Raw genomic sequence first — 57,671 nt, 5'->3', positions numbered from 1 at the left:
AGCCGCTAAACTGACAACCTCTGGCGCAGGTAGCCCTGTCATCTATTCAACTGGTAATATTACAGCTAACAACGTCAACGGCGTAGCTAATAACAGTGAAATTGGCGTTGTAGAAGGCAAAAATTCCATTACCCTTACGAACTCAAACGTAACTGGCTACAAAGATAATGGCTTCATGCTCTACCAAAGCTTCTCTGGTGATGCTGAAAGCGGTGTTGCACGCCTTAAAGCAGAAAATAACACGCTCACCACACACGCCACAGGTGCGTTCATCTATGTTAACAACACCACTGCTGAAGTAGATTTGTCTAACAATGCTATTTCTATGCCTAATACAACTACCCTCGTGAAAGCAGCAGCTGACTCTCGTTGGGGTAAAACTGGCGAAAATGGTGGTCATCTCACACTTCACGCATCCAACCAAGCACTAAGTGGTAACATCGTGGCTGACTCCATCAGTACTGTTGCACTAGACATGACAAACGGTTCTAGCCTTGTAGGCGCTGTAAATGCAAACAACTCAGCTAAAGAAGTTACAGTAAAACTCAGCAAAGACTCCACATGGACACTCACTGGCGATAGCTATGTAAAATCCTTAACTAACGAAGACACAACAAGCAGTAACATTCACTTGAATGGATATAAACTCGTTGTAGCTGATAAATAATGATAAAAACACTACTTTGAATCTTACAATTCAAAGTAGTGTTTTCTTTTTGTAATCAAAATTATATAATCCTTCAGAGATAATGCTTTTTAAAATTCATCACATTTAAATTAGCGTAATTCATCGCATTTAAATTAGAGTACTAGAAGTTATGAGTTAGACAATCTATCAAATAACAGCCATATAGGGGCCACAATTTTAGTTTCACCGTAGGTTTGAAGTTTTCATGTTTAATCTTATGTACCATGGTACTTAAAGCTTCTAGATCATCTTCCCAGCTTTGGATATAACTTTGCTTTTCCTCTTCACTATCAAAGTCTTCGTCCGTTTTTGCATCTTCAATACATGCCAATATTTCTGTTCGTTGTTTGTTCACTTCATGATAGAACTGGTCATGTTGATTCATAATCCAAAGACCAAAGTAGTAAGGGCCATCACTTAAACCACAGTACTCTTTAGCCTTTTCACATTCTTCTAAGAATAGACCGTACTCATCTAATATATAATAGGCGTCAATGATATCAAACTCACTAATATCATCGTTATTTAAATGATATGCTGGATCTACTCCAATCTTAATTTGCTTCAAACAATTGAGGGCTTGCTTCTTATTACTTAAATACACATCACAATAAGCTATACACAACAATAACCGCATTCTATTTGGGTAATCTTTTAATAACTCTTCAAAGTTAGTCTTTGCTTTATCATATTCCTTACATTCAAATAAACATACAGCACGACCAAAATTCATTTCATAATCGTTGGCTACGGTTACCCCTTTTTCAAAGGTATGTAAACTTTTAGTTAAAGCCTCTATCGATCCATTATCTTCGTAAGCTGAAAAATGATATAATGCCAAACCTCTATAAGTCTCTATATATGGAGAATGTAACTTTTCAGCTTTTACTAAATAGTTACATGCCTCTATCTCCCCATTATGATAAAAAGCCAAATTAGTGTAAACTCTTGCTTTGTCCGTATCACTCAGTTCATCACTGTACATTTCAAGGAAATCTTCCAATAGTTGAATTGAATTTTCCTCATGCCATAACACCTGTTCAACAGTGGCTAAAGCACAAACAACATCTACGTTATTGGGATACTCACACATTAAAGAAATTAAATACACTCTAAAACGCTCTGCATATTGCTGCAATACATCAGAATTACTAAATATAGACACGTTATATGCAGCTTCATATTCTGTTTTAAGATTTTCCCAATATTCTTTTATAGCAAGCTTCATATTATACCTTTACTATCGAATATATTTTAGATTATATGGCTATAATTATACCAGAAATAACTCTTATGAGTAGAGATGGTTCAGTGTAGAAATATCCGCGCGATAGAGTGGTTCCATTCGGTAATCATCCTAAATAAATATAAAATAAATGCCCTCCTATATATGTTCTTGCAGCGACTTTACGTAGGATGGAGCAAAGGGACATATATAGGAGGGTATACCTTTAATATAAAAGTTGTTAAATAGAATTAGTTCTCACAAGAACAGTAGGTTTAATCTTAGTAAAGATGGTTCCTCGCTGTGGGTTTACTCCTTTTATTCCGCCAATCCTTGTTCTCTACCAATAATATCAGCGATTTCTTGGCATAGTGCTTGTAGTTCTTCTTGGTTAGGACCCTCTGCCATTACGCGAATGAGTGGTTCTGTACCAGATGCCCGTACTAAAACGCGGCCTTCATCACCAAGTTCACCTTCTGCTGTCACAATAGCTGCTTTGATAATATCATTGTCTTCCCAACCTGTTTTTGTAGCAACGCGAACGTTGATAAGAACTTGAGGATACTTAGTCATAATGCTAGCCAACTCAGAAAGTGGTTGATTTTTTTCTTTCATAAGAGCCGCTACTTGAACAGCTGTTAACATGCCATCACCAGTTGTATTGTGATCTAAGAAGATTACGTGACCAGATTGTTCACCACCAACGGAGAGGTCATGTTCACGCATGTATTCCAATACATAGCGGTCACCAACAGCAGTGGAAACTGTTTTCATACCGAGCTCTTCTGCCGCTTTATGGAACCCAATATTACTCATAACAGTACCAACTACTGTATCTCCTTTAAGTTTGCCTTCTTCTTTTAACTTAAGAGCACATAATAGCATGATTTGGTCACCATCAAGAACTTGACCTTTTTCATCTACCAATAAGCAACGGTCCGCATCACCATCGTTAGCTATACCAAGGTCTGCATTGTGTTGTTGTACAGCCACTTGTAAGCCTTCGATATGTGTAGAACCACAGTGATGATTGATATTCAAGCCATCTGGATTTACGTTGATGTTGATTACTTTAGCGCCAAGACCAGATAAAATTTCAGGACCCACGCTAGATGCAGCACCGTTCGCACCATCATATACAATAGTCAAACCTTCAAGGGATGTATCGATTGTGTGGCGCACAAAGTGAGCGTAGAAATGAGCTAAATTGCTATTGTACTCAATGGTACCAATGCCATCACCTGTTGGACGTGGCAATTCATTATCTGCACTTTGACGAACATATTGTTCTAATTGATCCTCTACTTCATCTGGCAATTTATAGCCATCGCCATCAAAGAATTTAATACCATTATCTGGATATGGATTGTGAGATGCAGAAATAACAGCACCTGCATCAAAGCCTTGTTGACGTACAAGATAAGCTACTGCTGGAGTTGGGATAACACCGGCAATTACAACATTACCACCAACAGAGCAAATACCGGATGCTAACGCACTTTCAAGCATGGAGCCAGAAATACGCGTATCACGACCAATCAAGAATGTGGGATGGTCTTTTTCTTTACCAAAATATGTAGCCGCTGCACGGCCTAAATGATAGGCTAATTCAGGTGTTAAAAATTCATTAACAACACCACGTACACCATCTGTACCAAATAAACGAGCCATAATTATCCTCCTCTAGGGATTATGAAAATCACAAGTCCTCATATATTTACTGTTGTGTATTATATCACAATATATACACCACACATATATATAGTATACAGATATACTATTTTACAGTACCAAAATGAACCTATACTGTAGTTTACTTTACCATACATTCTACTACTAACTAGTTAGGTTTTGCATATTTTGCCATGCATATAATGGCAGTTTCTGCCCCATCAAGGGCTGCACTCATAATACCTCCAGCATAGCCTGCACCTTCCCCCATAGGATAAAATCCACCTACAGTTGGAGAAATACGTTCCTCATTACGCCCCATACGAAGCGGCGCAGAGGTGCGTGTTTCAACACCAGTCATACATACCGCAGGATCATCAAATCCATGAATACGTCGTCCCCAATACGGCAATGCCCGTTCTAGCACGGACGTTACGAATGGTGGCAAGCAATCATGTAAATCGCAATTTACTACACCTGGTTCATAGCTATATGTGCTATCTTGTACACCTGTTGCTTGTGAAAGTCCCAAAAACTGACCTACGGTCTGAGCTGGTGCATGGAAGTTAGAGCCACCTAATTCATAAGCTTTACGCTCCCATTCACGTTGGAATGCTACACCATCGAGAGGATGATTACCAAAGTCATCAGGCCCTACATTAACTACGATAGCACTATTCGCAACACCGCTATCACGAGCATATAAACTCATGCCATTAACAACAACGCCCCCATTTTCAGACGCTGATGCTACAACTTGACCACCTGGGCACATACAGAAGCTATACGCTGTACGGCCTGTTTCTTTATCGTGGTACACAAGAGAATATTCCGCTGCACCAAGACCCAAGCTAGATGGTTCTACACCATATTGAGACTCGTCAATGACAGCCTGATTATGTTCAATACGAACACCGATAGCAAATGGTTTTGCCGTCATTTCTACATTACGTTTATGCAACATTTCGTACGTATCGCGCGCACTATGACCTACGCCAGAAAGTACAACCGTCGTATCAATGCGTTCATTACCGTTAACTTCAACACCTACGATATGGTTATTTTCAATAAATAAATCGGTAATCTTAGCACCAAAGCGAACTTCACCACCCCATTCGATGATGCGTTCACGCATAGCTTTTACCATGGTACGCAACTTATCTGTACCTACATGAGGTTTATGTTTATACAAGATTTCTTCTGGAGCACCGAACTCTACAAAATATTTGGAGATTTCATGCAATCTTGGATGTGTAACGCGGGTTGTCAGTTTACCATCAGAGAAGGTACCTGCACCACCCTCGCCAAATTGCACGTTAGATTCAGGCTTGAATACGCCCTCCTTCCAAAACGTTTCTACATCTTGGCTACGAGTATCAACGTCTTGACCTCGTTCAAGAACGATAGGACGGTACCCTTCACGAGCTAAATAAAAGGCAGCTAACATCCCAGCCGGACCAAAGCCCATCACTACAGGACGATGTGCTAAAGGCACATTACCATAAACAATAGGTTCTGGATCCTCTGGAGTAAATACAGATACATCCTTTTGTTTACTTAGTTTTTTCATGATTTGAGCTTCCTTATGAACCTCAACAAACAAGGTATACACAAATACAATATTCGGTTTTTTACGAGCATCTACAGCGCGTCGTACAACGTGAATCGTTTCAATAGCGCCTCGCAATTGGGGATATTTCTTTTCTACAATATCCTTTATATCCGACTTGACCGTAACGGCCACGCGGAGATTTATTATTCTAATCATATCTTTCCTTATTTAAGCTATCCTTTTAGGTTAGCAAATTTCTTTCTTATTTGACCTAAATCCTTCAAATTTAACCTACTAGAAATTGGTCATACAATACTATTATACAATATTACGGTAAAAGCTAATACATAATAAACAGAGTATCCCCATAAAGCATTAAAATAGACCCTAATAGAGTTTAATCTTATCCTCTATTAGGGTCTTATTTTTAATTTAGGTTTTTAGTAATAACAATTTTAAAAACTACTATTATCTCTTTAATCTCATAAACTACGTAGTTTTCTTTTGTATATCTACCTTAACATGTACCGTTGTAACATTACTATTAACACCGCTTGGCAATACTAAGTTGTAATTACCTTGAATGCCCTTCGTTGCACCGGTAAGATCAATGGGTTCTGTTTGAATTTCTGAAACAGAGTCAATCATTTCTTCTCGACCAGTCACAGTTAATTGAGTTGGTGTAACGGATATAGACTTAACTTCATACCCATCAGCTACCGTTCCCGCCGTTGGTACTGTAATAGGAACCGCTTTATCTTTACGCAATAAGTTTAGTTCATATTGCGCTTGGCCTTGGCTCGGATTGATGTGTACATCTAATACATTACCAGATATATCCCAGGCTTCTAACGTACTAACAGCACTAAAGTTCTTGGTTTGACCAGCGATATTGACCTTCATAACAACCTTATTTACGGCGTTAACAAGCTGTTTACGTCCAGATACAGTTACCTCTTTCGGTACAATGGTTACTGACTTGAGAGCGACATCGTCGGAGAACTTACCAATTGGTACAATTTCAACCGGTATTTTCCGCTCTGCATATTCGTCTACATTAATTGTTATAGTATCAGGCTTAACCTCAACAAGGCTCATCCCCGCTGGCGGTGTAAATCCAACGGTTACATTATTTTGACCTGGTTTCACACCAGATGCATCAATATATGCACGAAGATTATCTGCCTTTATAGACATAATCATATCTCGAGGGCCCGAAAGGACAATGCGTGCTACATCAGGTGCATCTTCTATAATATAATGTGAATCAAGATTTTGGACTTGAACAGGTACTGTATAGGTTACCTCCATCACAGGGTTCTGATCTCGCATGATAAAGAACCACATGACGATAGCCGCTAGCAATGATAACAACTTAGCTGGCCAATTGCGTTTCAAATGTATCATCATTTTTTTGCCCCCCATTTCCACATACCAGTAATGGTTTGACGAGGGCGTTCCATAAATGTACGCAACGCTTCTTTAATTTGATCTTCCGGTAAATGGCGATAAATATGACCGCCATAGGCGTAGGAAATTGTCCCCGTTTCCTCACTGACTACAACAACGACAGCATCAGTTTGTTCAGACAAACCGATGGCTGCACGGTGACGCGTACCAAGTTCAGTACTCAATGTACGGTCCTCAGTTAGTGGCAACAAACACCCCGCTGCACGAATACGGCCATCTCGGATGATCAGTGCCCCATCATGAAGTGGTGTACTAGGAACGAAAATATTTTTAATTAGTTCACGGCTCAACACAGCATCAATTAAAATACCTGTATCAACGAAGTCATTGAGGCCCACTTCACGTTCAAAAACGATAAGTGCCCCCGTATGCTCACGAGACATAACGCGAGCCGCCGCCATCACTTCATTGATAGCCATATCCATTTCCTCTTCGTTGACATTCTGTGCCTTACTGAAAATTCGACCACGGCCCAATTGTTCTAACGCACGACGCAATTCCGGTTGGAATACTACAGGTAATGCGAAGAGAAGAACGGTCATACTTTGTTGCAAAATCCAATTGATAACATATAGATTCAGCAAATGACTCAATAAATTTAGAATTGCTAGCATAACGAGACCCTTTAAAAGAGCAACGGCCCGTGTATCTTTAAGCAATTTATATAAGTAATAAATACCTACGGCAACGATTAAGATATCAGCAATATCAAGAAGCCTAAAGGTATGTATAAGTGCGTCAATATGCATAAAATAGCTCCTTATACCAAAAATAAGGTACAGCCAAATCTTTGACTGTACCTTATATTTTAACTCATTTTGAAAGTACTGTAAATTTAGAAACAGCCCCTCCATGAGATTTTTGTCATATTAACCTATATTAATTTATAAATACAGATATCATATATATGCATTTCAATGAAATTTGCTTGAAACCTTAGATATTTTGTGTTTCAATCCACACATCCATTTGACCGCCGCAAACCATACCTTCTTTGACAGCTACATCATCATCGAGTAAAACGTCGATTCGACGGTGTGCTTCTTTTTTATTCAAAGAATCAACTGCACTGAGACGAATTTCATTTTCAGCACGACCACCACCGATAGTGCCAAAGATGGACCCATCAGGGAATACAACCATAGAAGTACCTGCTTTACGTGGTGTAGATCCACGAGTATACAAAATAGTAGCAACAGCTAATGTTTCGTTTTTACGTTCACTAAGATATTCAATAAACTCACGATTCATGGCTCACTCTACCTTTCCGCAATGAGCCGCCTTTTTTACCACGCACCACTGCCAAATATTCACTAACAATAGATAATGCAATCTCTTCTGGTGTTTGTGCACCTAAATCTAGACCGATTGGTGCATATACCATATCTAACTCCTCTTGCGTCCAACCTTGTTCACGCAATACTTCAAATGCATAATGAATGCGCTTTTGACTGCCCATAACACCCATATAGGTTGGCAAATAATTGCGCAGTTGTTCTAAGCATACATTATCATACTCATGAGCACGCGTTACAATGATAAAACCATTATACTCATCAAGAGGTAAATCGTTCTTGAAGTTTTCTAAAGGCAAGCATTTACGTGTAACACGTTCATCAAAAAATTCAGGGACTACATATTCTGGTCGGTCATCTACAACAGTGACACGACATCCAATGAATAATAATAAATCTGTAATCGCTCGGCTCACATGACCAGCGCCCAATACGAGAACGGACGGATCATTTTCTACCGGTTGTACGAAACATTCTATTTCGCCTACCATACATAGAGAATTAAGTTTTGCCTTGTCTACTGTAAAGCCTTCAATAGCTGTACCATACAAAACACTACCATCTTCAGCATAAACCGTCTTATCCCCTTGACGAGGGCCAGACAATACAGTAACCATCAGTGTAGTTTCTGTAAGCTGAAGACGGTCCTTCATCACATCATAGATCGTTTCCATCTTGATTCCTTTCATAATCCCATGCAGTAACAGCTTCTAAAACACCACCACCAACGGCAAGGGATTTATCTGAAATACTATAACAATGAGCTTCTTCACAACGGGCATCTACATCGGCCAATTTAAAATGGTCAGATACGATGAGTCCGCTCTTAAGAATACCTCTAAGAATACCTGTAATTTTTGCCCGCACTGGCTCTTCATCTACATAACCAATGACTTCATTAGCTTGTACAGAATCGCCGATATGGCGCTTAGCTGTAAACAGACCCGCCTTTGGTGAGTGAATAACACGTTCATGAGTATAACCACCTACATTACCGGGAATTCCCGTATTAGGCTGCGCTGGACCATCATAGATGCAACGACCTAAATAGTGACCGCGCATGGTTTCAATAACAACATCCACATCATGCCCTGCAGTAAATCCAGGCCCCACACCAATGACGAGATCTGCATCATCTCGTTTTGTACCTAGATTCTTCTTACTTAAAATACCATCTACTACAATAGCTGGTTTTAATGTATCAAGTAGCTCTTCATATGAACTAGTCACAACAGGAATAATGCCTTGTGCCAACGTATCTACTACTTCGCTAAGGGCTACATGACGTGCTACAAAGCGTTCCAAAATCATTTCTCCACGATGTACAGCATTGCCATAACATACTTCACGGCGAATCATCGTAGGAATCGCAATTTCGCTAATAACCACGGGATAGCCCGCCCGTTTCAATCTATATACAGCGCCGGAAGCGATATCTCCGCCTCCGCGCATGAGCACTAATGGTTTCATAATGCCTCACTTTCACGTTGTTTCAAACGCTCAAAATCATCAGGTGTGTCGATATCGTCACCAATATCGTCACGAATCCATAATTTGATAACATGGTCTTTACCACTACCGCGAATGATAGTTTTACCACCTTGATCCCCTTGGATATGTTGCAATGATTCAAACCAATGTGAACCAAATAAAACAGGATTTCCCGACTGATAATTCGCCCCATAATGCGGGACGACGATAGTTTTCGAATGAAAGTTATCACTAAATGCACTAATAACCTGATGTACAACATTCCCAGTCAATAGTGGTTGATCCCCTACAGAACAAAGAATGCCGTCTAGCGGTATCGGTGAATTTTCTACCAAGTGACGTACTCCTATCGCTATGGACAGGCCTTGTCCACGATTAGGATGTTCATTCTGAACCACTTCAAACCCATAGCTCGTAACTATAGGTTCTAATCTTTCATGATCATCACCAGTAACCGCTACAAAAGGTAGTTTACAGGATTCAGTAGGTCCTACTGAATCATTCCATCCACAATGAAGAGCCCCACAGACCGCATCTAAAACAGTTTTACCACGCCAAGGCAAAAGTTGCTTATTACATCCCATGCGCTTGGATTGACCTCCTACGAGGAGGACAATGCCAATATGCAAAGGACGACGGTCTATGGGGTCTTTCATGGGACTGAAAGCGGTATTAGATTTTGCTTTCACATAAGTCATGAGTACCTACCGACATTGAATAATGCGACGGATTTCACAACTTGCTTTGTATCCATCAGCTAAGATGATAGCGGAAATGTCGCTATCTACAATATGATCAATAAAATCATCAATGATACGATGTTGCACCGTTTCATAACCAGTACAGAACAGAATTTTTTTACCTTTACTGTATTGGAATAAACCTTGTTTATGGAGCACAAGATCAGCCAACATACGTGGCGTTACAATGGCACCCATATCGCGCTTCACAATATCTTGAACGAGCTCGATATTATGTACGTGCTCATCATCAAGCGGCGCGCCTAACATTTGTAAATTCACAAGACCAATCGTAGTCTTTGTAAGGGATGGAATAACAGGCTCAGTCGACTTAGGAGCCTTAAGCCATTTTTCCTTTGCCCCATCTGCTTCCACTACAATTTGCCAGTTCGGATGCAACTTTGCCAAACCATCAATAAAATCACAATCTAAGGAGTCCACTTTTGTTCCTGTAATACCAGAGAACCACGCACCACAATATCCACGCAAAATACGATCAGTACAATATTCATCAGCTTCATTAATATTTCGAGTATAAATCGGTTCATAATGAGCTACTTGAGATTCATAGAGTCGAGTCGTAGTCGTAACTACGATGGGCTGACCTTTCAGCCTTCCATATTCTACTAGTTTTGAAAGCACAGTCGTTTTACCGCCTGCCCCAACAAGGGCCACGATTCCCGGCTGAATCAATCGATTCCAATAGGATGTTTGTGATGTCATAAAACCAGGCCTCCTTAGAAAGGAAAAGTAAATAGAAATCTCTATACTTTATATTTCTCGTCCATAGCCATAAATACCTTCTCAGGTGTCATAGGCAATGTACGAACATCCGCACCAACTGCATTTTTAATAGCATGTTGAATAGCTGGACTAGCCGTATTAATAACAACTTCACCAATAGATTTGGCACCAAATCCGCCTGTTGGTTCATAAGACTCTACAAAGTCTACATGTAACTCACCGATATCTTGACGGGTTGGAATTTTATAAGTCATAAGGTTATTAGTCTCTAAGCGACCATTATTAGAATAGCGTACATCTTCATATAACGCCATGCCGATAGCTTGTACTACGCCGCCTTCAACTTGAACGCGAGCCAATTTAGGGTTGATAACAGTACCGCAGTCAATACAAGAATATGTATGAAGAGGAATAACCTTACCAGTTTGTTTGTCTACTTTTACTTCTGCAATAGTTGCCATAAATGGAGGTGGGGATGTATGACTACCCCAGGTAGCGAAACCAGACAATTGTTCCGCCTTAACGCCCACTAATAGTTTTGGAGCTAATTGATGGATATCCATAGTTTTGGAGCCATCTTTTGTGGTAGCTACAACGCCATCAAACTCAACGTTTTCAACGTCTGTTTCAAAGAACTCTGCAAATTTAGCAATGATCTTAGCGCGCAACTCTTCTGCAGCCATCTTAGCCGCTGTACCAGTTACATATGTCGTACTAGATGCGTAGGAGCCTGGGTCAAACGGTACAATATCTGTATCGGATTCAACAACCGTCATATATTCCATAGGACAACCGATTACTTCGCAGGCCATTTGAGTCAATACGGTATTAGCGCCCATGCCCATATCGGAAGAACCAGTGTACAATGTGTAGTTACCATCATCACCAAGGCGAATTTCTACAGATGCTACGTCGATATTAGCAACGCCAGAACCTTGTAACGCTAATGCCATGCCAAGGCCACCGCGATAACGTTCGTCAATATCCCAAGAGTGAGGACGCTCATCCCAACGAGCCATTTCTTTTACGCGGTTTACTGTATCTTGGAATAGACCAGAGTCAAGGTATTCATCCGGAGCGTATACCAAGCTTTGCTCACCTTGAGCAATCAAGTTCTTTTGACGCAATTCAGCAGGGTCAACGCCCATTTTATCTGCCAAATTATTAACAGCACACTCTAATGGCCATAACGCTTCTGTAGCACCATAACCACGGAATGCACCGCCTGGTGTATGGTTCATGTATACGCCTTCTGTACCGTAGTGGATAGCTGTCGCTTTATTGTATAAAGGAATGGACTTATGCTCACCAGCTGTAGTAGTAGTGAAGCAGTGAGTTGCGTGAGCACCTGCATCAGTAATGGAGTCCATATCAATTACTTTGATAATTCCATCTTTTGTAGCACCTACACGAATTTTCCATTCACGAGCATGACGTGTAGTGGAGCAAGTTTGCGCTTCAGTGCGATCATATAAAAGGTAGCAAGGTTTCTTCAATGTCCACGCCACAAAAGCTGTCATAAGTTCTGTACAAGCCGTTTGTTTAGAACCGAAACCACCGCCGATACGAGGTTTGATTACGCGAACCTTTGTAGCCGGAATTCCTAATGCACGCGCAATATGACGACGTACATGGAATACGATTTGTGTGGAAGACACGATAACTACGCGGCCCAATGCATCAACATAACCATAACTTTGGAATGGTTCCATTGCTGTTTGGCGTGTAGCCTGGTCAAAGTAAGTACCATCTACTACATAATCACATTTGGCAAGTTCAGCTTCAATATCGCCTACGCGCTTATGGTAGGATACACAAATATTGCGTTTGTAATCTTGACCTACAGGGATATTGTTATGAATATCATCTTCAGGGTGGACTACTGTTTCATGGTCGATAGCCGTATGCATATCGAGCACAGGTTTTTGTACTTCGTACTCAACCTTGATAAGAGGCATAGCTTTTAATGCGGTAGCCTCATCTTTAGCTACTACAAGAGCTACCTCATCACCAACATACCGAACTACAGGATCCAAGATAAGCGCATCATAAGCAGATGGCTCTGGATAGGTTTGACCAGCCAATGTAAAACGAGTATTAGGTACATCTTCATGTGTAAAAATCGCTTCTACGCCAGGAATCAATTTAGCTTTAGATGTATCGATTGATTTAATGCGCGCCTGTGCATGAGGGCTACGAAGAACCTTAATAACGAGCGCATCTTTTGGAACAAAATCCCCAGTATAAGACGGTTTACCCGTCAAAATACCTTTAGAGTCAACTTTGTCATAGGATTTACCAATGTGCTTATTCATTATTCCAGGCCTCCTTCTAAGAATTTACGGACCCCTCGAAGTTGTGATTCATAGCCAGTACAACGGCACAAATTACCGATGAGGTATTCACGAATCTCATCATCACTAGCCTTTGGATTTTTGCGTTTCAAATTGATAGCGCTCATCATCATACCCGTCGTACAGAAACCACATTGGTCCCCACCTTCACTGGCAATACAAGCTGCTAGTAATTCGGCCTCTTCTTCTAAGCCTTCTAATGTAGTGATTTTATGACCTGGCGCACGGAACGTAGGGTATGCACAAGATAAAATAATTTCGTCATCTACCCATACAGTACAAAGACCACAGTTTGTAGTATCACAGCCACAACGTACGCTGTAGTAACCAAGATTACGCAATGTATCCAATAACATTTCATCAGTTGGCACATTAACAGTTACATTTTTATTATTAATATTAAGTACGAGTTCCATTATTGTGCCACCTCCTTAGCCAAGCGTTGAACCATAGCTTTTACCATTTCCATGCGATATTCTTTGGACGCATGAGAGTTGGATTGGTAAACTAATTCTTCAGATGCCAATTGACCTGCTTCTTTTACTGCAGACAATCCTTTTTCTGAAAGCAAAGCACTTGCTTTTTCTGCTAATTGAGGCACGCCAGGTCTTGTACCGATGTATACTTCAACGCCTTTGTCATCACGGCGAAGAGCACCCGTCAACACTGGGAAGTCACCACGAGAGATGCGAAGAGCCTCTACAGCTACAGGCACATCTACTTTAGGGATGCGAATTTCCACGAGAATATCACGTTCTCTGTATTTCATATAGTCATGTATGGACATGCGACCGCCTTTAAAAGTAACGATGTCTGCATGAACTGCCATTAATGCAGGAATAATGTCGGAGAAGCCGAAGCGGCTTGCTACAGATCCACCCATAGTAGCAGTGTTGCGGAATTGAATGCCAAGAATTTCTTTAACACCTTTAACAACAGCACCGCCACAGAATTGTTGTAATGGCTCAAAACGTTCCACATCGCCTTGCGTTGCCATAGCACCAATGACAAATTCGTTATCCTCTTCGCGAACATAACGCAAGTCAAGACTAGCCATATCAATCACTGCAGGCCATGTGCGCCGACCTAAACGCAACCAGCAGCCGCCAGCTAGCATTGGGGCAGTTTTGTTTTTTGTGGCTAATTCATAAGCCTCTTCCACCGTCTTCGGTTGTAATACTTTCATAAATGCTAACATAATCTGTCCTCTCAATGGTATACTAATACTAACAGAACTGGATGATAACCATAAAAATAAAGATATCACCGAACTACAAACTTAGCAGGAATCTATAGAATTCCTCACGTTTCTTATACTTTTATTTTACCAATTATTCGCCACTAAATCTATGATGAAAGATATAAATTTACAGGAATTTTGCAAAGAATTACATATTTATGAATTTGGGATTGCCCCTTGGCCTCTACCTGAAAATGCCAAAACCATTTTGTACGAAACTAATCCCTGTCCATTTACAGCGGCAGATGTGGAGGAACGACTACTAGGAACAACTGCGTTCACACCTAAAAGTGCTATTGTCTGTCTCTTTCCTTACTACGTAGAACATAACGGTCCATCCAATCTATCCCGCTATACATGGGGCACAGATTATCACTTGGTCATTCATAAATATTTAGAAAAACTTATTGGAAAATTACAAAAAACGAATACTTCAGCTCAATTTTCTATACATTGTGACACCTCTCCCTTGGCAGATCGTTACATGGCATACTTAGCGGGCCTTGGCTTTTATGGCAAAAACAATTGTTTTATCAGCCCTAAATGGGGATCCTATGTAGTAATAGGAACGATATTAACCACCTTAGAATTTGAGCCGAACATACCACTTGAACAATCTTGCATAGGTTGTAATCGTTGTATTACCGCTTGTCTAGGTCAATGCTTAGGGCACGACGAATTCAAATACGATACTTGTAAAAGCTACTTAACACAGAAAAAAGGCGAACTCACCGACCAAGAACAACATATCATAGCTAAAACTCCATTATTGTTTGGCTGCGATGTATGCCAAGAGGTGTGCCCTCATAATCAAGGTATTCCCACAACACCAATTCCCGAGTTCCAACAAGTAGACCCACACATCGATATTAATGAACTAGAAACGCTTACAAACAAAGAGTTCAAAGCTAAATATGGGCACCGGGCATTCTCGTGGCGTGGAAAGAAAATATTAATGAGGAATCAAGAAATTATAGAAGGTAAATAGATATTATAATTTGTTATGCTTTATAATATCTTTGTAAGCTTTACAGGCTTTGACATCTGTTTAGCAAAAACTTATAATAATATAACAGAGATAGCTAGATGCCTAGGAACGTCCAGCTCATCTCTAAAACTTTATTTGAGATGTAAAATGGCTGTGACGTCTATTAAGATGTTATGGCTATTTTTCGTTTTTACGGCAAATAAGCACTACGAATGCGCCACAAGTGAATAATAAGCTGATGATGCTTACCACTAGGGACAATATTTCAAAATCACTCATAGTCTCACCTCCTCGAACGAGAGAGATGAGCAGAACAACATCTAACTACCTCCTACACTAAAGTATAAATACAAGAAATTACGAAGTATAATGATTAATTGATATACCACTAATAGTCACATACGTAGGAGATTTGGTATTTTTGCAGAATAAAAAGAGACGACCATCCGTCGTCTCTTTTTTAATCATTATTTGATTTCGTAGTAATTTAGCTGATCTAAGCTTTTACCAAGAGCAGGCATATAAGTCTCAAGGAACATATCTACCTCTGGCATGTTGAGTGCTTTCAGTTTAGCCAAAATGGAGTCATGTGCTTCTTTAAACTCATCGTTCCCTGCCTTGAGTTCGTTTACACATTTCATATAGGCCGAAATTGTATCTGCCGCCTTAACGATAGGCCACTCAGGATTATCCTCTGCATCTACTATGAAAGGCTTATAAACAGCTTGTAATCGTTCTGGCAAGGTAGATAACATTTTCTCTTGTGCTAATGTTTCAACTTCACCGTACAGTTCACGAAGTTTTGGATCAAAATATTTAATCGGTGTTGGCATGTCACCTGTGAAGATTTCACTCACCTCATGATACATGGCAATAACAGCCACCTTATTAATGTCCACATTACCATCAAAGTATTCATTTTTGAGAGCTGCTAAATTGTGAGCTACCATCGCTACTTCGAGGCTATGTTCTTGAATATTTTCTGTTTCTGTATTACGCATGAGGCTCCATCGATTAATAAAGCGCATGCGTTTTAAAAATGCAAAGAATGAACTCATATATCCCCCATTACATAATAGGTCCTGCATAGCAGGACCTATTTTAATATCATTAATTTAACTATATAACATAAGTTCTACTAGACGCATTCAAGGAATACTCTAATTAAAAATCAATTAAATTACACCCCGTAGTTTAAAACCATAATCAAGGAATTGCACTGCTTCATCCCAACGGTTATCATCGTTAAGCATAACTACAATCATAGTATGACCATTACGGGTAGCCGATGCAATCAAGCATTCCCCTGCAGCATTCGTAAAGCCAGTTTTTAAACCATTGGCACCGGGATATTTATTGCGAATGAAATGGTTTGTGGTACGAATTGTTTCTGGCGTACGGTTTTGATAAGGCACCTTATAATAATCATTGGCTACTTTATCGCGGAACATTTGGTATTTCATACCATACGCTGCAATCATCGCCAAGTCACGAGCCGTAGAGTGATGGCCCATTTGTGTCAAACCATGAGGATTTAAAAACACACTATTTTTTGCCCCTGCTTTTGCAGCAACGCGATTCATGTCCTTTGCAAAGTTTTCTACAGAGCCACTTACATTTTCTGCTACTACAACGGCCGCATCATTACCGCTGGCAACCATCATGCCTTCAAGAACGCCTTCCAAGGTAATTTGATCACCGACGCGAACCCCCAGATTGGATTCCTCCATACTAGTGGCATAACTACTAATAGTCGCCAGTTCATCAAGTTGTGTACCTTTGAGTTCTAGAGCTGTTAACAATGTAACCATTTTCGTAGTGCTCGCAGGATGCATCCACTTATCAGGATTCTTTGCAAATAGGATTTCTTTTGTATCTGCATCAATGAGAACAACAGCCTCACCTATCGTAGATGGCGGCGCAATATACGCCGCATGAGAAACACTAGTACCGAAAATAATAGCGCCTATACAGGCTATCATCAAAATAAGTCGTTTCCAAACTATACAAGCATTAGTTGTTAAAGATATCATATATCTCACTTTCTGTATCACATATTAACTTTCAGGGTTATCATCAATGGCAACATCCGTTCCACTTGCTTTTTTCTTAGTTCCCTTAATTTCACCAGTAGAGTTATCTACATTTTGAAGATATACAACACGTTGAGGATATGGAATGTCGATACCATATTTATCGAACGCATCTTTTACATCAGACATAATTCCATATTGCACATCTAAGAAGTCTTTCGACTTAACGCGTGCATAGGCAGCAATGCGTACAGAGTTATCTCCAAATTCAGAAATACCAATTTCCATATTTTTAGGATTGAGTACACGTTTATCAGCAGCAAAAATATTTTTTAAGATTTTAATTGCTTCATGATGATTATTGTTATAACCAATATCAAAGACGAACGGGATAACCCTTTCATGGGTATAAGCAATATTAGTTATGGCTTGGGAGGTAAGGATAGAATTTGGTATATACACATTTTTTTGATCTTTAGTAGTGATAATAGTATACATAAATTGAATAGACTTAACACTACCTACAGTATCTCCAACTTGAATAACATGACCTGCTCTAAAAGGCTTAAATATAAGAATTAATAAGCCTGATGCCAAGTTAGATAAGTTGTTTTGTAAGGCCAAACCAATACCTAAACCAAAGGCACCAAAGGCAGCTACAAAGGATGTAGTAGGAACACCAATTTGATTTAAGCAAATCAATATTAGACCTACTAGCAATGCATAATTGATGATCTGCGTAATAAAGCTCATCGCAGCAGAGTCATAAGAGGCCTTAGTCATAATACGGACAGCAAAGGTTTTCACCCATTTAATAGCATAACGACCTACCCAAAATATAATAAGAGCTAATAATATATTGCCCGCTTGAGAAAAGAACCAATCTCGAAATTGAATCAATACATTAGCATCTTTAAACAATATTTCTGATGCAGAATAAAGAATATTGCCCATATTAAACCTCCAATAATATAACTTTATAAATAATTGAGCACATCTATTAATATGGTCATCATAAACATATATGCTATAATTTAATAAATATATTTTACACGATATAGTAAAGTTATTATATCGTTATATTACATATATAACAATCTAAATCTAGGGAGACTTACATGTTCAACAATCCATATGAAGCACCACAAGAGCTTGCAACAGGAGGTCATGTAACGCAAGAATTAAATTCCGTTACAGTACACTTTGACGACATCCATTATTCCTTATCTAGTGGTCAACTCAATGGTGGGTATCACCATACGTTAGCTGTACGAAATCAACAATTAACTTATCAGATTGAAACAGAAAAAGATTTACCTGGTGGATCTGTAGCAAATTATTTAGCCCAAGAATTCGAGCATATCGATACACCAGTTCATTTTAGTACAGCACTGCTCACCTCTGCTACAATGAACCTTCACGCATACGCCAAAGTCGAGGAGCACGATACGATTGTGGAGACCATCGTTACTGCAGGCTATGAAAAAACAGCCCATCGTGCAGGTACAGGCTATTGCTACGAGGAGCGAGATGGTGGTTTCATAGTACCTGGTACCATTAATATTCTTGTCTTTACAAACAAGGCATTAACAGATAGTGCCATGGTGAAAGCCATCATGACAATTACGGAGGCTAAAACCGCAGCCCTCCAAGATTGGGGTGTTGAAAGTGTACGTCTCTATCCATTTATCAACGAAGATATTCCTGAAGCAATTACAAAAGAACACAAGACTTCTGCTACAGGAACCTCCACAGACGGTATCATTCTCACCATAGATACAAATGGTGATGTGTTAACGGACGCCGGCTCCTTCTCCCTATTTGGAGACACATTGGCTAAGGCCGTTTATGTAGGTATACAACGAGCCTTAGAAAATGCTATTGGCGCCGAATAAAAAACCGCACATCCTAGGCGATCGGGATGTGCGGTTCATTGCATATAAAACTGTTACGCATAGTATAATACTTGAAAATGAATATCAAATTAAGATTTGAGAGTTTTTCTCAAATCTTTTTTTGTTTTCTAATTAATATTCATAGAAAAACTGTTGTAACTTTTTAAGATTTTTAGTTTTTGTAAGCCCCAGCATCAATAAGATACGAGCTTTTTGTGGACTCAATGTATCACTTACGAGATAGCCTGCTAGTGCATCTTGTGGTACAGCAGATACCATGCCACTCCCTGTACGAGAGGCACGTACAGTTGGGAATGCTGTATTTTGTGTTATTTGACGTACGTTTTGAGGAATTGTACCATGACCCAATCCAGTCAAGATGAGCCCATCAGGATTAGTGGCAACTACACTCATTGGCACCATGTCATCCATACCGCCATAGCAAGTCAAAATGACTACACGAGGCAATTCCTTTAAGTCATGTACATCAAAGATGGATTCTTTCGTATGACGACGAGTAGAGGCTTTATAATAATGAGCTACACCATCCTGGACGATACCAAGATGACCTACTAATGGACTGTCAAAGGTAGCCACATTAGTTGTATTCCGTTTGGACACATCACGCGCCCCATCAACATAGCCATTTAGAACAACAAGTACACCTTTACCTACAGATGCAGGTGTTCTTGCCACTTGAATCGCTTGTAATAAATTAATAGGACCATCTGCACTGATTGCCCCAGCAGGTCTCATCGAGCCAGTAATAACGATAGGTTTATCTGTATGAACAGTAAGATTAAGAAAATAAGCTGTCTCCTCCATGCTATCTGTTCCATGAGTAATAACAACACCGCCTATATCCTCTTGATTTACTAATTCTTGTACTAACTTAGATAAATCCAACCAATGCTGGACAGTAATATCAGAACTTTCAATATTACTAAACTGAGTATATGTATATGGACCATATGGTTCTGTGCCTGGTACGGAAGCTAAAATTTCATCGAGGCCTAGTACACCTGCAGTATAGCCCGTCAAATCTGTATCAGATGCGCCTTGTCCAGCAATTGTACCGCCCGTACCAATCAACGCAATTTTTGTCTCCATATTACCTCCATCATAAAATACATAAGAAATAGTAAATCTTTTGTTAATCACCATTAGCATGAATTAGACTAGCTAAAACAAGTCCTCTCTCAACATTGTGGATGAAAGGACGGCATCAATTCTAATTTATGCTTATTAATACGATTTAAATAATCAATACGTTCTTTCGTTTCAAGATTTTCTATCTCTCCAGTTCTAATATATCGATCTAATACAGCATAGGTAAATCCTAATTTATCTTCATCAGATAGACCGCTGAGTCCATCACTAGGCGTCTTATCTACAAGATATTTTGGAATATCAAGTAATCGACCTATTTGGCGCACCTCTTCTACAACAAGATTGGCAAGAGGACTAAAATCCCCAGCACTATCGCCATATTTTGTAGAATACCCTACATAATCTTCAGATCCGTTACATGTATTAGCTACGCGTGCCCCATTTGGCAAATTTTGCCCTACTGCATATAGCGTTGTCATGCGAAGACGCGGTGGTGTATTAATTCCTGCATCCTTGGATATATCAGTTCTACCAGTAACAGTTTTATAACCTTCACCTTGAATGATAGCGTTTGTCAAAGCTTCATAGGCAGCTCCAATATTCACTATGATATGTGGAATCCCCAAATGTGCCACTACAGCCTTGGCATCATCGATATCAGACTGAATTCCATTCGGCATAAGAACACCTACTACGCGTTCTGCCCCAAGGGCTTCTTTACATAAAGCAGCTACGATTGTGGAGTCCTTACCACCTGAAATACCTACTACGGCGCTACAGCTAGGCCCATTTTGACTAAAATAATCTCGAATCCATTGAACGAGAGCCTCTTTTGTTGATTCTGGATGGTCTAACATAAGCCCTCCTATTTCTTCCGGAAAATACGATTTAATAAATCCATTTTCATTTGATAGTATCCTGGACTCATATCAAGATAATGGCGATGTGGATTTTCAAAGCGCTGTTCTTCTAACCAAATTTCTTGGTCTAATTGGTCTTTGACGTATTGACGAAGCTCTTCTAGTGTCGGTAATGTTACGATAAGCTTACCATCTTTAATAATGAGTTGTTTCATCTCTTTAAAGGTGCAATTTTCAAAGTACAATTCACGCCATGGTTGTTCTGGATCGATATAACGATATGGTTCTGTCGTATCTGGCACCTCTTCTAACAATGTTAATAAATCTGCAATGGCACGCCCTTTATCATTGTATACGCGATACACCTTTTTAAAGCCTGGGTTCGTAATCTTTTCAACAGATTCAGAAATCTTGATGCGAGGCTCCCACACACCATTTTTTTCAACACCAGCAATCTTGTATACAGCGCCAAATACAGGATCGCTCTTAGAGGTAATCAGTCTTTCACCTACACCAAAGATATCAATGGGACCACCCTGTCCCAATAAAGAGGTTATTGTATATTCATCAAGACTATTGGAAGCCATAATTTTGCAATCTTCTAAGCCTGCCTTGTCAAGCATACGACGCGCTTTTTTAGCTAAGTAAGCAAGGTCACCAGAATCAAGGCGGATACCTTTTAAGCGTTTCCCCATAGGTTCCAATACCTCTTTAGCTACTTTAATAGCATTAGGAACTCCAGAGTTTAATACATCATAGGTATCAACAAGGAATACAGCCCCATCCGGATACACTTCAGCGTAAGCTTTGAAAGCTTCGTATTCAGAATCGTGATACATAACCCAACTATGAGCCATGGTTCCACTCACAGGAATACCAAATTGTTGGCCCGCTAAAACAGTTGCCGTAGACTGTACCCCACCAATGTAAGCTGCTCTCGCACCATATACAGCGGCATCCACATTATGAGCCCGACGAGCCCCAAAATCGGCTACTACACGCCCATCCGCAGCACGAACGATGCGATTAGCCTTTGTAGCGATAAGGGACTGATGGTTCATCATAGTTAGCACTGCAGTTTCTACGATTTGTGCGTCTATGAGAGGGGCTACGACGGTTATAACTGGTTCGTTTGGATAAATAATAGAACCTTCTGGGAATGCATATACATCACCAGTAAAGGAGAAATCTTTAAGATAATTTAGAAATTCCTCACTAAAGATCCCTTGATTCCGTAAAAAATCGATATCACTTTCATCAAAATGTAGATTTAAAATGTACTCAACGATTTGTTCAAGACCACCAAAAATGGCAAAGCCACCCTTATCTGGATTGCGTCTAAAGAATACATCAAAAGCGACGCGATCCGTATTTTCATGTTGTGTAAAATAGCCGTGTGCCATGGTCATCTCATAAAAATCCATAAGCATACTAATATTGCGACTGTCGTGTTGCATCGGTTCACCAACCTTCTAAAATCTAATGGATTTAATTAATCGTTAATCGTATATCCTCATTATACATTATTATTCCTATATAGCTAGTACATACATATACTACAGTTTTCATTAACTATCCTAATAATCATTCTTGTGATATAACTATATATATACTAACTATTTATAGAATGAAAGGAACCATTATGGAATCAATCGTTCAAGCAAAACGCGTATTAGAAATATTTAAAGAAATGAGCCAAATTCCTCGTGAATCAGGAAACGAAAAAGGCATTAGCGATTATATCGTAAACTTCGCTAAAAACTTGGGTCTTGAAGTTCATCAAGACGATCAATATAATGTAGTCATCAAAAAGCCTGCGTCTCCAGGTTATGAAAACCGACCTTCTATCATCTTACAAGGTCATATAGACATGGTTTGTGTAAGAGATCATGACTCCAATCATGACTTCTCCAAGGATCCTATTGCAAACATTATCGAAGGTGAATGGATGCACGCAGACCACACTACACTAGGTGCGGACAACGGTATGGGTGGTGCGATGATGCTTGCTATCCTCGAAGATGATAGTCAACAACATGGACCTATGCAATTATTGTTCACCACAAATGAAGAAACTGGCATGGATGGCGCTTTTGCCATTAAAGAAGGCCAAGTAAGTGGCGATTACCTACTCAATCTTGATACAGAGGTAGAGCACGACTTCACTGTTAGCTGTGCTGGCGGTTGTCATGTTCACGTAAACATTCCATTATTGCGCGAAAACAATCAACCTGGTTATGATGCAGGCTTATCTTTTACCGTAACAGGCCTTAAAGGTGGTCACTCCGGTATTGAAATCTGCGAACAACGTGCTAATGCTAACCAAGTATTAACACGTGTACTCTATGATATTCAACAACAATATCCTGTATGCTTAGCATCCTTTGAAGGTGGCGTAAAACATAATGCCATTCCTTCTAAAGCAGTTGCTGTATTATCCGTACGCGCTGAAGATGTAGCGGCCATTAAAACATTAATTGCATACCAAGAAAAGCAATATCTCCATGAATATGGTATCCAAGATCCAGGTCTTAAATTTGTTGTAGAAGATGTCGCTACTCCTGATGTAGTATATGCAGATGACACAACAGAAGCTCTTATTACTTACATCTATCTTGCACAAGATGGTGTTCATTCTGTAAGCAAATCTATCCCAAATCTTGTAGAAACTTCTAACAACATCGCTATCGTACGCGAAAACGAACATACTATTGAAGTACTCATTTCCATCCGTAGCTCCAATAGCAACAGTCTTGAATTCTTGGCTAAGAAAATGATATTGCTTGCGAAAACACTAGGTGTATCTGCAGAGCGTACTGGTGGTTATCCTGCATGGGAATACGATAAAGGCTCAAAACTTGAAGAACAAGCGATTTCCTTACATAATGAAATGTTTGATACACCAGCTAATGTAAACGCTATTCATGCAGGTCTTGAATGTGGCTTGTTAAAAGGCGTATTACCAAACACCCAAATGATCAGCTTTGGCCCTACAATCGTAAGCCCACATACGCCAATGGAACGTGTTCATTTACCATCAGTTGAAAACGTGTATGTATACCTCAAAGCATTGCTAGCTAAGTTACAATAAAGTTGCAATAAACATACAATATTAAATAATGACTATATACTTTATATATAATTGGGTATACTAAAAGTAATCTAATTAGAGATTTATATAACAAATTCTCTCCCCCCTCCTATAAGGGCTTCAGTCAACTCTCCCTCGACTGAGTCTTCTATAGGAGGGATTTTTTTATATTCTTCTCCCAAAACTTGAAATTAATATTTATTCATAGAGGAGTATCTCTTCATATATATGTAAATCGATATATACAATACTTTTCACAATTAATTATGAATATTAAATACATCTGTCACTATACTCATATATGGTATATAACCAATATATTTAATGAGAATTTTAAGAAAAAGAGAGCTTTCATAACTATGCATATACCCTAGGGTGTATTTTCTGTGTTATCCTATAGGTGTATACTGTGTTTACATTACTCAGGAGGTACGTATGATCCCTATTGTTATCATATCCGGATTTCTAGGGTCTGGAAAAACAACATTTTTACAACACATACTAAAAGAACATAAATCTACAGATAAAATTTTAATTATAGAAAATGATTTTGGTGAAACCAGCCTCGATGCAGCCAATCTTGCAAAAACAGGGGCTACCATTCGTGAAGTTACATCTGGCTGTATTTGCTGTAGCTTGCAAGGAAACTTCCAACAAGCACTACTTGATATTCTTCAAAATTATGATGTAGATACCATCTATATCGAACCATCTGGTGTCAGCAAATTAAGCGAAATCATCCATACATGCGAGGATGAAGAGATTGCAAAATCCGCCTATGTTCATGCATCGGTAACCACCGTAGATGCCATGCAAGCACCTATGTTTATCAAAAACTTTGGCCTCTTCTTTAAAGATCAAATCACAAATAGTGATGCCATCTTCTTAAGTCATACCGAAGATATCCAACAAACAAGCATTACAAAACGTATGATTCACGAGTTAGCACCAAATACTCCAATTCACGAAGAAGCATGGAGCACCATTGCGTTACGAGACTATATCAAACGTCTCTATCATTGTCATGATGACCACTCTCTACATGACGAACATCTATTTATGAGCCATACCTTTAAAGACTTGCGTACACTTACTATATTACAGTGGAAAACGATCTTAGAAGGTATGCCAGACGCTGTGCTCCGTGCTAAAGGTATTGTACCTACCACCGAAGGTCCCCATGAATTACAATATGGTACGCATTACTGCTCCCTAGCACCTAGCGAATCCACTGACTACAGCTTAGTCGTTATTGGTACTGATTTTAATGTGCCAATGGTACATAACGAAGTGTGTCAATCATGATACCTGTTTATATCGTTACCGGATTTATCGGTTCTGGTAAAAGTACATTCATAAATGAACAATTACAATACCGTAAAAAGCTTGGTGGCACAGCATGTATCAGTGCCGAACAAGGCTCTGTATCACTTATTAAAGATGCTTTACAACTTAGCCCTGATAAACTCAGTGCAATCACGCCTAATCAACCTGACACCTATAGTTCTATAGCAGACGAAATCGCAACCTATATCAATAAAACAAATCCCAAAGAAATATGGATTGAATGGAATGGTATGGTCAGCTTTCATCAACTAGAATCCTTGCTATACAGTGATAAGCTGCGTCATATGTTACAAATCGAAAAGGTATTATATATTTGTACGGATCAATTTGTCGCATCGATGTTACCTGGTTTAGGTAATGACGTAACAAGCCAATTATACAGTGCAGATTGCATCATCACAGAGACCGATACACATCATGCCTTATTACGGACCTATAATAGAGAGGCCAAGATTGTAACGGCGCCAACGCCAGAAAAGGTAGAGCAATTATGCCGCAATTCTACGTGGGGCCTCATACCAAATCTATTAGTTATCGGTATTACCGCCTACATACTTTTAGTTACCGCGTTCCGTCATGACATTCCTTACTCCATTCATCAATGCTTCGCCATCATTACAGGGCTCATTGTCGAAGCGATTCCATTCCTTTTATTAGGAACTATTGGCTCAACCGTTATACGCTATTTTGTACCACAGAGCATACTACTAAAACTATTAGGCGATTATTCTTGGAAAAGCTATGGTGCCGCCATGGTTAGTGGCCTAGCCTTACCTGTATGTGACTGTGCTATTATTCCATTATTCAAAGCACTCACAGATAGAGGCGTACCATTATCAGTGGCCCTCCTATTTATGCTCGCCAGCCCAATCATCAATCCTATTACAATTCTCTCCACTTGGTATGCCTTTCCAGATGATCCCATGATTTCTGTATGGCGTATCGTCCTTGGGCTTGGCGTAGCTTTATTGGTATCATTATCATTCCGCTTCTACCCACCTTCAAAAGCACTAACGAAAGCTAGAAATACTCAGAATCTCAGCTATGAAGAGATTTTAATAGAGTCATCTAAGAGTAAATACATCAACAAAAAAAGATTGTTAATTCATATGGAAAAAGAGTTCTCCCAGCTCTTATTCTATTTTTCCATGGCTGCCGGTGTTTTATCAGTAGTCCAAGTATATGGAAAACCTTGGCTCATCAATGCGGGTATCACATTACCTATCGTGTGGGCTATTCCAATCTTGCTAATATTAGCTTTCTTCTTCTCAATCTGTTCTACATCAGATGCTATTATAGGCAAATCCTTGAGCACCCTATTCCCTATAAGCTCAGTTATGGGCTTCCTAATCTTAGGTCCAATGCTCGATATAAAAAATGTATATATTTTAAAACAATATATGCCAACTTCATTTATACTTCGTCTCGGTATAACCATTGTTGTCATATCTTATATAGCTGCCTTAGGTTTTCAATTCTTTGTAGGCTAATTTTTAGTCATTACCATTTCGGCTCTTAATGAATATAAAAGGAGATGATTCTATGAAATTAGGACTGAAAGATCGCTTTTCCATCGTGAAAGGCGCTCTCTATCTCATATTAGGTATCTGCTGTGTATACCTAATTCTGACGGGACGTTATTTGAACTATATTGCACCCCGATATGAACTACTGCTCGGCATCAGTAGCATAGCTCTCATAGTAGGTGGATTAGCAACTATCATTTGGGCTCCTTCCCGCTATTACAAGCACAATTGGCGTTCTATCGTGCCTATTATTATCCCCGTAGTTTTGCTCATTGTTCCCCCTGTCCTAGTTCCTAACACTGGTGTTCACGGCGCAGCACGGGTTAATGATGATACGAACAATTTTGACTTTACAAATGATGCTATAGGTGAGGTTATTACCGTTAATAGTGAAAGCAAAGAGCCTGGCATTTCTAAGGACAAAAAAGAAATCGTACTAAACTCCGATAACTTCTATCAAACCATCGTAAAGGTCGGCTCTAATGTAGACCAATACAAGGACTACACTGTATATATGACAGGCTATGTAAATCGTGATGATAATACGCTAAAATCTAATGAGTTTACCATCTCTCGTATGGCCATGTCTTGTTGCATCGCTGACGTAGCACCCATTGGCATGACAGCTCATAAAACAGATGGCGATAGTTTAGCTAATGAACAATGGGTTTCTATCGAAGGCAAAGTATCTACACGAGACTTCCACGGTCGTGCTCAACCATATGTAGAAGTAACCAAAATAAAAACAGCAGAACCTATTTTAGGTTATGTATATCCTTAAAGAAATATTATTAAATCAATAGTCTTAATAAATCTCAAACAGATATCATTAAACAGTCTTAAATAGATCTGTAAACAAATAAAACCGAGGCATAACGCCTCGGTTTTAATAAATATATAGTTTTAATAAATAATAGTATTATATAAAGACTATATTATCGATGTAATTCTTTAACAATTCGTTTGCCAAGAGATGCCGCAACGGCACAAAGGAAGATATCTGGACCTACTGGAATCAAGAAGCATGTAATAATAACGGCCTCTACTCCAATTGGTTTACCTAAATACAAGTTCATAATGAAGTATAGATAGATCATACCGAGGCCATATACGATAAATAGATTTAATATGGAACCTGCTAATAATCGTTTAAAGGAAAGTTTCTCCATAGATTCTGCAATACGACCTACTGCATAAGCACCTACCATAAAACCGATCAAATAGCCAAAGGTAGGTTGTAAAATGTAACCAGGACCACCACCAGATGTAAAAATTGGTACCCCAATTAATCCTAAAACAATATAAATGCCAACGCTAGCAGCCCCCAGTCGACTGCCTAATACAATGCCTGCGAGGGTAGTAAATAAGATTTGTAATGTAAATGGACAATTTGGTAATGGTACCCGTATAAAAGCACCTACGGCAATCAATGCCACAAAGAGTGCTGTCATCGTTAACTGACGGGTAGTGATGCGACCTTGTTTCGACACGGTAGAACTCATGGTATACCTCCATTAATAACACATCAACAAACTACTAACTATCTAAATTAAATCACTTGTATTTTTAATTGTCAACTATATGCATTGACTTTTAGTTAACTATGTAGTCTAATACTATATATACGGCAATTTCAAGTATTTTGTTTTTTTTGACTATACATTATAGTTATTATCAATCATTCATAATAACTAAAAGATATACTCATCTTCATACAAAAAACTTTGAATTTCATTTTGTATTCATGTAACAACATTAAATTATACGTAAGTAGATTGAGTAAAATCTACTTTCACAAAACAGTATATAAAAGTACCTTATATTAGGAGGCATTCATTATGAAAAATGTTAAAAAAGTATCAAAGGTATTATGTGCATTTGGCGTTAGTACAGTATTATTAGCAGGTGTAGTTGGTGCAGCCAGCAACCATGCTTACAACAACAATAGCAACTGGAAAGGCGTTGGTAGCGTAGCTCCATCCGCTCAAGCTAACTATTCTGTTGATTACATGGGCGCTGTTACAGTATTCCAACAAAACTTCCCTGGCGCTACTGTAAAATCCATTTCTTACGATGCTAAACATAACCCTTACTATGAAGTAAAAGGTTACTACAACAATCGTGAAGTAGAACTTAAAGTAGACGAAGCAACTGGTCAAATTGTTGGCAAAGAAGTAAAAGGCTATGCCAAAGCTAACAAAACTATTAATGTTCAAAACATCATCATCCCTGAAGTAGCTGAAACAAAAGCTCTTGAAAAAGTTGGTTCCGACTTCCAAACTATGGAATGGTCTGTTGAACGCGAAAACGGTAAAGTTGTATACGAATTCGATATGACAACTGGTGGCGACAAAAAAGCGGAAGTAAAAGTTGATGCTACATCCGGTAAAGTATTGAGCTCCAAAGTAAAAACTACAAAATACTAAGAAGCTCTTTTCATCTAGTGAACCCCTATCCTAACCCACTAAGATGACATACTACACATATAACACACATACTATACACACAGTATCCCAATGGATACACTCTCTAACACACAAACTAACACACAAACTTAGAGAGCCCTATAACTCACAAAGGGCTCTCCCAAAACCCTATCTCACACAATAGGTAAAGGGTCTGTGCTCACACACCACAGGCCAAACGTTACACACACTATACTCCCTTTAAAAGACCTTGGATCGTTGAATCCAAGGTCTTTTTTTTGTGCACCACAACACAAAAAGACCTCCCTTTTTGGGGAGGTCTCTTGTATAAGTTTTATAGGTCTGATAGTTTGTGTTCTATTTCTTAAGTGAGGTCATACTTAAGAATGTAATTTATGTTCTGAAAGTTTGATCTATAGTATTTCCATAGTGGAAGTACGACAATTACGCTTTATCCAAAGCTTGAGCCAAGTCTTCGATAATATCGTCGATATTTTCAAGGCCAATGGATACACGGATCATATCTGGTGTTACTCCAGCAGATTTTTGTTGTTCTTCGTTAAGTTGTGCATGTGTTGTAGATGCAGGATGAATAACAAGAGATTTAGCATCTGCTACGTTAGCAAGGTTGGAGAAGATTTCCAAAGAGTCAACAAGTTTAATACCTGCTTCTTTACCACCTTTTACGCCGAATGTGAATACAGCACCAACACCTTTAGGGAAGTATTTATCTGCTAAAGCTTTGTATTTGCTGTCTTCTAATTCTGGGTAGCTTACCCATGCTACTTTAGGGTGTTTGCTCAAGAAATCTACTACTTTACGAGCATTTTCTACGTGACGTTCTACGCGCAAGGACAATGTTTCAACGCCTTGCAAGATTTGCCATGCTGCAAGTGGAGTAATGCATGCGCCAGTATCACGAAGCAATTGAGCACGAATTTTTACAGTGAATGGGATTGGCAAATCACCATATACTAAGCCATTGTAGTGTTCGTCACCTTCGGAGAAACCAGGGTATTTACCAGAACCTTTATAGTCGAATTTACCAGATTCTACTACTACGCCAGCCAATGTTGTACCGTGACCACCAAGGTATTTAGTAGCAGAGTGTACAACTACGTCAGCACCATGTTCTAATGGACGGAACAAGTATGGAGATGCAAATGTGTTATCTACGATCAAGATGATATTGTGTTTATGTGCAATATCAGCTACTGCTTGTACGTCGATAAGGTTAATACCAGGGTTACCGATGGATTCGATGTAAACAGCTTTAGTATTTTCATCGATAGCCGCTTCAAATTCTTCCAAATTATCAGGGTTTACGAATTTAGTTTCGATTCCTAAACGTGGCAATGTTGCTGTAAACAAGTTATAAGTACCACCGTATAATGTGGATGCAGCAACGATGTTATCGCCAGCGCTTGCCACGTTCAAGATGGAGTATGTAATCGCTGCGGAACCAGATGCTACAGCGATACCACCTGCACCACCTTCAAGTTGTGCAACACGAGCATCCAATACATCTGTAGTAGGATTGCCAAGGCGGGAGTAAATACCACCAGGATTAGTTAATGCAAAACGACCTGCTGCTTCTTCAGCATCTTTAAATACGAAAGATGTAGTTTGGTAAATAGGTACTGCACGAGAACCTGTTGGATCTACTGTGTGACCCGCATGTAATTGTAATGTTTCAAATCTGTATTGTTTGCTCATTATAACAACTCCTTTATATTAACTGTGAATTGAGTTCGTTCTTTATACCTAGTATACTACTATGTTTTAAAAATTATGTCTACTATTAATTTATACAGTTAGCCATAACTTGAAGCTATAGCAAGCATGTATTTACTCATAAAACAACAATCCGAAAGATGCCAATTACAGCTATATGCAGTTTCTACACATAAACAAGCCCCTAATCACTTTTCTAAAACTATCTCACAATAGGAGACCGTTAAAAGTAATTAGGGGTATTTCTACTAATCATAATTTAGATATAAGCACCTAAATTTTTATCGCGTTCAAATTTCATTTTTTGGATTTGTTCAATGATGTACGGTGTCTCTTGGTATACATAGTAGTTTAACCAGTTTGTAAACAACAATGTACTTACAGAACGCCAACGTACAACAGGGCGTTGTTTTGGATCATCATCAGGGAAGTAATTTTCAGGAACCGCAATGTCCAAGCCTTTTTTAATATCTCGTACGTATTCACGGTTGAGTGTATCCCAATCGTATTCAGCATGGCCAAATACAAAGATGTGTTTATTATCTAAGCTACGAACGATAGCTGCACCGGTTGGTTCAGACCCTGCTAACAATTCTAGATTACGGTTTTCCTTAATTTGTTCCAAAGAAACTGTCGTATGACGGGAGTGCGGCATCCAGAATTTTTCATCAAAGCCACGCAAGAGCACTGGGCGATCGTTATAAATATCGTGTTCGTATACACCAAATAGCTTTTCATCCATAACGGATTTATTAATGCCGAAATGATGATACAAACCCGCCTGTGCACCCCAACAAATATAGAACGTAGAGTATACATGCTCTTCGCCCCAATTCATAATTTCTACTAACTCATCCCAGTAATCGACTTCTTCAAAAGGCATTAATTCTACAGGAGCGCCTGTAATGATCATGCCATCAAAGAACTCATCTTTCACCTCATCGAAGGTGCGGTAGAAGGTATCTAAATATTGCTCATCCGTATTTTTAGCCTTACGAGATGCAGTATGTAAAAGAGTTAAATTGACTTGTAACGGACTATTGCTAAGAGCTCGCAAGATTTGAGTTTCTGTAACTTCTTTAGTAGGCATCAAATTGACTAGCAATATTTGCAAAGGTCGGATTTGTTGTGTCTCCGCCCGTTCTGTATCCATAACGAAAATGTTCTCTTGAGCTAATTTCGTAATGGCCGGTAAATTTTTTATTACTTTAATAGGCATACTATCACCTCTACACACTAAACAATTTGATAACCTAATCTAAACATTCTAACCAATATTATTAAAAGCCTCTAGCCTCGTAGGCACGACGCCAAGCTTCAAGGCCTTCTTCTAATGTTTTACGAGGACATGCTACATTGATGCGTTCAAAGTCTTCCCCATCGACACCGAACATGGAACCAGTATCAAGCCACAACTTAGCTTCATTGATAATCCATTCATCGCGTTCCTTAGGGCTCAATGGCAACTTAGAGCAATCTAGCCACATGAGATATGTCCCTTCCGGACGATATACGTGAATTTTTGGCATATATTTTGCCACATAATCAATAGTGAATTGAATATTGTCTTGAATGTACTCTTTCAACTCGTCGAGCCAAGGTGCACCTACTTTATAGGCCCCTTCACAGCCAACAATACCCATTGTATTTAATTGGCTATAACCAGCGCGGTCGATTTCTTTGATAAAACGACGACGTAAGGAATCATTAGGAATGAAAATATTACTTACTTGTAAGCCAGCAATGTTGAAGGTCTTACTAGGTGCTGTACATACGATGCAGTGTTCTGCATAGCTTTCACCAAGATCAGCAAAGACCTTGTGCGTATGACCTTTCCAAACAAAGTCAGCATGAATTTCGTCGCTCACGATGAGTACGTTATGTTTAATACAAATGTCGCCAAGACGTTTCAACTCGTCCTCAGTCCACACGCGGCCTACAGGATTATGCGGATTGCACAAGAGGAATAATGTTACATTTTCCTCCACGATAGCACGTTCTATACCCTCAAAATCGATGGTATATTTTTCTTCCCCTTTGATTAATGGCACATTGATAAGGCGACGGTCATTGTCATCGATAACCATGCTAAATGGATAGTATACCGGTTGATTGATAAGTACGCCTTCCCCTTCATTGGTGAAAGCACGAACCGCCATAGCCAAGGCAAAGACGATACCAGGTGTTTTAACGAGCCATTTTTGTTCTGGCGTCCAGTTAAAGCGCGTAGTGAACCAGTTTTGTAATACTTCAAAGTATTCATCATCGGATTCGGTATAACCAAATACACCATGGTTCACGCGATCCAATAAGATTTGCTTTAACTCAGGTGGTACCTCAAAGTCCATGTCTGCCACCCAGAATGGCAACACATCCACTGGTTTACCACGCTTCACAGCAAAATCGTATTTCAAAGATTTTGTGTGAGTTCTATCTAAAATTTGATCAAAATTATATTGTCCCATAGGAACTCCTTTATTTATTGAAAGCTTGTTCCAAGTCTGCAATCAAGTCTTCTGTATCTTCAATACCTACAGATAAGCGCAATAAGCGACGTGTAATACCTTTACGCTCTGCATCTTCCGGTTTTAAGTCCGGATGAGTTTGCGTTACAGGGTATGTCAACAAGGACTCAGTACCACCAAGACTTTCAGCAAATTGGATAAGCTTAATACCTTCTAAGATTTGTTTAGCTGTTTCTTCGCTATCTACTTCGAAAGACAACATACCGCCAAAGCCTGTAGTTTGGGCTTTATTGATTTCATAGCCTGGATGTTCAGGAAGGCCTGGGAACAATACTTTAGTAACCTTAGGTTGTTTTTTGAGCCAATCAGCAAGAGCAATGGCATTCTTTTGGTGTTGTTCCATGCGAAGTGCCAATGTTTTTACACCGCGGATAACGAGCCAGCTATCCATAGCAGATAAGCAAGCACCTACCGTTTTATAAGTTAATCGCAACTTCGCAGCCAATTCATCATCATTTACAATGGTGAAACCAGAAATAACGTCATGATGACCACCGATGAATTTAGTACCACTATGAACGACAATATCGGCACCTAAGTTCAATGGTTTTTGGAAATAAGGGCTCAAGAATGTATTGTCGATAATGACTAGTGCATTGCGGTCATGAGCTAAGGCACACAAAGTATGAATATCCGTAATCTCCATCATCGGATTTGTTGGAGTTTCAATATAAACAGCCTTTGTATTTGGTTTGAAAGCTGCTTTCACCGCATCAAGATCAGATGTACCAACATATGTGAACTCAATGCCATTTTGTTCGTAAATATTTGTGAACATGCGGATAGAGCCACCGTACAAATCATCACCTAAAATGATGTGATCTCCAGGGGAGAATAGATGGAATACAGCGTCCACTGCGGCCATACCGGAAGAGAATGCCAATGCATCCTTACCATCTTCAAGACCTGCAATCAATTGTTCCAAACGATCCCGTGTTGGATTAGACTCACGTGTATATTGATATCCTGTTGTATCACCCAACTTTGGATGGGAAAATGTACTAGACATATAAATTGCAGGGGAAATTGCACCAGTGCTATCTGGTCTCCCGCTGCCATGAACGCATTTTGTATTAAATTTCATTCCAATCAACTCCTCATATTTGTATACAATATGTTAATTATAAAAGTAGACAATGACTAAGGTCAACAAAAATGGGCACTCATACTGCCTGAGTGCCCCCAAAAAGTCATATCTATTTTGAATGGGTTGTCATAACTCTAAGTTAAGTTAGACTAAATTTTAGTACGTTTTATAATAAGTAGAGCCAAAATAATGCCTAAAGACGATGTTACCAATTGAGGCCAACTAGATACGAACAACATGGTGTTTACAATCTTCGGTGGGAATTGGAACAGTGAAAAGAACAAAGAATATCCTCCAAAGAGAACACCTGCTTTTACTAAAGCCGCCACTATGATAAGCAATACCTTAGGTTTATGTTGTAACCAGTGTGCTACAAATACATAGGCAGTCGTGCCAAGAGCCGTAATCAAAATAAACGGCGGCAATGGCAACATACCTTGTAAATGTGCCACCACCGGTGCAATCCAAGCAATAACAAGACCATTCCTCCAACCATAGCGCCATGTGGCGAGTACAAAGGTTGCAGACGTAATGGAACCGATGAGGAACATGCTCACCTGATTAGGAATAAATGGGAAAATGAGGCGCAAGCTTTGCGCCAATAAGGCTACAGCCAACAATAGGCCTGTGCCCGTAATAGATTTGGTAGACATAAGAACCTCCTACTATACAATATAGATTTTTAAGAGGTACTTACCTCATATAGTAAAACTAAGCCTCTACAAAATATAGACGTGCCCGATCATATACCCAATTATAAACATAAGTATAACCTAAGATAACCAATGTCATCGTTATATCTGTCACAAAAGCCATCCAAAAACTCATATGCATCATGTACATAATAATCGGTACAGTAGCGAACATAAATAGACCTTCAAACAATACCGCATGAATAGTACGGATTACAGGCCCCCGCTCTAATCGATCACCTGGTACTAGTTTATCAAAAATCCAGTTAAACACAAAATTCCAAACCATAGCTAATATGGAAAAAATAACCATTAATAACAAAGGCTGTCCCTCATGCGGAACAAACTGCATCACGATCCAACCGATTAAAATGCAACCGATTTCATATAAAACTGACTGCACCACACGCTCAGAAGTAGACATAATAATAAAAACCTCCATCAGAAAACCTAGGTAAGAAATTTACTATCACATCACTATTATATTTATTTTTTTAGATTTGTCGAGTTTTGTGGAGTATTGCCATTTTATGATAGAAAAAGCCGCCATATGTCTATCCAGCGACTTGCAGCGAATGGAGCGCAGAGAGACATATGGCGGCGGAAAACTATCCTAAAAGTGGCATTACGAACTGAATCCATGGAATCCCCACCACGATAAAGATCGCGAGGTAGATAATTCCAAAGATAGCACCCAATTTCCAGAATTCAGGGCCTTTATTATAGCCACTAGCAAACCAGATTGGGCTGTGACCAGTACCATACGGTGTGAGGATACCCATAATCCCCATTGGTACTAAAAGAATCAACATAACTTGAGCTGGGTCAACGCCAGGAATTTGAAGAATTAGAGTAGCAAATAAGCCTACCATAGCCGTTACATAAGCAGTACCAGATGCAAAGAAGTAACGAAGCAAGCAGAATGCTAATAATAAACCAAGAACTGCCATAGTTGGATCTAGAGAAACTAAAGAACCACCTGCAGATTTAGCAAGCCAGTCCAAGAAACCCACATTTTTAAGGCCAGAAGCCATAGGTACGAGTGTAGCGAACCAAGTCAAAACATTCCATGCTGGTTTATTAGCAAGGAAGTCTTGCCATGTCATAATCTTAGTGAAAATCATCAAGATAATAACAATTAAAGCTGTTGTAGTTGGGTTCACTTTAAATGTAGAAGCACCAATCCACAATACAAGGGCCAACACGGAAATCAAGGCCATGAAGATTTCACTGCGTGTCATGGATCCTAATTTCTTGTACTCATCCTTTGCCCACGCTGCAATTTCAGGGGAACCTTTCACCTCTGGCTTGCAGAATACATAGGTCAACAATGGAGTGATGATGAACAAAATAAGACCTACTGGCAAGAATGCGAGGAACCATGTGCCCCAGTTTGCCGCCACAATACCAGATTTAGCAGACAATTCAAGAGCCAATGGATTTGGCGCTGCGCCAGTCAAGAAGATGGAGCTAGATACACATGTAGTTGCCAACGCTACCCAGTTTAAATAGGAACCGATTTTACGAGGATTCTTGTCTGGATAGGAATCAAACATTGGACAAATACTAGATACGATTGGGTAAATCGTACCACCAGAACGAGCCGCATTACTTGGGATGAACGGTGCCAATACAAGGTCCGTAATAGCAATAGCATAACCAAGACCTAAAGAGGACTTGCCAAGCTTTGCTACGAGGAACAAGGCAATACGGCGGCCAAGGCCAGAGTTTTCATAACCGATACCAATCATGAAGGCTGCGAAGATCAACCACACGATGGCATTAGAGAAACCGCTGAGGCCCCAACTGATAGCTTGTGCATCAGTAATTGCCTTTGCTACACCAGTTGCTTTATCTACAACAGGGGCAGGACCAACTTTGAATAACATAGACACGGTAACAGCAATGATACCGATGAAAGCTGGTGGGATTGGCTCTAAAATCAACCCTACCACGAGGCCAGCGAAAATACTTACGTAAATCCAAGAATTTGCGCTAAGACCTTCAGGAGCACCGATGAGCCATACGAGAATAGCTACCACGAGCGGTGCGAATAATTTCCAATTCAACTTCATTAGAAACTCTCCTTACTACTTCAAAACAAAAATTGCAAAAAAAATGCTTATTTAGTATATCAAAAATTTTAATAAGATGATATAAACTCAATCATAATACTTATTAATTGATAATAAACTTTTAGTAATAAAATTATCCTACTAGATAATTTTAATTTTATACAATATAATATATGTCTAAAATTGTTAATTCAGCTAATTTCACTAAAAGGATTCAAATGAAACCATTCATACACTATATAAAACCTTTATGGTTTCCTGCTGTCATAGTATCGCTTCTTTCCTTACTCACTGTGGCAGGCACATTATATATACCAACATTGACCGCCACCATCATTAATGATGGCGTCCTCAAAGGTGACCTAGAGATGATTACCAGCTCTAGCATGAACATGCTCGTTGTGGCATTACTAACCGTCCTATCCGCAATTCTAGGCGTTGCTATGAGCGCTCATATTTCAGCATCTGTAGGCAAGGTATTGCGTGACGATCTAGTGAAAGCACTACAATACTTTTCACTCCGGGACTTTACTCACTTTGGTACGGGCACCATATTGATGCGCACAAGTCGGGACGTAGAGAAAATTCAATCCGTTTTGGGAGAAGGGTTAAATATGATTCTCCCTATGCCGCTTATGATATGTGTTGGCCTGGGCCTTACCTTCTACAAAAGTTGGCAATTAGGCCTCGTCATCCTCGCCGTTATGGCCTGTATGATACTTACTATTATCTTTATTGAAAGCCGCGCCTTACCACTTATCAAGGCTATGCAATTAAAGCTAGATGATATCACCGATATGGTTCGAGATCACATCGTAGGTATGCCGGTTATTAGAGCTTTCAACAGAAGAACCTACGAAAACGACAAGGAAATTGCTATTTTTACAGAGTCCGCCCAACTGAACAAAAAATTGCGCCAAACCTTTGCCATCGGTTTACCAACGATACTCATTCTATTTAATATGAGTACCGTTGCTATTCTCTGGCTCGGCGGCTACAACGTCAGCATGGGCTCCCTACAAGTTGGTGATATCATGGCCGTTATCGAGTATGCGAACCTCATCCTATTGAGCATGCTCATGGCCATATTCGTAATCATCGACATCCCGGAAGCAATCGTGTGTTACACTCGTATTCGGGAATTATTAGAACACGAAAATACCGATACATTCCCTGAACCATATACTAGTAGTATTACAAATTCAGTGTCTCAATCGACTAAGCATTCTGATGATACACCTCTTTTGGAATTCCGCAACGTTACGTTCCGTTACGACAATGCCGAGTCCCCTGCCCTTGAAAATATCTCCTTTAAGGTACATCATGGCGAAACCTTAGCGATTATGGGGGATATCGGATCTGGTAAAAGTACAATCACCAATCTTATCCCTCGCCTCTTCGCTATTGAATCTGGCGATATTTTCTTTAAAGGTAAGTCCATCTACGAGTGGAATGTAGATGATTTGCGCACTCATATTGGCTATGTACCACAAAAGGCTTATTTATTTACCGGAACGATCGATATGAACGTTCGATATGGAGCCGCATCAAGCCAAGCACTGTCGGCAGAAGATGTAGAAAATGCATGCCGCTTGTCTAAGGCAGATGAGTTTATCCATCGTCTCGACGGCGGTTACCAATATATGGTTTCCCAAGGTGGTACCAATCTATCTGGTGGTCAACGGCAGCGCCTTGCCATGGCTAGAGCTTTAGTGCGTAAACCTGATTTATTCATATTCGACGATAGCTTTTCCGCTCTCGACGGCACTACAGAGCGTGCTGTTCGTACAGCACTACATGAGGAATTACAAAAGGATAGTCGACCTGCCCTCATTTCTGTGGAGCAAAAGGTAAGCGTCGCAAAAAAAGCAGACCATATTCTAATCATTAACAGAGGTCAAGTGGCAGGATATGGCACACATGATGAGCTAGCAACTACCTCTACTGTATATCAACAGATTTTAGCATCTCAGGAGGTGACAGCATGAGCCCATTACGTCGTTTCCTAGTCGAATCTAAAAGCCAATGGGGCTGGCTAGCGCTCCTCATCTTAGCGCTCATTACTGCGGCTATGTTTGAAGTCTCCGCCCCCATCTTACTCGGTAAAATTGTAGATGCAATCGTCAGCGGTTTAAACGCTGAACAAGACATTTATACGATTATAGCCTCTGTAGATACCATTATTCTTTGGCTCATTGCCATCTATAGCGGTCATGCATTATTTACCTACTTTGGCGAATATATGATGGCATCTATCGGTTCAAAAACAGTCTTAGCCTTACGTACGCGTATGAGTACTCATTTATACTCATTACCAATTGAATACTTTCACGATCACCAGCGAGGCGATTTACTAAGCCGTCTCACCTCTGATTTAGATACTGTGGCAGAAACTATTGGTGAAGGCGTACCCGGCCTCGTGTCCGCCATTATCGGCATTATTGGTGCTACTGCTATGATGCTTTGGATTAGCCCTATTCTAGGAGCATCTATCATCGTCATTATACTAATTGGCATCGTATGCTTAACGTGGCTATCTAAACGAGCACGCCGCGTGTATCTTAGAAACCAAAGCGCTTTAGGTGCTTTCAATAGCGGTATTGAAGAAATCGTTGTAGGAAAACCAATTATTCAAACCTTTGGTCTCGAGGAAACTACGACAAACCAAGTGCAAGCACTGAACGAGAATCTGTTCAAAAGCATGCGAAGCGCTGCTTTTACCAGTCAGCTCGTAGAACCTCTTGTAAAATTTCTAAATCAATTCACCTATTGCCTCGTCGCTATTCAAGGGGGCCTCATGGTGTTGCGTGGTGCTATTTCTATCGGTGATATCCAAGCATTCTTCCTCTATGTTGGGCAAGTATCCGATCCACTCTCTCGCAGTTCTTACATTATGACAAAATTTCAAGAAACTGCCGCCGCTTTAGGCCGTATTTATGAGGTCATAGATACACCGTCTGAAATTGATAATGGAAAACTTGTTTTATCTAATAGTAAATCTGATACCAACATAGATACTATTTCAAACACTATTGTGTCGGATTCATCTATACTAACTAATACATCGAGTCGTATAACGCACACAGGCACAATCGACTTTGAACATGTTGATTTTGGCTATAGCCCATCCAATGTGTTCATGAAAGATATCAATATTCATATTCCTGGTGGCTCCATGGTAGCCATTGTAGGCCCTACAGGAGCCGGCAAATCAACCTTGGTGAACCTCATCATGCGCTTCTATGATATTATGAATGGCCGCATCACCATCGATGGTGTGGACATTCGTGATGTATCTCGTGAAAGCTTACATAATACGGTAGGCATGGTGTTACAAGATGCATGGATTTTCACAGGCACTATTGCTGATAATATTGCCTATGGCAAACCAAATGCAACACGTGAAGAAATTGAATATGTTGCAAGGCTCGCCATGGCGGATCACTTTATCCGTACCTTGCCAGATGGTTATGATACAGTACTCAAACAAGGTGGTGATGACCTATCCCAAGGTCAACGCCAATTGATTACCATCGCTCGTGCCTTCTTGGCAGACCCTAGTATACTCATCCTAGACGAAGCGACGGCTAATGTCGACACTCGCACTGAGGTAGAGGTTCAAAAAGCCATGAACACCCTCCTTAAAGGGCGTACCAGCATCGTCATTGCCCATCGCCTATCCACAATAAAAAATGCCGATTTCCTACTAGTAGTAGAAAACGGCACCATTGTTGAACAAGGAACACACCACGAACTGATTGAACGCGGTGGTCACTATAAAACACTCTATGAAAACTATGCGGCGGGAATGAGTATATAAAATTCATATGTAACGCTATATCGTTATCGGCTAATGTAAAAATCTTATCATGCAATCATTCAAGGCTTTCAATTTGTTGTAGCGTATGTTCCATATTAGCATGATGGATATATTAGTACTAAAATAAAGATACTTTATTACGATGATCCACATCAAGCATTGTTTTTTCATCTTGAATTTCAACTTTAAATAATTGGGGATTTGAACACATATAAATCATATGTTAAACTATGCCATACGGATTGATAGTACTGATAATTATGTTGTTTTCGGAGCTTGTCTAGATCTTTTTCGTTTGGTATAGTATTAATAAATGAACGACTTAGTTTAATCCCCCCAAGCCATGGTGGCTGGTTTTTTGGATTATTACTAAGTCGTTCTTTGTTTATATATATTAAATCCCCACCCAATAACAGGGTTATAGGACAAAAAGAACCACTGATAAGCTGCAACTTATCAGTGGTTCTATTATTTGTGCATATGCATAGCACGTTTCTCTAGTAAAAGTATATCATGAACCTATCTAAAAGATAAGCAGAACATAAAGATACTTTATTACGATTCAGTATCTCCCTTTTTTATTCACCTTTTGGTACAAACCATAGGCCGTTGTTATTTTTTTCCATGTAGTCTTTAAATTCTTGTGAATGGTATGCTGCTACAATGTCTTTTGCCCATTGTGCATCTTTGTTTTTCTCATTAACTACGAGTTGTAATAACCATTGTGGTAATACGTCTTCATTTGCCAATGCAGATTTAGGATCGATTTTTGCATTATAGATAACCGCCCCAGTAATGACAATGTAATCGAAATCAGTACGTACAGAAGGAATTGTAAGGGATTTCATTTCTGTAAATTTAAGATGTTTAGGATTTTCAATAATATCTGCTTGTGTTACTGTCGCTAAATCTTTATTTGGATCAAGTTTAATCCAACCAATTTTTTGCAATAACGCATAAGCACGAGCCATGTTGGATGCATCATTAGGTACTGCAATAGTGTCACCATCTGCCACTTGATCTAGAGATGTTTTAGAACCACTAAAGATACCTGCTGGTACTGTTGGAATTGGAGTTAAGGCTACAAGATGACCATTTTGTTTTTCGTTGAAGTTTTTCATGTATGCTGTATGTTGTTCAACGTTGAAATCTACTTCACCATCGCTCAACACTTGGTCTGCTTGTACCAAGTCAGACATATCTACACCTTTAAAGGTATAGCCTTGTTTTTCCAAAATTGGTTTTACACCTTTTTCAAACAATTCAGAGTAAGGGCCTTGAGATTTACTATAGCTTAATTCTTTTTTAGCGCCATTATCACTACTGTTTGAACCGCAGCCTGCGATAAAAGCTACGCTAAATACTAATGCCACACCAAGGGCAAGAAGTTTTTTTAATTTCATGGTATATTCTCCTATACTTTCACCATCAAAACAACTAGAATCTATTTCATCAAATCAGGAACGACGTGCACGACGTGCAAAGTAGTTGCCTATTGTTTGAATAATTTGAACAAAAATAATTAAAATAACAACGGTAAATAACATCAATGGGAAGTTCAACCGTTCATAACCATAGGTAAGTGCCAAATCACCTACACCACCTGCACCAATGGCACCAGCCATAGCAGTAGCACCGATAAGACCTATGGTACCTGTTGTAATAGATAAAATAAGCGACCCCTTTGCCTCCGGTAAAAGGAAATGCCAAATCACTTCAAAATGAGAGGCTCCCATTGATTGTGCAGCCTCGATAATTCCTTTATTAACCTCTAAAATAGAGTTTTCAAAGAGTCTAGCTAGATAAGGGGCAATAAATATAACAAGCGGTACAATAGCTGCCGTTGTACCCACACGAGTCCCTACAATCATCTTTGTTAATGGTAAGATAAATACCATCAAAATGATAAATGGTACGGAACGCACAATATTAACAATTGTATTTGTAATGGTATAGACAATACTATTTTTAACGATACCATTAGGATTTGTTACTACCAGTGTAACTGCGATAATTAGACCTAACACAGTACCAATGAATAGAGATAGGAACACCATATATAATGTTTGTTCTGCAGCTAGCAATAACTGCGAACCGGGAACACCAAGTTCTTGCATAAAGAAATCCATTATAGTGTCACCTCCTGCCAGTCAATACCTTGTGTCACAAGATATTCTTTTACCTTGCCCACTTCAATATCATCACCAATAAACTGAACAATGAAAATGCCAAGCACTGTATGTTCTAACTCTGTTACCGTAGCAAATAATACGCTCGTTTCTAAATCAAAAGTTTTATTAATATGATATAAAACATTATCGGTCGTATTATTTCCTAAGAAATGCATCTTAAGAATGGTATATGGCCTTTTATCACAGGCCAAGGTATGTTTCACTGTTGATGGAATTTCATCAGGAATGACAGTTCTAACAAATCGTTTCGTTGTTTCATGCTTTGGTTTACTAAACACCTCAAGTACAGATCCACTCTCTATGAGTTTTCCATGTTCCATAACCACAACGCGATTGCAAATCTTTTGAATTACATCAATCTCATGAGTTACGATAACAACTGTTACCCCTAGTTCACGATTAACACGCTCTAATAATTGAAGAATAGACTCTGTCGTATCTGGATCAAGAGCACTTGTTGCTTCATCGCAAAGCAGAATTGATGGATCTGTAGCTAGCGCACGAGCAATACCTACACGCTGCTTTTGACCACCGGATAATTCTCCAGGATATGCATTTGCTTTATCACCTAAATCTACAAAGTCTAGCAAGGTTTTAACCTTATTATCAATCTCTGATTTAGGAACCTTATTTAGAATCAATGGAATCGCCACATTATCATACACAGATTTGGCATTCAATAAATTGAACTGTTGAAACACCATACCTATGCGCTTACGAACCTTTCTGAGTTCATTAAAACTTAAGCCATTTATATTCACACCATCTATTTCAACATGACCAGAGGTAGGTACCTCTAAGGCATTAATCATACGAAGCAGTGTAGATTTACCAGCTCCACTAAAGCCAATAATGCCAAATATATCGCCTTTTTCTATGGTAAAGTTTACATCAGATAATGCAGTAACCTTTTGCTTATTAACGTCAAACTCTTTCGTTACATTTCGTATAGCAATCACTGTACCACCTCTTTCCCTACAAATTAGTAGGAATTAATATTTTTCTAAAACATATCTTTAAGGTATGTTTTAATCGTATACTTAGATTACTACAATTTATAAGGACTGTCAAACACAAAAAAGAACCTCAACGCTAAAAAGGTTGAGGTTCTTTTTATTTATCTATATCGATTAAATAAGAATAGTGATCCTAGTATGATTGGTGCTCCAATATAGAGTCCCAAATTAGGATATTCCCCCAATAAAAAGGCTGCTACTACGGCTGCCACGATTGGCGAAATATACATAAAATTGGTTACATCCGTAACTTTTTCGGCATGTTCAAAGGCATAGCTCCAGAATACGAATCCTAATGCACTAGAAAAGAATGCTAGGTATACCATAGCAAGCTTCGCAGTAATTGGTGCGGCTCCAATCATTTCAATAGCATGATCTGCAAAAGGTAGTGCCATAATGGCACCTGTAAACATGGACCACATAGCGATAGTAATCGAGTCATAACCTTTCAGACTAAGCCCGCGATTTAGAATATTATAAACCGCAAACAGTATCATACCAATCAACGTCCATATGGCCCCCATTGGAATGGTCAGAGTGGAATTCCAAAGAATAATAACGGCCACACCTATAAAAGCGGTTATGGTGAAGAGCCAACCTATAGGGCGTATTCTATCCTTATAGACTACCAATGCCATCAGTGCTGTTGTCATTGGTGTTAAAGCCATAATAATACTAGATGTAGCGGCCGGTATTGTTCGCAATCCCTCATTAAACACAATTTGATAAACGAAGTTACCTGTAGCGCCTAACAAAATGTATATACCCCATTCACGCCAAGATGTAGGGATGTGTAATCCCTTAAATACACCAATAATTAGCATGAGTATAGCACCACCTACAACCCTCGCCACCGAGAGTGTCAATGCATCTACTGATTGCAATGCTACTTTACCAAAAGGAAACGCCGTAGCCCAAACGGCAATGGTGGCAGATGCCCCTAAAATGGCTTTCATACGATTTGTCATTAGCATCTACCTTTCTACGTAATTCCATAATCAATACTATCTAAATATTACCATAATAAGCCCCTACAATTCCAAGAAGATACATCACAACATATCGAACACTCTCTATTTATTGATATAAATTTTCATTATTTAAAGATAATATAATAATTGATTCTTCAAAACCCAAACTCAAATAAATCAAGTAATTAGTTGTACTTTCAATGTATTTATATAGTGTTTTCAATATTATTAAATTACAAATAACATCCATTCTTACGAAAATCGCATAGTATGTATTGAAAATATATATCATTTAAAATTTGTTAAATCGTGACAAACATTGTACACTATAGGCATAGAAATCTATAGTTATATCCTTTTATGGAGGTGCAAAATGCAACATACTGCATGGAAAGAATTTAACACAGGTGTGTGGGATAAAGCCGTTGATGTACGCGACTTTATTCAAAGAAACTATATCCCCTATGAAGGGGACGATTCCTTCCTTGCTGGTCCTACAGAAAGAACGACTAAATTATGGGACCAAGTAATGAAGCTTTATGATGAAGAACGTGAAAAAGGCGGCATGCTCGATGCCGATACTTCCGTGGCCACACACATTACTGCCCATGCGCCAGGATATATCGACAAAGACCTTGAAACGATCGTTGGTTTGCAAACTGACAAACCATTAAAACGCGCTATGTTCCCTTATGGCGGCTTGCGTACTGCAAAATCCGCTATTGAAGAATACGGCTTCAAAATGGATCCCCGAACAGAAGACTTCTTCAAAAAACATCGTAAAACACACAATGATGGCGTATTTCATGTATATACACCAGAAATGCGTGCCGCTCGTACGGCTCATATCGTAACTGGTTTACCAGATGCTTACAGCCGTGGCCGTATCATCGGTGACTATCGCCGTATCGCTTTGTATGGTATCGATTACCTCATTGAAGATAAAAAAGAGCAATTCAGCATTACTATGGGTGATATGCTTGAAGACGTAATTCGCGACCGCGAAGAGATTCAAGAACAAATCCGTTCCTTAAAAGAATTAAAAGAAATGGCTGCATCTTATGGTTACGATATTTCTGGACCAGCTAAAGACGTGAAAGAAGCTATGCAATGGATTTACTTCGGCTACCTTGGTGCTATTAAAGAGCAAAACGGTGCTGCTATGTCCATTGGCCGTAACTCTACATTCCTAGACATCTACGCAGAACGTGACCTTCGCAATGGTACATACACAGAAGAACAAATCCAAGAATTCGTAGATCATTTCATCATGAAATTGCGCATGGTTCGTTTCGCACGTATCCACGAATACAATAACTTGTTCACAGGCGACCCTGTGTGGACAACTGAATCCATCGGTGGTATGGGTACTGACGGCCGTACATTGGTTTCAAAAATGTCCTTCCGTTATCTACATACATTGACTAACCTTGGTCCTGCTCCAGAACCAAACCTCACTGTATTGTGGTCTCCTCGCATGCCGATCGGCTTCCGCCGCTTCTGTGCAAAACTATCCATTGAAACATCTTCCATCCAATACGAAAATGACGACTTGATGCGTCCTAACTCTGGTGATGACTACGCTATCGCATGCTGTGTATCTCCAATGCGTATTGGTAAAGAAATGCAATTCTTCGGCGCTCGTTCCAACTTGGCAAAATGCTTGCTTTATGCAATCAATGGCGGCGTTGACGAAAAATTGAAGAAACAAATTGGTCCTAAATACCGCCCTATTACTTCTGAATACTTAGAATTCGACGAAGTATGGGGAAAATTCGACGACATGATGGAATGGTTAGCAGGCGTATATGTAAACGCATTGAACATCATTCACTACATGCACGACAAATACGCATATGAAAAACTAGAAATGGCATTGCATGACCGCAAGGTAACTCGTTGGTTTGCAACTGGTATTGCTGGTTTATCCGTAGTAGCTGACTCCTTGTCTGCTATTAAATATGCTAAGGTAAAACCTATTCGCGACGAAAACGGCATCGCTGTTGATTTCGAAATCGAAGGTGACTTCCCTAAATATGGTAACGATGACGATCGTGTAGATAGCTTAGCAGCAAAAGTTGTTTCCACATTTATGAATAAAATTCGTAAACATCCTACATACCGTCAATCCGTTCCAACTATGAGCTTGTTAACAATTACTTCCAACGTAGTATATGGTACTGCAACAGGTTCTACGCCAGATGGCCGTAAAGCTGGTGAAGCTTTCGCTCCTGGTGCTAATCCAATGCATGGTCGTGATACTCACGGTGCGATTTCTTCGTTGGCATCCGTAGCAAAAATGCCATGGCGTGATAGCTCCGATGGTATTTCCAATACCTTCTCTATCATTCCTGACGCATTAGGTAAATCTGGTGAAACATTTGTGTCCCTCAGCGATTTTGATATTGAGTTAGATCCATCTCAATTGCCTAACTCCAATACAAACTTCGCATGCAGCGAACCGAATGTTACTATAAAGGAAGATAAATAATATCTTCCATAGTATCGAGTTGCTTTCACCGGCACCGATACGAGTGTTAGTCTTGGTTGAAAGGAGGCAATACCCATGAGCAACCAACAACAAGTTGATAACTTGGTAGAGTTATTGGATGGCTACTCCCAAAAAGGCGGTCATCATTTGAACGTTAACGTGTTCACTCGTGAAACATTGTTAGACGCTCAAAAACATCCTGAGTTGTACCCTCAATTAACTGTTCGTGTATCTGGTTACGCAGTGCACTTCAGCAAATTGACAAAACAACAACAGGACGAAGTTATTTCCCGTACATTCCATCAACAAATCTAATCGAGGTTTACTATGACAGGACGTATTCATTCGGTTGAAACGATGGGTACGGTTGATGGTCCAGGCATGCGCATGGTGGTTTTTCTCCAAGGATGCCCCATGCGTTGTGCTTATTGCCACAATCCCGACACATGGAATGAAAGTAGCGATGATGTTAAATTTATGACTGTTGAGGAGTTGTGGGACCAGTACGAACGTAACCGCCAATTTTATACTAATGGTGGTATCACCGTCACAGGTGGGGAAGCTCTTATGCAAATTGACTTTGTTACTGAGCTTTTCACATATTTCCGTGAAAGAAACGTCCATACCTGTTTAGATACAAGTGGAATTTGTTTTGATCCCCACCAAGAGGTGGCCTACCGTAAGCTACTCAGTGTCACTAGTCTCGTCATCCTAGACCTTAAAGAAATCGATCCTGATAAACATCTGTGGTTAACTGGCAAATCGTTAGAGCCTATTCTCGGCTTTGCACGAATGACAGCAGACGTAGAAGTTCCCATTTGGGTTCGTCACGTTGTAGTTCCTACGATTACAGATAATGCAGATCATCACTATCGTCTAGGCTTTTTCCTAGGATCCCTGAAAAACTTACAAGCCGTTGATTGCTTACCATATCACGTTATGGGTACTGCTAAATATAAGGAGTTAGGTATTACCTATCGCCTAGAGGGCATACCAGCTGCCACAAAAGATATTGCAGCTAAAGCGACAAAAACCGTGGTGGAAGGAATCAAGGCCTATCGACGCCATTGGTGGAGTCCCATCAAAACACAACATCAATCATAATCAAGTTTGAGGATAACTACCTCCCTTGATATATATATACATATATACCAAGACTTGATCTATGATAGCCCTAAACAATAGAGCCGCCCCCACACAACCGGGGACGGCTCTTATTGTATTTATTTAGATACTACGTTAATAGGTTCACCTTTGAAGAAGGCTTGTACATTATCACGAATGATACCTACCAAGCGTTGACGTGTTTCTAGGCCTTTCCAGCCCATATGAGGTGTAATGATAACATTATCTAATGTATATAGAGGGCTATCCTCTGCTGGAGGTTCTACCTCTTGTACATCAAGACCTGCACCTGCAATGCGTTTAGCTGCTAATGCTTCACAAAGCTCAGCTTCGTTAATAAGTGGACCACGACCTGTATTGATGATAACTGCACTAGATTTCATTTTACCGATAGTTTCTTTATTAATCATGTGCTTAGTTTTGTCATTCAATGGGCAATGCAATGTAATATAATCACTATTTTCAAGCAATTCATCAAGACTTACATAACGAATACCGTCACCATCAGCCTTTGGCGTGCGTGTATGGATCAAGATATTCATACCGAGCGCTTTTGCTACTTTGATCACTTCCATACCAATGTGACCAGCACCAACAACACCTAATGTTTTACCATTCACTTCTGTGTGGCTTACTTGTAAATGCTTTGTGAAATTACTGCGATCACCTTTAGCAAGCATGCCAATTTGTTTCTGCATAGTAGACGCAAAATTGAGGATCATCATGATTACCGTATGTGCTACACGTTCTGTACTGTACGCTGGAATATTACACACCGTAATGCCTCTTTCCTTAGCCGCGTTGAGGTCGATATTATTATAACCTGTCCCCGCTTCTACGATGAGTTTTACAGTATCTGGGAGTTGTGAAAGCAAATCAGCCCCTACTGGTAATTCTTTTGTAACTACAACGCGAGCTCCTTGAATGCGTTCAATAAGCTCTGCATTTGTACTATTATCATAAACCTGTACATCACTAGATAATACAGAGAAATCTAATGCTTGGTCGTAATTCATTTTACTTGCATTTACCACTACTACACGTTCGCTCATGAGAACCTCCTACATAGTTATTAAATTCTATAGAGTATACGTAACGCCCAAATCTAGGGGTTACATACACCTATAAAGAAAAATACTTCTACATAAATTATACTATTATTTATATAAATTTATACTATTAATATCACTGAGAACTATATTAATTAGTATACTTTCACGTTTATTGTATATAATATATGTATAAAATCATAAAAACAGAATTTCTGTATAAAACTTTCACAAAAGTATTGTGTAATTCCCCAAAAGTTATAAAATAAAAGTAATGTTATATAGAATTGAGGAATACCATGAGACCCACCTATTTGACCATAAATACAAGTCTCGTTCGTGAGAACTTGCGCAAAATTAAAGATAGTTTACCGGAATGGAGCACATCTACGGCTGTTATCAAGGCCAATGGCTATGGCCACGGCAGTGTTATGATGGGCCGTATTGCCGTTGAAGAAGGTTATGAATCCTTAGCCGTTGCCATTCCTGAAGAGTCAGTTCCACTTCGCAACGCCGGGATTATGGTACCAATTTATCTACTTGGCCTCACAAGACCTCAGTCCTTTGAGCTCGTAGCAGATACTAATTCCATCCCAGCTGTATGCGAATCTACTGATTTAGACGCCCTCGATAAGGTAGCAGAAAATCACGATATGATTATCCGCGTTGCAGTCGCCGTTGATACAGGCATGCATCGTATTGGTATCAAGCCTGAAGATGCTATTGAGTTTATCAAACGCGTTGAGTCCTACGAAAATCTTGAGGTAGACGGTTTCTTCTCTCATATGAGTAACGCCGATGCGGCGGATCAAAGCCACGCTCATGGACAGGCGCAAAAATTCCATAAAATGGTCGATGAAATCCGTGCATTTAGACCTGATGCGGACTATCGCTTCTCTCTTGCCAATAGTGCTGGCTTATTATCCGTAAAAGACAGCTTATTTACCGATGCTCGTCCTGGCATTATTCAATACGGCATTATGCCATCTCTTGATGTGCCAAATCGATTAGGGTTAAAACCGGTCCTCTCCTTCCATAGCGAAGTAGTACATGTACAGCGTCTAGAAGCAGGTGAAGGTATCGGTTATGGTTCTACCTATGTAACACCTGAACCAATGACGATTGCTACCATACCTGTAGGCTATGCAGATGGATACCCTCGTAGTTTATCCAACCGCGGTACAGTTCTCATTCATGGCACACGTTGTCCTGTAGTGGGCCGCATCTGTATGGACCAATTCATGGTGGCCGTTCCAGATACGATTACTGTACAACCAGGTGACAAGGTTGTGCTCCTAGGTTCTCAAGGTCATGAAAGCATCTCTGCACTCGAGATTGCCGCCCTTGCCTCTACAATTCCTTATGAAATCTTCTGTGGATTCTCAGAACGCGTACCTCGACAATACATATAAAAAGCTAACTATTGTTTCTAATAGTAAATGCTCCATATACCAAAAGCGCAGATATACATTGTATCTGTGCTTTTCTAATTTTTACTACGTATTTTCCTTATATGGTACATCATTTATATTGAATGGACATAGAAAAAGCCCGTAATACATGCAGCGGTCTACATGTATTACGGGCTTTCCTGCTCTCCTATACCTAGCGTACTGTAAAGCAGTTACGTTCTTATTGTGAGAGAGAGTATTATATACCAAGTATATAATCTTATGATTGGGAGGGAACCACAATGCATAAGGGGCCCTCTGAACGACAGACGGCATAGGAGAGAGTCAATGTTTGTCTATCCAATCCAGAGGGCTGCGTGTGTGTAATTGTTTATTGTGTGTGTAAGTGTATTGTGTGTGTGTAAGTATGTGTGTATAGTTTTGTGTGTTTAGTGTTCGTGTATTAAAAGGGTTGCTTTACAGTAGGATAGGCTTAGGATTAGCTTATTTTACGGCCATACCTGTTTTAGCATCCAATACGATGGATACAGGTTTGTTTTGTGCATCATGGAACTCTACAGTATATATAGGTTTACCATTTTGGTTCACTACAGACCAAGAGTTAATACCAGTTGCTACATTGCCAGTTTGTGCGAAGGCTGCATTGATCGCCACATGTGGAGGTAACACAGTACCAGCATCAATAGCACTAGCTTCCATGGATGCATCATATGCTTTAGGAGTACCTTCAGTTACATTACCAGCTGCCACATCTAAAGTCATGGAATGGGCACCACTAGCATTGAAACCATCTACTTCATAAATAGCAGTTTTATCGGCAGCTTTGAAGGATACTTTAGTAATCTTAGAGTCGCCATATTTATTTTCAAATTGATCGATTAAATAGTTCGCACCAATTACGAAAATACTATTTTGATCGACTACGCCTGCTTGCTTACTTGTTGTGCTAGGTTGTGATTTTCCACTTTTAGAGTTTTTTTTTCCTCTTTAGTAGTTTCTTTTTTGTCAGCTTTTTTATCTGCTTTTACTTCTTTAGTTTCTTTTACAGCTTTATCAGCTTTAACTGCTTTGTCAGCTTTTACTTTAGGCGCTTTGTGTGCTTGCGCTTTTTTAGTATTTTTTTCGTCTTTATTAGCTTCTACTTTTTTATCTGCTGCACGTACTACTTTAGCTTCGCTAGGAGCTTTTGCTACCGCTGCAGTTTCAATTGTAGGAGTTGCTGCTGCTGGATTAGCTGCTGCTGGAACTACAGTGGCTTGAGCAACTGGAGCTTTTACATCTTGAGTTGCTGTTGGAACTGGTGTAGTATCTTTAGCTGCTGGTGTAGCTGGAGTCACTTCAACTTTAGCTGCTGTAGGTACTACTTTAGCTGTTGTAGGAGCTACTTCTGTTTTAGTTGCTGGAGCTACTTCTGTTTTAGCTGCTGGAGTCACTTGAATAGTAGGAACTACTTGATGAGTAGCAGGTTGTGCTACAGGAGCTGCAGTAGCTGCTACCTCTTGAGTTACAGGAACTGGTGTGGCTTGTTCAGCTGCTGTTACTGCTACAGTAGCACCAAATACGCCAGCTACTGCTAAAGCAATACTGCTTTTCAAAATAGATTTTTTCATAATATCCTCCTTGATAATTTATATATATGCAATCTTACGCATATATATTTTAACCAACTCGGTGTCATCGTTATAGTTCCAAAACATATATCTAGTGTGGACTGTAGATATATAGTCTGGAAACTCCCGATATATTTGAGTTCTGTCTTTTGACTGGACACATATTATCGATAATCTATGAAATAAAAATGTAGAATTCACCGGTCTAGCTTATTTTGGGGTGAGAATAAAATGAATTTATATGTAATTTCAATGAAATTCTATAGTATTCGATTTACAACTAAGTATTCCATGAACTAACTTCAAAAAGCCATTTTTCCCATAAATAAAGGAACAGAAGACACTCATTGTAATTCTCATAATGTAAACATCCCCTTTCATGAGCAAATGTTCACAAAAAAACTCCTTAAAACTATCCTTTTCTACAAAAAAAGATAATTTTAAGGAGTTTATTCTTATATTTAAAATAATAAACCTTCTACTATTAAGTTATATTTACTAGTCACAGTAATGTTTAGTCGTCAAATTTAACAGACAACAACGTACCATTCATAGCATCAATGCGAACATTGACCTCTTTATCACCTTCTGTACCGAAGCTAACTTTGTATACTATTTTACCTTTATCATAGTGTACAGACCACTCATTAAGGCTTGTCGCTTTGCCTTGTGTTTGAGCATAAGCAAAGTTAACTACCGCTGCTGGCGGTAAGATTTCACGAGGATCAAAGGATTTTTTCTTTAAGGATTTATGGAAGTCACCTTCACGTTTTTCAAAGATTTGATTTGTTGCATAGATATAAGTGAGCTCATATTTGCCACTTTCATCAACACCTTCTACATCATATCTAATTTGACCACCATCCGCATCAAAAGCGATTTCAGTGATAGCTGCATTTGGATGATTTTGAATAAACGCATTCAATAAACCATTTGCACCTACAATCGCTGCATGGTTTCCATCAACAACTGCAATAGTTGGTTCTACTGCTACTAAAGGCGCCGCACTTGCATTTGGCATACCAAACACTGCTGCCAAGGCTAATACAAGGCTACCTTTTATAAATAAGGATTTCATAGGCTCCTCCATCTCTCAAACAGGACCATAGTGTATATATACAATTATACACTAAACCGATACGATTTATTAATCTTTATTTATAATATTAATGCATAGACCACTGCCCTATGATACAATGCACGTAGAATATTTTTTACTACAAGTGAGACCATTATGATTTCAATATATCCTACTATATATCACACATTTCAATGCAAAGCAGATCGATGTGAAAATACATGCTGCCAACTGTGGACCATCGATATTGACGAGACCACTGCTGAACGCTATCATGCCATGACAGGACCTCTTGGTGAAAGCTTACGACAAGCCATTACTGTCGATGGCGAAGGTAGCCATTTCGTGTTTTCTAAAGAACAACCTATGTGTCCGTTACTCAATGAAAATGGCCTCTGTAAGGTGGTGCTTGAACTAGGCGAAGAAGGCCTATGCGATACATGTCACATGCATCCGCGATTTTATAAATATATTGAGGACCTCGAGCTATGTGGGGTTGGTTTATCCTGTGAAGCATCGGTTGAACTACTGGCAGAAGACATGCAGTCTAATCAAGTAATCTTTACTATTGAAGACGATAACGGCGAATTTAGTCCTGATGAACGTTTAACTATTCAGAATATATTTGAACTATTAGCCTTTGATATAGATCCAGCACTATTTCAATATATTCCATCCCCTAATGCACAGTATTATACAAGACTATTAGATCTATATGGTACAACAGAGCCTATCGATGAAGAATGGACTGCACAAATCAGTGCATTATCTCATGATATAGATAAACTCACTACCTCTGTTCAAACCTATGTTGCCACCCACGATATGGGGCTATTCAACAAGGTATTCCAATACATCTTATATCGTCAAATTGATATGCTGTCAGATTATTCTTTAGAAGCCATCCTTTCCTATGCTAAGGATGGTGTGGAATACATACTTATGACAAGTGCCCTCGAAGGCTCTCCACTTAAACAAGTGGCAAGATGGTCCCAACAAATCGAATACGACGAAGACAATGTAGAACTGCTATTACAACATTACGAACAACAAAAAACCTCCTAGTATAAACTAGGAGGTTTTTATATAGTTACGCAAATAGTATGCGCATAATCCAGTTATATAAAAGATTTATAATAAATAATACCACATAAACAGCCCCTACTGTAAGAGGCTCTATGTTCATAATACGAGATAAAAGCATGACCGCCACATAGATAACGGCACAAACATAGGCTAGTGCTAAAGGAACTAATAGAATCATCAAAAATGGCGTAATATAAATGCAAATAATAGATACCAAAATTAATGCTAATCCCAGTGCGCCTGTATAGCCTTCCACATAAGCAGTGCCCATTAATACATGCTTGAAATCAAACTCACGCTCTAAAAGAACGCTCAGTAATTTCCACAATATAAAGCTACCTACAAACCAATATATACCAAGACCTAATATCTCTCTCAATATAGAAAATATGCCATATACAGCAGGAATAAAGCCAAATAAAAAACCACCAAAGGTCATGGCCAAAGGTAACAGAACAATACCTAAAGCAAAGCCTAAAATATGAGTGGCACACCAACCGGCAAGGCCAGCTTTAATACCCTTTTCTAAGGTACCAAACCAGAAGATTTCATCTATTCCCTTCTTCGGTGAACGCACCAGCAGGGATATTTCTTGTAAAAATGTCGTATCCATAACTAACTCCGCTCTCAACTATACTATAAGTTTAATTATATCATAAATTCCAAGATTTAAATTATATATAATTAATTTTAATATAAATTAAACGATAAAAAAACCACAAGACTTTCATCTTGCGGTTATACTCGATTTTATGTCTTATATTATTTAACTAATGTATGTACAAAGCGAATCCATTGAGGCAATACCGACACTGATAGCAATGCTACAACAAACATAACAATATAGGTTTTAACAATTCCTAGATTAACATAGCGGCGCATGAGTTGAGCCCCAATAAAGACAGCGTAATACTGACTAAACATGGTAACAAGATAGGCCATATCGCCTACATATTTTGGCATAGATACATAGAATAATATTTTGAAAGGATTGTTCACTTAATTTCGTGAATAAATGCAATATATCCTTATACCAAGTCATAATGCTCCTTATCTGTTATCGAGTTAATGTATATAGCACTTCACACAACAAAGCCACTAGAATGGCAAGCAACATAATGCTTAGACCTTCATAAGCACTACCATCAATACAAGCCCCTGCAATACGCCCCATGGTCTGTAGTAACAATACAGTACTAAGAATGCATAATACAATCATACAAAAGCCAATAATGGCTTGTAGCAGAATTGGTATGGTCGTAAGAATCAACATAATACCTGCCGTAAGAGTGATCATAGCTACTACGAGTTGAGCAAAGGCCATCATATGTAAAACCCCAGTGACTACGCCGCGGATATAGAACTTACGTTTTTGTAGTATCGCATAGCCTATAACAATGCCAGACACGAGGACCGCTTTTAAAATTACCCACCCGAACCGACCGATATTCCAAAACTCACGCGGTTTACTTAAGTATTCAAAAAAAACTTGTATTTCATGTTGACCTACGGGAAGCGAAAACATTTGCCACTTTACTAATAGTGATGAATTGCGTATCAAAGCACGTATAGCATCTAGATATACACTTTCACCGACGATGGTAAATTGATAGCATATGAGCGTCAATACGAGCATCCAAGTAAGCTGTCCATAGGTAACATCATAGTGGTACATTCGTGGATTTTTTTCTTCAATGGGGTTTAATAAGCGATATACGAACTCTACTAAACCTGCCATCATACCTCTCACCACCTTTTACTCAACAAGAATAGCACCATTCTATATAGAATGATGCAGCACACAACACAAGATTACGAATTTCTAACAATAATTTTATTTTTAATTCATACTCTGTTCATTATTATAGCACAAAAGCAAGGTATATACATACCTTGCTTTCATTATTTTCATAACTATTTCATTACATACGAACAGCAAGCATAACTAGGCCCACTAATATA

Annotated in this window: 54 protein-coding genes (2 of these 54 running past the window's edge); 15 read left to right on the top strand and 39 right to left on the bottom strand. The window is 39.3% G+C overall.

Annotated features, from left to right (window positions below; translation table 11 throughout):
* Positions 1 to 667 carry the final stretch of a hypothetical protein gene (locus VCHSUH03_RS08070; RefSeq protein WP_105094672.1) on the top strand. It extends 809 nt beyond the left edge of the window, so 667 of the gene's 1,476 nt are visible here — the last part of the coding sequence; the start codon falls outside the window, past its left edge; the stop codon is at positions 665 to 667.
* Between the two features lie 142 nt (positions 668 to 809).
* On the opposite strand, the gene VCHSUH03_RS08065 is transcribed toward VCHSUH03_RS08070, so the two are convergent.
* From VCHSUH03_RS08065 to VCHSUH03_RS08005, 13 genes are all read right to left on the bottom strand, one after another.
* Complete coding sequence (locus tag VCHSUH03_RS08065) at positions 810 to 1,916, bottom strand: hypothetical protein (RefSeq protein WP_105085216.1); 1,107 nt, start codon at positions 1,914 to 1,916, stop codon at positions 810 to 812.
* Between the two features lie 315 nt (positions 1,917 to 2,231).
* Complete coding sequence (gene glmM / locus VCHSUH03_RS08060) at positions 2,232 to 3,584, bottom strand: phosphoglucosamine mutase (protein WP_105094671.1); 1,353 nt, start codon at positions 3,582 to 3,584, stop codon at positions 2,232 to 2,234.
* Positions 3,585 to 3,753: 169 nt separating this feature from the next.
* Complete coding sequence (locus VCHSUH03_RS08055; protein WP_105094670.1) at positions 3,754 to 5,352, bottom strand: NAD(P)/FAD-dependent oxidoreductase; 1,599 nt, start codon at positions 5,350 to 5,352, stop codon at positions 3,754 to 3,756.
* A gap of 273 nt (positions 5,353 to 5,625) precedes the next feature.
* Positions 5,626 to 6,546 (bottom strand): CdaR family protein, encoded by a 921-nt coding sequence (locus VCHSUH03_RS08050; RefSeq protein WP_105094669.1) that lies wholly within the window; start codon positions 6,544 to 6,546, stop codon positions 5,626 to 5,628.
* Positions 6,543 to 7,355 carry a diadenylate cyclase CdaA gene (gene cdaA / locus VCHSUH03_RS08045; RefSeq protein WP_105085212.1) on the bottom strand — a complete coding sequence of 271 codons (813 nt, stop codon included), beginning with the start codon at positions 7,353 to 7,355 and terminating at the stop codon, positions 6,543 to 6,545. The genes VCHSUH03_RS08050 and cdaA overlap by 4 nt, the downstream gene beginning before the upstream one ends.
* 187 nt (positions 7,356 to 7,542) lie before the next feature.
* Positions 7,543 to 7,857, bottom strand: a complete 315-nt coding sequence (locus tag VCHSUH03_RS08040; protein ID WP_012863865.1) for an XdhC family protein — start codon at positions 7,855 to 7,857, stop codon at positions 7,543 to 7,545.
* Positions 7,847 to 8,575, bottom strand: coding sequence for an XdhC family protein (locus VCHSUH03_RS08035; RefSeq protein WP_105094668.1), 729 nt, complete (start codon positions 8,573 to 8,575; stop codon positions 7,847 to 7,849). The genes VCHSUH03_RS08040 and VCHSUH03_RS08035 overlap by 11 nt, the downstream gene beginning before the upstream one ends.
* Positions 8,559 to 9,371 carry a selenium-dependent molybdenum cofactor biosynthesis protein YqeB gene (gene yqeB, locus VCHSUH03_RS08030; protein WP_105094667.1) on the bottom strand — a complete coding sequence of 271 codons (813 nt, stop codon included), beginning with the start codon at positions 9,369 to 9,371 and terminating at the stop codon, positions 8,559 to 8,561. Before yqeB ends, VCHSUH03_RS08035 begins: the two co-directional genes overlap by 17 nt.
* Complete coding sequence (locus tag VCHSUH03_RS08025; protein WP_105094666.1) at positions 9,368 to 10,090, bottom strand: nucleotidyltransferase family protein; 723 nt, start codon at positions 10,088 to 10,090, stop codon at positions 9,368 to 9,370. The genes yqeB and VCHSUH03_RS08025 overlap by 4 nt, the downstream gene beginning before the upstream one ends.
* Positions 10,091 to 10,096: 6 nt before the next feature.
* Positions 10,097 to 10,855, bottom strand: coding sequence for a selenium cofactor biosynthesis protein YqeC (gene yqeC / locus VCHSUH03_RS08020; protein ID WP_105094665.1), 759 nt, complete (start codon positions 10,853 to 10,855; stop codon positions 10,097 to 10,099).
* 41 nt (positions 10,856 to 10,896) lie between these two features.
* Entirely contained in the window at positions 10,897 to 13,191 is a 2,295-nt protein-coding gene (locus VCHSUH03_RS08015) for a xanthine dehydrogenase family protein molybdopterin-binding subunit (protein WP_167388614.1), read from the bottom strand.
* Positions 13,191 to 13,646, bottom strand: a complete 456-nt coding sequence (locus VCHSUH03_RS08010; RefSeq protein WP_105094663.1) for a (2Fe-2S)-binding protein — start codon at positions 13,644 to 13,646, stop codon at positions 13,191 to 13,193. Before VCHSUH03_RS08010 ends, VCHSUH03_RS08015 begins: the two co-directional genes overlap by 1 nt.
* Positions 13,646 to 14,428, bottom strand: a complete 783-nt coding sequence (locus VCHSUH03_RS08005) for an FAD binding domain-containing protein (RefSeq protein WP_105094662.1) — start codon at positions 14,426 to 14,428, stop codon at positions 13,646 to 13,648. The genes VCHSUH03_RS08010 and VCHSUH03_RS08005 overlap by 1 nt, the downstream gene beginning before the upstream one ends.
* A 154-nt stretch (positions 14,429 to 14,582) precedes the next feature.
* Between VCHSUH03_RS08005 and VCHSUH03_RS08000 the strand changes: the two genes are divergently transcribed.
* Complete coding sequence (locus tag VCHSUH03_RS08000) at positions 14,583 to 15,458, top strand: epoxyqueuosine reductase (RefSeq protein ID WP_105094661.1); 876 nt, start codon at positions 14,583 to 14,585, stop codon at positions 15,456 to 15,458.
* A 467-nt stretch (positions 15,459 to 15,925) separates the two neighbouring features.
* On the opposite strand, the gene yfbR is transcribed toward VCHSUH03_RS08000, so the two are convergent.
* From yfbR to VCHSUH03_RS07985, 3 genes are all read right to left on the bottom strand, one after another.
* Complete coding sequence (yfbR, locus tag VCHSUH03_RS07995; RefSeq protein WP_105094660.1) at positions 15,926 to 16,516, bottom strand: 5'-deoxynucleotidase; 591 nt, start codon at positions 16,514 to 16,516, stop codon at positions 15,926 to 15,928.
* Between the two features lie 117 nt (positions 16,517 to 16,633).
* A complete protein-coding gene (locus VCHSUH03_RS07990; protein WP_105094659.1) occupies positions 16,634 to 17,491 on the bottom strand; it encodes a D-alanyl-D-alanine carboxypeptidase family protein in 858 nt (285 codons plus the stop codon).
* A gap of 24 nt (positions 17,492 to 17,515) precedes the next feature.
* Positions 17,516 to 18,445, bottom strand: coding sequence for a mechanosensitive ion channel family protein (locus tag VCHSUH03_RS07985; protein ID WP_105094658.1), 930 nt, complete (start codon positions 18,443 to 18,445; stop codon positions 17,516 to 17,518).
* Positions 18,446 to 18,609: 164 nt separating this feature from the next.
* On the opposite strand from VCHSUH03_RS07985, the gene VCHSUH03_RS07980 reads away from it, so the two are divergent.
* On the top strand, positions 18,610 to 19,386 hold the full coding sequence (locus VCHSUH03_RS07980) for an adenosylcobinamide amidohydrolase (protein WP_105094657.1): 777 nt from the start codon (positions 18,610 to 18,612) through the stop codon (positions 19,384 to 19,386).
* A 132-nt stretch (positions 19,387 to 19,518) separates the two neighbouring features.
* Here the strand turns inward: VCHSUH03_RS07980 and VCHSUH03_RS07975 are convergent, their stop codons facing one another.
* The 3 genes from VCHSUH03_RS07975 to VCHSUH03_RS07965 all read right to left on the bottom strand — a co-directional run bounded on the left by VCHSUH03_RS07975 (position 19,519) and on the right by VCHSUH03_RS07965 (position 22,813).
* Positions 19,519 to 20,496 carry an asparaginase gene (locus tag VCHSUH03_RS07975; RefSeq protein ID WP_105094656.1) on the bottom strand — a complete coding sequence of 326 codons (978 nt, stop codon included), beginning with the start codon at positions 20,494 to 20,496 and terminating at the stop codon, positions 19,519 to 19,521.
* An 89-nt stretch (positions 20,497 to 20,585) separates the two neighbouring features.
* Complete coding sequence (gene nadE / locus VCHSUH03_RS07970) at positions 20,586 to 21,353, bottom strand: NAD(+) synthase (RefSeq protein WP_105094655.1); 768 nt, start codon at positions 21,351 to 21,353, stop codon at positions 20,586 to 20,588.
* 8 nt (positions 21,354 to 21,361) lie between these two features.
* Positions 21,362 to 22,813: a nicotinate phosphoribosyltransferase gene (locus VCHSUH03_RS07965; protein ID WP_105094654.1), complete on the bottom strand. Its 1,452-nt coding sequence runs from the start codon at positions 22,811 to 22,813 to the stop codon at positions 21,362 to 21,364.
* A gap of 185 nt (positions 22,814 to 22,998) precedes the next feature.
* Between VCHSUH03_RS07965 and VCHSUH03_RS07960 the strand changes: the two genes are divergently transcribed.
* The 4 genes from VCHSUH03_RS07960 (at position 22,999) to VCHSUH03_RS07945 (ending at position 28,101) form a co-directional block, all read left to right on the top strand.
* Positions 22,999 to 24,447 (top strand): aminoacyl-histidine dipeptidase, encoded by a 1,449-nt coding sequence (locus VCHSUH03_RS07960; RefSeq protein WP_105094653.1) that lies wholly within the window; start codon positions 22,999 to 23,001, stop codon positions 24,445 to 24,447.
* Positions 24,448 to 24,882: 435 nt separating this feature from the next.
* Positions 24,883 to 25,752 carry a CobW family GTP-binding protein gene (locus VCHSUH03_RS07955; RefSeq protein ID WP_105094652.1) on the top strand — a complete coding sequence of 290 codons (870 nt, stop codon included), beginning with the start codon at positions 24,883 to 24,885 and terminating at the stop codon, positions 25,750 to 25,752.
* On the top strand, positions 25,749 to 27,284 hold the full coding sequence (locus VCHSUH03_RS07950) for a permease (protein ID WP_105094651.1): 1,536 nt from the start codon (positions 25,749 to 25,751) through the stop codon (positions 27,282 to 27,284). The genes VCHSUH03_RS07955 and VCHSUH03_RS07950 overlap by 4 nt, the downstream gene beginning before the upstream one ends.
* A gap of 52 nt (positions 27,285 to 27,336) precedes the next feature.
* Entirely contained in the window at positions 27,337 to 28,101 is a 765-nt protein-coding gene (locus VCHSUH03_RS07945) for a TIGR03943 family putative permease subunit (protein ID WP_105094650.1), read from the top strand.
* A gap of 154 nt (positions 28,102 to 28,255) precedes the next feature.
* Here the strand turns inward: VCHSUH03_RS07945 and VCHSUH03_RS07940 are convergent, their stop codons facing one another.
* The gene (locus VCHSUH03_RS07940; RefSeq protein WP_105094649.1) at positions 28,256 to 28,822 is read right to left on the bottom strand and encodes a biotin transporter BioY; all 567 of its coding nucleotides are present in this window, start codon (positions 28,820 to 28,822) and stop codon (positions 28,256 to 28,258) included.
* Positions 28,823 to 29,158: 336 nt separating this feature from the next.
* Between VCHSUH03_RS07940 and VCHSUH03_RS07935 the strand changes: the two genes are divergently transcribed.
* On the top strand, positions 29,159 to 29,746 hold the full coding sequence (locus VCHSUH03_RS07935; protein WP_105094648.1) for a PepSY domain-containing protein: 588 nt from the start codon (positions 29,159 to 29,161) through the stop codon (positions 29,744 to 29,746).
* A 444-nt stretch (positions 29,747 to 30,190) separates the two neighbouring features.
* Here VCHSUH03_RS07935 and VCHSUH03_RS07930 read toward each other — a convergent pair whose 3' ends face one another.
* The 7 genes from VCHSUH03_RS07930 to VCHSUH03_RS07900 form a co-directional block, all read right to left on the bottom strand.
* Positions 30,191 to 31,462: an O-acetylhomoserine aminocarboxypropyltransferase/cysteine synthase family protein gene (locus VCHSUH03_RS07930; RefSeq protein WP_105094647.1), complete on the bottom strand. Its 1,272-nt coding sequence runs from the start codon at positions 31,460 to 31,462 to the stop codon at positions 30,191 to 30,193.
* A gap of 277 nt (positions 31,463 to 31,739) precedes the next feature.
* Entirely contained in the window at positions 31,740 to 32,699 is a 960-nt protein-coding gene (metA, locus tag VCHSUH03_RS07925) for a homoserine O-acetyltransferase MetA (protein ID WP_105094646.1), read from the bottom strand.
* A 61-nt stretch (positions 32,700 to 32,760) separates the two neighbouring features.
* Complete coding sequence (locus tag VCHSUH03_RS07920; protein ID WP_105090115.1) at positions 32,761 to 33,945, bottom strand: MalY/PatB family protein; 1,185 nt, start codon at positions 33,943 to 33,945, stop codon at positions 32,761 to 32,763.
* A 10-nt stretch (positions 33,946 to 33,955) separates the two neighbouring features.
* Entirely contained in the window at positions 33,956 to 35,089 is a 1,134-nt protein-coding gene (locus tag VCHSUH03_RS07915) for a trans-sulfuration enzyme family protein (RefSeq protein ID WP_105094645.1), read from the bottom strand.
* Between the two features lie 152 nt (positions 35,090 to 35,241).
* Positions 35,242 to 35,745, bottom strand: a complete 504-nt coding sequence (locus tag VCHSUH03_RS07910) for an ECF transporter S component (RefSeq protein ID WP_105094644.1) — start codon at positions 35,743 to 35,745, stop codon at positions 35,242 to 35,244.
* A 58-nt stretch (positions 35,746 to 35,803) separates the two neighbouring features.
* Positions 35,804 to 36,208 (bottom strand): PACE efflux transporter, encoded by a 405-nt coding sequence (locus tag VCHSUH03_RS07905; RefSeq protein ID WP_105094643.1) that lies wholly within the window; start codon positions 36,206 to 36,208, stop codon positions 35,804 to 35,806.
* Positions 36,209 to 36,392: 184 nt separating this feature from the next.
* The gene (locus VCHSUH03_RS07900; RefSeq protein ID WP_105094642.1) at positions 36,393 to 37,859 is read right to left on the bottom strand and encodes a DASS family sodium-coupled anion symporter; all 1,467 of its coding nucleotides are present in this window, start codon (positions 37,857 to 37,859) and stop codon (positions 36,393 to 36,395) included.
* A 218-nt stretch (positions 37,860 to 38,077) separates the two neighbouring features.
* Here VCHSUH03_RS07900 and VCHSUH03_RS07895 point away from each other — a divergent pair, with 218 nt between their 5' ends.
* Both VCHSUH03_RS07895 and VCHSUH03_RS07890 read left to right on the top strand, forming a co-directional pair.
* Positions 38,078 to 39,847: an ABC transporter ATP-binding protein gene (locus tag VCHSUH03_RS07895; protein WP_105094641.1), complete on the top strand. Its 1,770-nt coding sequence runs from the start codon at positions 38,078 to 38,080 to the stop codon at positions 39,845 to 39,847.
* Positions 39,844 to 41,679: an ABC transporter ATP-binding protein gene (locus tag VCHSUH03_RS07890; RefSeq protein ID WP_105094640.1), complete on the top strand. Its 1,836-nt coding sequence runs from the start codon at positions 39,844 to 39,846 to the stop codon at positions 41,677 to 41,679. Before VCHSUH03_RS07895 ends, VCHSUH03_RS07890 begins: the two co-directional genes overlap by 4 nt.
* 578 nt (positions 41,680 to 42,257) lie before the next feature.
* Here the strand turns inward: VCHSUH03_RS07890 and VCHSUH03_RS07885 are convergent.
* From VCHSUH03_RS07885 to VCHSUH03_RS07870, 4 genes are all read right to left on the bottom strand, one after another.
* A complete protein-coding gene (locus VCHSUH03_RS07885) occupies positions 42,258 to 43,082 on the bottom strand; it encodes a MetQ/NlpA family ABC transporter substrate-binding protein (protein WP_105094639.1) in 825 nt (274 codons plus the stop codon).
* A gap of 54 nt (positions 43,083 to 43,136) precedes the next feature.
* Entirely contained in the window at positions 43,137 to 43,808 is a 672-nt protein-coding gene (locus tag VCHSUH03_RS07880) for a methionine ABC transporter permease (RefSeq protein WP_005381510.1), read from the bottom strand.
* Positions 43,808 to 44,830 carry a methionine ABC transporter ATP-binding protein gene (locus VCHSUH03_RS07875; protein ID WP_105094638.1) on the bottom strand — a complete coding sequence of 341 codons (1,023 nt, stop codon included), beginning with the start codon at positions 44,828 to 44,830 and terminating at the stop codon, positions 43,808 to 43,810. Before VCHSUH03_RS07875 ends, VCHSUH03_RS07880 begins: the two co-directional genes overlap by 1 nt.
* 158 nt (positions 44,831 to 44,988) lie before the next feature.
* Positions 44,989 to 45,855 carry a DMT family transporter gene (locus VCHSUH03_RS07870; RefSeq protein WP_105094730.1) on the bottom strand — a complete coding sequence of 289 codons (867 nt, stop codon included), beginning with the start codon at positions 45,853 to 45,855 and terminating at the stop codon, positions 44,989 to 44,991.
* A 376-nt stretch (positions 45,856 to 46,231) separates the two neighbouring features.
* Here VCHSUH03_RS07870 and pflB point away from each other — a divergent pair, with 376 nt between their 5' ends.
* The 3 genes from pflB to pflA all read left to right on the top strand — a co-directional run bounded on the left by pflB (position 46,232) and on the right by pflA (position 49,453).
* Entirely contained in the window at positions 46,232 to 48,349 is a 2,118-nt protein-coding gene (gene pflB, locus VCHSUH03_RS07865; protein ID WP_105094637.1) for a formate C-acetyltransferase, read from the top strand.
* Between the two features lie 75 nt (positions 48,350 to 48,424).
* Positions 48,425 to 48,664, top strand: coding sequence for an autonomous glycyl radical cofactor GrcA3 (gene grcA3 / locus VCHSUH03_RS07860; RefSeq protein ID WP_024066082.1), 240 nt, complete (start codon positions 48,425 to 48,427; stop codon positions 48,662 to 48,664).
* Positions 48,665 to 48,676: 12 nt separating this feature from the next.
* Complete coding sequence (pflA, locus tag VCHSUH03_RS07855; RefSeq protein ID WP_105094636.1) at positions 48,677 to 49,453, top strand: pyruvate formate-lyase-activating protein; 777 nt, start codon at positions 48,677 to 48,679, stop codon at positions 49,451 to 49,453.
* Positions 49,454 to 49,572: 119 nt separating this feature from the next.
* Here the strand turns inward: pflA and VCHSUH03_RS07850 are convergent, their stop codons facing one another.
* Complete coding sequence (locus tag VCHSUH03_RS07850; protein ID WP_105094635.1) at positions 49,573 to 50,526, bottom strand: 2-hydroxyacid dehydrogenase; 954 nt, start codon at positions 50,524 to 50,526, stop codon at positions 49,573 to 49,575.
* A 296-nt stretch (positions 50,527 to 50,822) separates the two neighbouring features.
* Between VCHSUH03_RS07850 and alr the strand changes: the two genes are divergently transcribed.
* Complete coding sequence (alr, locus tag VCHSUH03_RS07845) at positions 50,823 to 51,935, top strand: alanine racemase (protein WP_105094634.1); 1,113 nt, start codon at positions 50,823 to 50,825, stop codon at positions 51,933 to 51,935.
* A 483-nt stretch (positions 51,936 to 52,418) separates the two neighbouring features.
* Here alr and VCHSUH03_RS07840 read toward each other — a convergent pair whose 3' ends face one another.
* The 3 genes from VCHSUH03_RS07840 to VCHSUH03_RS07830 form a co-directional block, all read right to left on the bottom strand.
* Positions 52,419 to 52,697, bottom strand: coding sequence for a PepSY domain-containing protein (locus VCHSUH03_RS07840; RefSeq protein WP_105094633.1), 279 nt, complete (start codon positions 52,695 to 52,697; stop codon positions 52,419 to 52,421).
* Positions 52,698 to 52,855: 158 nt separating this feature from the next.
* Entirely contained in the window at positions 52,856 to 53,545 is a 690-nt protein-coding gene (locus VCHSUH03_RS07835; protein ID WP_105094632.1) for a ribonuclease E, read from the bottom strand.
* 514 nt (positions 53,546 to 54,059) lie between these two features.
* Positions 54,060 to 54,623, bottom strand: a complete 564-nt coding sequence (locus tag VCHSUH03_RS07830) for a PepSY domain-containing protein (RefSeq protein WP_167388613.1) — start codon at positions 54,621 to 54,623, stop codon at positions 54,060 to 54,062.
* 156 nt (positions 54,624 to 54,779) lie between these two features.
* Here VCHSUH03_RS07830 and fliB point away from each other — a divergent pair, with 156 nt between their 5' ends.
* Positions 54,780 to 55,688, top strand: coding sequence for a flagellin lysine-N-methylase (gene fliB, locus VCHSUH03_RS07825; protein WP_105094630.1), 909 nt, complete (start codon positions 54,780 to 54,782; stop codon positions 55,686 to 55,688).
* Positions 55,689 to 55,713: 25 nt separating this feature from the next.
* On the opposite strand, the gene VCHSUH03_RS07820 is transcribed toward fliB, so the two are convergent.
* The 4 genes from VCHSUH03_RS07820 to VCHSUH03_RS07805 all read right to left on the bottom strand — a co-directional run.
* Positions 55,714 to 56,322, bottom strand: a complete 609-nt coding sequence (locus tag VCHSUH03_RS07820) for a hypothetical protein (protein ID WP_105094629.1) — start codon at positions 56,320 to 56,322, stop codon at positions 55,714 to 55,716.
* Positions 56,323 to 56,471: 149 nt separating this feature from the next.
* On the bottom strand, positions 56,472 to 56,651 hold the full coding sequence (locus tag VCHSUH03_RS09570) for a hypothetical protein (RefSeq protein WP_241567163.1): 180 nt from the start codon (positions 56,649 to 56,651) through the stop codon (positions 56,472 to 56,474).
* A gap of 115 nt (positions 56,652 to 56,766) precedes the next feature.
* Positions 56,767 to 57,450: a hypothetical protein gene (locus VCHSUH03_RS07810; RefSeq protein ID WP_105094628.1), complete on the bottom strand. Its 684-nt coding sequence runs from the start codon at positions 57,448 to 57,450 to the stop codon at positions 56,767 to 56,769.
* 181 nt (positions 57,451 to 57,631) lie between these two features.
* Positions 57,632 to 57,671, bottom strand: the 3' portion of a protein-coding gene (locus VCHSUH03_RS07805; protein ID WP_105094627.1) for a hypothetical protein. 632 nt of this gene lie beyond the right edge of the window; only the last 40 of its 672 coding nucleotides appear in the window; its start codon lies off the right edge, out of view; it ends in the stop codon at positions 57,632 to 57,634.

The organism is Veillonella infantium, from assembly GCF_002959895.1.
In the GTDB taxonomy this organism is placed as follows: domain Bacteria; phylum Bacillota; class Negativicutes; order Veillonellales; family Veillonellaceae; genus Veillonella; species Veillonella infantium.
The sequence above is the reverse complement of the archived record's forward strand: the minus strand, read 5'-3'. Positions and strand labels throughout refer to the sequence as shown.

Excerpts from the sequence above, each read along its gene's own strand:
- VCHSUH03_RS07870 (WP_105094730.1), bottom strand. The coding sequence starts at position 45,855 with ATGACAAATCGTATGAAAGCCATTTTAGGGGCATCTGCCACCATTGCC.
- pflB (WP_105094637.1), top strand. The coding sequence starts at position 46,232 with ATGCAACATACTGCATGGAAAGAATTTAACACAGGTGTGTGGGATAAA.
- nadE (WP_105094655.1), bottom strand. The coding sequence starts at position 21,353 with ATGTTAGACCATCCAGAATCAACAAAAGAGGCTCTCGTTCAATGGATT.
- VCHSUH03_RS07810 (WP_105094628.1), bottom strand. The coding sequence starts at position 57,450 with ATGATGGCAGGTTTAGTAGAGTTCGTATATCGCTTATTAAACCCCATT.
- VCHSUH03_RS07900 (WP_105094642.1), bottom strand. The coding sequence starts at position 37,859 with ATGAAGTTGAATTGGAAATTATTCGCACCGCTCGTGGTAGCTATTCTC.
- yqeC (WP_105094665.1), bottom strand. The coding sequence starts at position 10,855 with ATGACATCACAAACATCCTATTGGAATCGATTGATTCAGCCGGGAATC.
- VCHSUH03_RS07935 (WP_105094648.1), top strand. The coding sequence starts at position 29,159 with ATGAAAAATGTTAAAAAAGTATCAAAGGTATTATGTGCATTTGGCGTT.
- VCHSUH03_RS07820 (WP_105094629.1), bottom strand. The coding sequence starts at position 56,322 with ATGGATACGACATTTTTACAAGAAATATCCCTGCTGGTGCGTTCACCG.
- pflA (WP_105094636.1), top strand. The coding sequence starts at position 48,677 with ATGACAGGACGTATTCATTCGGTTGAAACGATGGGTACGGTTGATGGT.
- VCHSUH03_RS07940 (WP_105094649.1), bottom strand. The coding sequence starts at position 28,822 with ATGAGTTCTACCGTGTCGAAACAAGGTCGCATCACTACCCGTCAGTTA.
- VCHSUH03_RS08050 (WP_105094669.1), bottom strand. The coding sequence starts at position 6,546 with ATGATGATACATTTGAAACGCAATTGGCCAGCTAAGTTGTTATCATTG.
- yqeB (WP_105094667.1), bottom strand. The coding sequence starts at position 9,371 with ATGAAACCATTAGTGCTCATGCGCGGAGGCGGAGATATCGCTTCCGGC.
- VCHSUH03_RS08035 (WP_105094668.1), bottom strand. The coding sequence starts at position 8,575 with ATGGAAACGATCTATGATGTGATGAAGGACCGTCTTCAGCTTACAGAA.
- VCHSUH03_RS07945 (WP_105094650.1), top strand. The coding sequence starts at position 27,337 with ATGAAATTAGGACTGAAAGATCGCTTTTCCATCGTGAAAGGCGCTCTC.
- VCHSUH03_RS07960 (WP_105094653.1), top strand. The coding sequence starts at position 22,999 with ATGGAATCAATCGTTCAAGCAAAACGCGTATTAGAAATATTTAAAGAA.
- yfbR (WP_105094660.1), bottom strand. The coding sequence starts at position 16,516 with ATGAGTTCATTCTTTGCATTTTTAAAACGCATGCGCTTTATTAATCGA.
- VCHSUH03_RS08000 (WP_105094661.1), top strand. The coding sequence starts at position 14,583 with ATGAAAGATATAAATTTACAGGAATTTTGCAAAGAATTACATATTTAT.
- VCHSUH03_RS07830 (WP_167388613.1), bottom strand. The coding sequence starts at position 54,623 with ATGAAATCCTTATTTATAAAAGGTAGCCTTGTATTAGCCTTGGCAGCA.
- VCHSUH03_RS07915 (WP_105094645.1), bottom strand. The coding sequence starts at position 35,089 with ATGAAATTTAATACAAAATGCGTTCATGGCAGCGGGAGACCAGATAGC.
- VCHSUH03_RS07880 (WP_005381510.1), bottom strand. The coding sequence starts at position 43,808 with ATGGATTTCTTTATGCAAGAACTTGGTGTTCCCGGTTCGCAGTTATTG.
- VCHSUH03_RS07890 (WP_105094640.1), top strand. The coding sequence starts at position 39,844 with ATGAGCCCATTACGTCGTTTCCTAGTCGAATCTAAAAGCCAATGGGGC.
- VCHSUH03_RS07980 (WP_105094657.1), top strand. The coding sequence starts at position 18,610 with ATGTTCAACAATCCATATGAAGCACCACAAGAGCTTGCAACAGGAGGT.
- VCHSUH03_RS08015 (WP_167388614.1), bottom strand. The coding sequence starts at position 13,191 with ATGAATAAGCACATTGGTAAATCCTATGACAAAGTTGACTCTAAAGGT.
- VCHSUH03_RS07955 (WP_105094652.1), top strand. The coding sequence starts at position 24,883 with ATGATCCCTATTGTTATCATATCCGGATTTCTAGGGTCTGGAAAAACA.
- VCHSUH03_RS07975 (WP_105094656.1), bottom strand. The coding sequence starts at position 20,496 with ATGGAGACAAAAATTGCGTTGATTGGTACGGGCGGTACAATTGCTGGA.
- VCHSUH03_RS09570 (WP_241567163.1), bottom strand. The coding sequence starts at position 56,651 with ATGGCCTATCTTGTTACCATGTTTAGTCAGTATTACGCTGTCTTTATT.
- VCHSUH03_RS07850 (WP_105094635.1), bottom strand. The coding sequence starts at position 50,526 with ATGAGCGAACGTGTAGTAGTGGTAAATGCAAGTAAAATGAATTACGAC.
- VCHSUH03_RS07950 (WP_105094651.1), top strand. The coding sequence starts at position 25,749 with ATGATACCTGTTTATATCGTTACCGGATTTATCGGTTCTGGTAAAAGT.
- VCHSUH03_RS07965 (WP_105094654.1), bottom strand. The coding sequence starts at position 22,813 with ATGCAACACGACAGTCGCAATATTAGTATGCTTATGGATTTTTATGAG.
- VCHSUH03_RS07930 (WP_105094647.1), bottom strand. The coding sequence starts at position 31,462 with ATGAGCAAACAATACAGATTTGAAACATTACAATTACATGCGGGTCAC.
- VCHSUH03_RS08005 (WP_105094662.1), bottom strand. The coding sequence starts at position 14,428 with ATGTTAGCATTTATGAAAGTATTACAACCGAAGACGGTGGAAGAGGCT.
- VCHSUH03_RS07920 (WP_105090115.1), bottom strand. The coding sequence starts at position 33,945 with ATGGGACAATATAATTTTGATCAAATTTTAGATAGAACTCACACAAAA.
- VCHSUH03_RS07985 (WP_105094658.1), bottom strand. The coding sequence starts at position 18,445 with ATGGGCAATATTCTTTATTCTGCATCAGAAATATTGTTTAAAGATGCT.
- cdaA (WP_105085212.1), bottom strand. The coding sequence starts at position 7,355 with ATGCATATTGACGCACTTATACATACCTTTAGGCTTCTTGATATTGCT.
- alr (WP_105094634.1), top strand. The coding sequence starts at position 50,823 with ATGAGACCCACCTATTTGACCATAAATACAAGTCTCGTTCGTGAGAAC.
- grcA3 (WP_024066082.1), top strand. The coding sequence starts at position 48,425 with ATGAGCAACCAACAACAAGTTGATAACTTGGTAGAGTTATTGGATGGC.
- VCHSUH03_RS08025 (WP_105094666.1), bottom strand. The coding sequence starts at position 10,090 with ATGACTTATGTGAAAGCAAAATCTAATACCGCTTTCAGTCCCATGAAA.
- VCHSUH03_RS08040 (WP_012863865.1), bottom strand. The coding sequence starts at position 7,857 with ATGAATCGTGAGTTTATTGAATATCTTAGTGAACGTAAAAACGAAACA.
- VCHSUH03_RS07910 (WP_105094644.1), bottom strand. The coding sequence starts at position 35,745 with ATGTCTACCAAATCTATTACGGGCACAGGCCTATTGTTGGCTGTAGCC.
- VCHSUH03_RS07840 (WP_105094633.1), bottom strand. The coding sequence starts at position 52,697 with ATGACTTTAGATGTGGCAGCTGGTAATGTAACTGAAGGTACTCCTAAA.
- VCHSUH03_RS07835 (WP_105094632.1), bottom strand. The coding sequence starts at position 53,545 with ATGAAAAAATCTATTTTGAAAAGCAGTATTGCTTTAGCAGTAGCTGGC.
- VCHSUH03_RS08010 (WP_105094663.1), bottom strand. The coding sequence starts at position 13,646 with ATGGAACTCGTACTTAATATTAATAATAAAAATGTAACTGTTAATGTG.
- VCHSUH03_RS07990 (WP_105094659.1), bottom strand. The coding sequence starts at position 17,491 with ATGATATCTTTAACAACTAATGCTTGTATAGTTTGGAAACGACTTATT.
- VCHSUH03_RS07885 (WP_105094639.1), bottom strand. The coding sequence starts at position 43,082 with ATGAAATTAAAAAAACTTCTTGCCCTTGGTGTGGCATTAGTATTTAGC.
- VCHSUH03_RS08055 (WP_105094670.1), bottom strand. The coding sequence starts at position 5,352 with ATGATTAGAATAATAAATCTCCGCGTGGCCGTTACGGTCAAGTCGGAT.
- VCHSUH03_RS07895 (WP_105094641.1), top strand. The coding sequence starts at position 38,078 with ATGAAACCATTCATACACTATATAAAACCTTTATGGTTTCCTGCTGTC.
- glmM (WP_105094671.1), bottom strand. The coding sequence starts at position 3,584 with ATGGCTCGTTTATTTGGTACAGATGGTGTACGTGGTGTTGTTAATGAA.
- VCHSUH03_RS07905 (WP_105094643.1), bottom strand. The coding sequence starts at position 36,208 with ATGTCTACTTCTGAGCGTGTGGTGCAGTCAGTTTTATATGAAATCGGT.
- metA (WP_105094646.1), bottom strand. The coding sequence starts at position 32,699 with ATGCCTATTAAAGTAATAAAAAATTTACCGGCCATTACGAAATTAGCT.
- VCHSUH03_RS08065 (WP_105085216.1), bottom strand. The coding sequence starts at position 1,916 with ATGAAGCTTGCTATAAAAGAATATTGGGAAAATCTTAAAACAGAATAT.
- fliB (WP_105094630.1), top strand. The coding sequence starts at position 54,780 with ATGATTTCAATATATCCTACTATATATCACACATTTCAATGCAAAGCA.